Annotated in this window: 53 protein-coding genes and 14 pseudogenes (2 of these 67 cut by a window edge); 39 read left to right on the top strand and 28 right to left on the bottom strand. The window is 68.2% G+C overall.

Annotation, left to right across the window (positions count from 1 at the left end):
• Positions 1–70 (top strand): annotated as a pseudogene (locus OG456_RS50725) (transposase) (its annotated part extends 166 nt beyond the left edge of the window); the annotation flags it as partial.
• A 369-nt stretch (positions 71–439) separates the two neighbouring features.
• Here OG456_RS50725 and OG456_RS47105 read toward each other — a convergent pair.
• Positions 440–670, bottom strand: a complete 231-nt coding sequence (locus OG456_RS47105; protein ID WP_266571243.1) for a hypothetical protein — start codon at positions 668–670, stop codon at positions 440–442.
• A gap of 155 nt (positions 671–825) precedes the next feature.
• On the opposite strand from OG456_RS47105, the gene OG456_RS47100 reads away from it, so the two are divergent.
• Positions 826–2,040 (top strand): transposase, encoded by a 1,215-nt coding sequence (locus OG456_RS47100; protein ID WP_266571242.1) that lies wholly within the window; start codon positions 826–828, stop codon positions 2,038–2,040.
• A 228-nt stretch (positions 2,041–2,268) separates the two neighbouring features.
• The gene (locus OG456_RS47095) at positions 2,269–2,583 is read left to right on the top strand and encodes a hypothetical protein (RefSeq protein WP_266571241.1); all 315 of its coding nucleotides are present in this window, start codon (positions 2,269–2,271) and stop codon (positions 2,581–2,583) included.
• A 493-nt stretch (positions 2,584–3,076) separates the two neighbouring features.
• Here the strand turns inward: OG456_RS47095 and OG456_RS47090 are convergent, their stop codons facing one another.
• Positions 3,077–3,625, bottom strand: a complete 549-nt coding sequence (locus tag OG456_RS47090) for a DUF4262 domain-containing protein (protein ID WP_266571240.1) — start codon at positions 3,623–3,625, stop codon at positions 3,077–3,079.
• A gap of 238 nt (positions 3,626–3,863) precedes the next feature.
• On the opposite strand from OG456_RS47090, the gene OG456_RS47085 reads away from it, so the two are divergent.
• On the top strand, positions 3,864–4,505 hold the full coding sequence (locus OG456_RS47085; protein ID WP_266571239.1) for a histidine phosphatase family protein: 642 nt from the start codon (positions 3,864–3,866) through the stop codon (positions 4,503–4,505).
• 41 nt (positions 4,506–4,546) lie between these two features.
• Positions 4,547–4,669, top strand: a complete 123-nt coding sequence (locus OG456_RS47080) for a hypothetical protein (RefSeq protein WP_266571238.1) — start codon at positions 4,547–4,549, stop codon at positions 4,667–4,669.
• Between the two features lie 333 nt (positions 4,670–5,002).
• Here the strand turns inward: OG456_RS47080 and OG456_RS47075 are convergent, their stop codons facing one another.
• Entirely contained in the window at positions 5,003–5,662 is a 660-nt protein-coding gene (locus OG456_RS47075) for an NADPH-dependent FMN reductase (protein ID WP_266571237.1), read from the bottom strand.
• A 547-nt stretch (positions 5,663–6,209) separates the two neighbouring features.
• Here OG456_RS47075 and OG456_RS47070 point away from each other — a divergent pair.
• Both OG456_RS47070 and OG456_RS47065 read left to right on the top strand, forming a co-directional pair.
• Entirely contained in the window at positions 6,210–6,896 is a 687-nt protein-coding gene (locus OG456_RS47070; protein ID WP_266571236.1) for an SDR family oxidoreductase, read from the top strand.
• 124 nt (positions 6,897–7,020) lie between these two features.
• Complete coding sequence (locus tag OG456_RS47065; RefSeq protein WP_266571235.1) at positions 7,021–7,779, top strand: SDR family oxidoreductase; 759 nt, start codon at positions 7,021–7,023, stop codon at positions 7,777–7,779.
• An 18-nt stretch (positions 7,780–7,797) separates the two neighbouring features.
• Here OG456_RS47065 and OG456_RS47060 read toward each other — a convergent pair whose 3' ends face one another.
• On the bottom strand, positions 7,798–8,931 hold the full coding sequence (locus OG456_RS47060; RefSeq protein WP_266571234.1) for an alpha/beta fold hydrolase: 1,134 nt from the start codon (positions 8,929–8,931) through the stop codon (positions 7,798–7,800).
• A gap of 312 nt (positions 8,932–9,243) precedes the next feature.
• Between OG456_RS47060 and OG456_RS47055 the strand changes: the two genes are divergently transcribed.
• Positions 9,244–9,870, top strand: a complete 627-nt coding sequence (locus OG456_RS47055; protein ID WP_266571233.1) for an isochorismatase family cysteine hydrolase — start codon at positions 9,244–9,246, stop codon at positions 9,868–9,870.
• A 236-nt stretch (positions 9,871–10,106) separates the two neighbouring features.
• On the opposite strand, the pseudogene OG456_RS47050 reads toward OG456_RS47055, so the two are convergent.
• A pseudogene (locus tag OG456_RS47050) lies at positions 10,107–10,226 on the bottom strand (IS701 family transposase); the annotation flags it as partial.
• Between the two features lie 103 nt (positions 10,227–10,329).
• Positions 10,330–10,716 (bottom strand): hypothetical protein, encoded by a 387-nt coding sequence (locus tag OG456_RS47045; RefSeq protein WP_266571232.1) that lies wholly within the window; start codon positions 10,714–10,716, stop codon positions 10,330–10,332.
• Between the two features lie 615 nt (positions 10,717–11,331).
• Here OG456_RS47045 and OG456_RS47040 point away from each other — a divergent pair.
• Both OG456_RS47040 and OG456_RS47035 read left to right on the top strand, forming a co-directional pair.
• Entirely contained in the window at positions 11,332–11,565 is a 234-nt protein-coding gene (locus OG456_RS47040) for a hypothetical protein (protein WP_266571231.1), read from the top strand.
• 499 nt (positions 11,566–12,064) lie between these two features.
• Positions 12,065–12,960, top strand: a pseudogene (locus tag OG456_RS47035) (IS5 family transposase).
• Between the two features lie 36 nt (positions 12,961–12,996).
• Here the strand turns inward: OG456_RS47035 and OG456_RS47030 are convergent.
• Positions 12,997–13,158, bottom strand: a complete 162-nt coding sequence (locus OG456_RS47030; protein WP_266571230.1) for a hypothetical protein — start codon at positions 13,156–13,158, stop codon at positions 12,997–12,999.
• 313 nt (positions 13,159–13,471) lie between these two features.
• On the opposite strand from OG456_RS47030, the gene OG456_RS47025 reads away from it, so the two are divergent.
• Together OG456_RS47025 and OG456_RS47020 are read left to right on the top strand one after the other, a co-directional pair.
• The gene (locus OG456_RS47025; protein WP_266571229.1) at positions 13,472–13,966 is read left to right on the top strand and encodes a MarR family winged helix-turn-helix transcriptional regulator; all 495 of its coding nucleotides are present in this window, start codon (positions 13,472–13,474) and stop codon (positions 13,964–13,966) included.
• The gene (locus OG456_RS47020) at positions 13,963–14,418 is read left to right on the top strand and encodes a MarR family transcriptional regulator (protein ID WP_266571228.1); all 456 of its coding nucleotides are present in this window, start codon (positions 13,963–13,965) and stop codon (positions 14,416–14,418) included. The genes OG456_RS47025 and OG456_RS47020 overlap by 4 nt, the downstream gene beginning before the upstream one ends.
• Before the next feature lie 608 nt (positions 14,419–15,026).
• Here the strand turns inward: OG456_RS47020 and OG456_RS47015 are convergent.
• Positions 15,027–16,370: an IS630 family transposase gene (locus OG456_RS47015; protein ID WP_266571227.1), complete on the bottom strand. Its 1,344-nt coding sequence runs from the start codon at positions 16,368–16,370 to the stop codon at positions 15,027–15,029.
• Between the two features lie 45 nt (positions 16,371–16,415).
• On the opposite strand from OG456_RS47015, the pseudogene OG456_RS47010 reads away from it, so the two are divergent.
• Positions 16,416–16,688 (top strand): annotated as a pseudogene (locus OG456_RS47010) (ATP-binding protein); the annotation flags it as partial.
• 770 nt (positions 16,689–17,458) lie between these two features.
• Here the strand turns inward: OG456_RS47010 and OG456_RS47005 are convergent.
• Positions 17,459–17,635 carry a hypothetical protein gene (locus tag OG456_RS47005; protein ID WP_266571225.1) on the bottom strand — a complete coding sequence of 59 codons (177 nt, stop codon included), beginning with the start codon at positions 17,633–17,635 and terminating at the stop codon, positions 17,459–17,461.
• Positions 17,636–17,931: 296 nt separating this feature from the next.
• On the bottom strand, positions 17,932–18,234 hold the full coding sequence (locus OG456_RS47000; protein WP_266571224.1) for a DUF1876 domain-containing protein: 303 nt from the start codon (positions 18,232–18,234) through the stop codon (positions 17,932–17,934).
• A gap of 128 nt (positions 18,235–18,362) precedes the next feature.
• Here OG456_RS47000 and OG456_RS46995 point away from each other — a divergent pair.
• Positions 18,363–19,121, top strand: a pseudogene (locus OG456_RS46995) (DUF72 domain-containing protein); the annotation flags it as partial.
• 12 nt (positions 19,122–19,133) lie between these two features.
• Here the strand turns inward: OG456_RS46995 and OG456_RS46990 are convergent.
• Positions 19,134–20,279 (bottom strand): CapA family protein, encoded by a 1,146-nt coding sequence (locus OG456_RS46990; protein ID WP_266571223.1) that lies wholly within the window; start codon positions 20,277–20,279, stop codon positions 19,134–19,136.
• A 397-nt stretch (positions 20,280–20,676) separates the two neighbouring features.
• Between OG456_RS46990 and OG456_RS46985 the strand changes: the two are divergent.
• Positions 20,677–20,887 (top strand): annotated as a pseudogene (locus OG456_RS46985) (sigma factor-like helix-turn-helix DNA-binding protein); the annotation flags it as partial.
• Between the two features lie 204 nt (positions 20,888–21,091).
• Here the strand turns inward: OG456_RS46985 and OG456_RS46980 are convergent.
• The 3 genes from OG456_RS46980 to OG456_RS46970 all read right to left on the bottom strand — a co-directional run bounded on the left by OG456_RS46980 (position 21,092) and on the right by OG456_RS46970 (position 22,801).
• Positions 21,092–21,466 carry a VOC family protein gene (locus OG456_RS46980; protein ID WP_266571222.1) on the bottom strand — a complete coding sequence of 125 codons (375 nt, stop codon included), beginning with the start codon at positions 21,464–21,466 and terminating at the stop codon, positions 21,092–21,094.
• A gap of 230 nt (positions 21,467–21,696) precedes the next feature.
• Positions 21,697–22,122: a DUF4267 domain-containing protein gene (locus OG456_RS46975; RefSeq protein ID WP_266571221.1), complete on the bottom strand. Its 426-nt coding sequence runs from the start codon at positions 22,120–22,122 to the stop codon at positions 21,697–21,699.
• Between the two features lie 232 nt (positions 22,123–22,354).
• Entirely contained in the window at positions 22,355–22,801 is a 447-nt protein-coding gene (locus OG456_RS46970; protein ID WP_266571220.1) for a DUF1772 domain-containing protein, read from the bottom strand.
• A 91-nt stretch (positions 22,802–22,892) separates the two neighbouring features.
• Between OG456_RS46970 and OG456_RS46965 the strand changes: the two genes are divergently transcribed.
• From OG456_RS46965 to OG456_RS46950, 4 genes and pseudogenes are all read left to right on the top strand, one after another.
• Positions 22,893–23,471: a TetR/AcrR family transcriptional regulator gene (locus OG456_RS46965; RefSeq protein WP_266571219.1), complete on the top strand. Its 579-nt coding sequence runs from the start codon at positions 22,893–22,895 to the stop codon at positions 23,469–23,471.
• Between the two features lie 84 nt (positions 23,472–23,555).
• On the top strand, positions 23,556–23,969 hold the full coding sequence (locus tag OG456_RS46960) for a transposase family protein (protein ID WP_266571218.1): 414 nt from the start codon (positions 23,556–23,558) through the stop codon (positions 23,967–23,969).
• Between the two features lie 104 nt (positions 23,970–24,073).
• A pseudogene (locus OG456_RS46955) lies at positions 24,074–24,485 on the top strand (hypothetical protein); the annotation flags it as partial.
• 204 nt (positions 24,486–24,689) lie between these two features.
• Positions 24,690–25,652, top strand: a complete 963-nt coding sequence (locus tag OG456_RS46950; protein ID WP_266571217.1) for an adenosine kinase — start codon at positions 24,690–24,692, stop codon at positions 25,650–25,652.
• A 211-nt stretch (positions 25,653–25,863) separates the two neighbouring features.
• Here the strand turns inward: OG456_RS46950 and OG456_RS46945 are convergent, their stop codons facing one another.
• A complete protein-coding gene (locus tag OG456_RS46945) occupies positions 25,864–26,844 on the bottom strand; it encodes a DUF5996 family protein (RefSeq protein WP_266571783.1) in 981 nt (326 codons plus the stop codon).
• 222 nt (positions 26,845–27,066) lie between these two features.
• Here OG456_RS46945 and OG456_RS46940 point away from each other — a divergent pair, with 222 nt between their 5' ends.
• The gene (locus OG456_RS46940) at positions 27,067–27,921 is read left to right on the top strand and encodes an NmrA/HSCARG family protein (protein ID WP_266571216.1); all 855 of its coding nucleotides are present in this window, start codon (positions 27,067–27,069) and stop codon (positions 27,919–27,921) included.
• Positions 27,922–27,994: 73 nt separating this feature from the next.
• Here the strand turns inward: OG456_RS46940 and OG456_RS46935 are convergent, their stop codons facing one another.
• Both OG456_RS46935 and OG456_RS46930 read right to left on the bottom strand, forming a co-directional pair.
• A complete protein-coding gene (locus OG456_RS46935; RefSeq protein WP_266571215.1) occupies positions 27,995–28,840 on the bottom strand; it encodes an alpha/beta fold hydrolase in 846 nt (281 codons plus the stop codon).
• A gap of 761 nt (positions 28,841–29,601) precedes the next feature.
• Positions 29,602–30,501: an AraC family transcriptional regulator gene (locus OG456_RS46930; RefSeq protein ID WP_323136473.1), complete on the bottom strand. Its 900-nt coding sequence runs from the start codon at positions 30,499–30,501 to the stop codon at positions 29,602–29,604.
• A gap of 73 nt (positions 30,502–30,574) precedes the next feature.
• Here OG456_RS46930 and OG456_RS46925 point away from each other — a divergent pair, with 73 nt between their 5' ends.
• Both OG456_RS46925 and OG456_RS46920 read left to right on the top strand, forming a co-directional pair.
• Positions 30,575–31,393 carry a phytanoyl-CoA dioxygenase family protein gene (locus OG456_RS46925; protein WP_266571214.1) on the top strand — a complete coding sequence of 273 codons (819 nt, stop codon included), beginning with the start codon at positions 30,575–30,577 and terminating at the stop codon, positions 31,391–31,393.
• A complete protein-coding gene (locus OG456_RS46920) occupies positions 31,390–31,665 on the top strand; it encodes a hypothetical protein (RefSeq protein ID WP_266571213.1) in 276 nt (91 codons plus the stop codon). The genes OG456_RS46925 and OG456_RS46920 overlap by 4 nt, the downstream gene beginning before the upstream one ends.
• Before the next feature lie 352 nt (positions 31,666–32,017).
• Here OG456_RS46920 and OG456_RS46915 read toward each other — a convergent pair whose 3' ends face one another.
• The 3 genes from OG456_RS46915 to OG456_RS46905 all read right to left on the bottom strand — a co-directional run bounded on the left by OG456_RS46915 (position 32,018) and on the right by OG456_RS46905 (position 35,103).
• A complete protein-coding gene (locus OG456_RS46915; RefSeq protein ID WP_266571212.1) occupies positions 32,018–32,311 on the bottom strand; it encodes a hypothetical protein in 294 nt (97 codons plus the stop codon).
• 261 nt (positions 32,312–32,572) lie between these two features.
• On the bottom strand, positions 32,573–33,988 hold the full coding sequence (gene dctA, locus OG456_RS46910) for a C4-dicarboxylate transporter DctA (RefSeq protein WP_266571211.1): 1,416 nt from the start codon (positions 33,986–33,988) through the stop codon (positions 32,573–32,575).
• Complete coding sequence (locus OG456_RS46905) at positions 33,985–35,103, bottom strand: PrpF domain-containing protein (protein ID WP_266571209.1); 1,119 nt, start codon at positions 35,101–35,103, stop codon at positions 33,985–33,987. Before OG456_RS46905 ends, dctA begins: the two co-directional genes overlap by 4 nt.
• Before the next feature lie 147 nt (positions 35,104–35,250).
• Between OG456_RS46905 and OG456_RS46900 the strand changes: the two genes are divergently transcribed.
• Both OG456_RS46900 and OG456_RS46895 read left to right on the top strand, forming a co-directional pair.
• Complete coding sequence (locus OG456_RS46900; RefSeq protein WP_266571782.1) at positions 35,251–36,156, top strand: LysR family transcriptional regulator; 906 nt, start codon at positions 35,251–35,253, stop codon at positions 36,154–36,156.
• Between the two features lie 41 nt (positions 36,157–36,197).
• Positions 36,198–36,405, top strand: a pseudogene (locus OG456_RS46895) (IS110 family transposase); the annotation flags it as partial.
• On the opposite strand, the gene OG456_RS46890 reads toward OG456_RS46895, so the two are convergent.
• Positions 36,380–36,607, bottom strand: a complete 228-nt coding sequence (locus OG456_RS46890; RefSeq protein WP_266571208.1) for a hypothetical protein — start codon at positions 36,605–36,607, stop codon at positions 36,380–36,382. The pseudogene OG456_RS46895 and the gene OG456_RS46890 overlap by 26 nt on opposite strands.
• Positions 36,608–36,936: 329 nt before the next feature.
• Here OG456_RS46890 and OG456_RS46885 point away from each other — a divergent pair, with 329 nt between their 5' ends.
• From OG456_RS46885 to OG456_RS46850, 9 genes and pseudogenes are all read left to right on the top strand, one after another.
• Entirely contained in the window at positions 36,937–37,473 is a 537-nt protein-coding gene (locus OG456_RS46885) for a phenolic acid decarboxylase (protein WP_323136494.1), read from the top strand.
• A 4-nt stretch (positions 37,474–37,477) separates the two neighbouring features.
• Positions 37,478–37,644, top strand: a pseudogene (locus OG456_RS50720) (IS5/IS1182 family transposase); the annotation flags it as partial.
• A gap of 168 nt (positions 37,645–37,812) precedes the next feature.
• On the top strand, positions 37,813–38,898 hold the full coding sequence (locus tag OG456_RS46880) for a LacI family DNA-binding transcriptional regulator (protein WP_266571207.1): 1,086 nt from the start codon (positions 37,813–37,815) through the stop codon (positions 38,896–38,898).
• A 125-nt stretch (positions 38,899–39,023) separates the two neighbouring features.
• Complete coding sequence (locus tag OG456_RS46875; RefSeq protein WP_266571206.1) at positions 39,024–40,319, top strand: extracellular solute-binding protein; 1,296 nt, start codon at positions 39,024–39,026, stop codon at positions 40,317–40,319.
• Between the two features lie 15 nt (positions 40,320–40,334).
• On the top strand, positions 40,335–41,324 hold the full coding sequence (locus tag OG456_RS46870) for a carbohydrate ABC transporter permease (protein ID WP_266571205.1): 990 nt from the start codon (positions 40,335–40,337) through the stop codon (positions 41,322–41,324).
• Positions 41,325–41,422: 98 nt separating this feature from the next.
• On the top strand, positions 41,423–42,187 hold the full coding sequence (locus OG456_RS46865) for a carbohydrate ABC transporter permease (protein WP_266571780.1): 765 nt from the start codon (positions 41,423–41,425) through the stop codon (positions 42,185–42,187).
• A gap of 56 nt (positions 42,188–42,243) precedes the next feature.
• A complete protein-coding gene (locus tag OG456_RS46860) occupies positions 42,244–44,466 on the top strand; it encodes a glycoside hydrolase family 3 N-terminal domain-containing protein (RefSeq protein WP_266571204.1) in 2,223 nt (740 codons plus the stop codon).
• 75 nt (positions 44,467–44,541) lie between these two features.
• Entirely contained in the window at positions 44,542–45,624 is a 1,083-nt protein-coding gene (locus OG456_RS46855; RefSeq protein ID WP_266571203.1) for an endo-1,4-beta-xylanase, read from the top strand.
• 5 nt (positions 45,625–45,629) lie between these two features.
• The gene (locus OG456_RS46850; protein WP_266571202.1) at positions 45,630–46,685 is read left to right on the top strand and encodes a non-reducing end alpha-L-arabinofuranosidase family hydrolase; all 1,056 of its coding nucleotides are present in this window, start codon (positions 45,630–45,632) and stop codon (positions 46,683–46,685) included.
• A gap of 78 nt (positions 46,686–46,763) precedes the next feature.
• Here the strand turns inward: OG456_RS46850 and OG456_RS46845 are convergent.
• Positions 46,764–47,594 (bottom strand): annotated as a pseudogene (locus OG456_RS46845) (IS701 family transposase); the annotation flags it as partial.
• 386 nt (positions 47,595–47,980) lie between these two features.
• Here OG456_RS46845 and OG456_RS46840 point away from each other — a divergent pair.
• Both OG456_RS46840 and OG456_RS46835 read left to right on the top strand, forming a co-directional pair.
• Entirely contained in the window at positions 47,981–48,643 is a 663-nt protein-coding gene (locus OG456_RS46840) for a hydrolase (RefSeq protein ID WP_266571201.1), read from the top strand.
• A gap of 5 nt (positions 48,644–48,648) precedes the next feature.
• Positions 48,649–48,849: pseudogene (locus OG456_RS46835) on the top strand (DoxX family membrane protein); the annotation flags it as partial.
• Positions 48,850–49,031: 182 nt separating this feature from the next.
• Here OG456_RS46835 and OG456_RS46830 read toward each other — a convergent pair.
• From OG456_RS46830 to OG456_RS46815, 4 genes and pseudogenes are all read right to left on the bottom strand, one after another.
• Positions 49,032–49,322: pseudogene (locus tag OG456_RS46830) on the bottom strand (integrase core domain-containing protein); the annotation flags it as partial.
• Between the two features lie 34 nt (positions 49,323–49,356).
• Positions 49,357–50,706 (bottom strand): IS30 family transposase, encoded by a 1,350-nt coding sequence (locus OG456_RS46825; RefSeq protein WP_266571200.1) that lies wholly within the window; start codon positions 50,704–50,706, stop codon positions 49,357–49,359.
• 79 nt (positions 50,707–50,785) lie between these two features.
• Positions 50,786–51,376 (bottom strand): annotated as a pseudogene (locus tag OG456_RS46820) (IS3 family transposase); the annotation flags it as partial.
• Positions 51,376–51,777: a transposase gene (locus OG456_RS46815; protein WP_266571199.1), complete on the bottom strand. Its 402-nt coding sequence runs from the start codon at positions 51,775–51,777 to the stop codon at positions 51,376–51,378. The gene OG456_RS46815 and the pseudogene OG456_RS46820, both read right to left, overlap by 1 nt.
• Positions 51,778–52,054: 277 nt before the next feature.
• On the opposite strand from OG456_RS46815, the gene OG456_RS46810 reads away from it, so the two are divergent.
• Positions 52,055–52,621: a dihydrofolate reductase family protein gene (locus OG456_RS46810; RefSeq protein ID WP_266571198.1), complete on the top strand. Its 567-nt coding sequence runs from the start codon at positions 52,055–52,057 to the stop codon at positions 52,619–52,621.
• Positions 52,622–52,677: 56 nt separating this feature from the next.
• On the opposite strand, the pseudogene OG456_RS46805 reads toward OG456_RS46810, so the two are convergent.
• Both OG456_RS46805 and OG456_RS46800 read right to left on the bottom strand, forming a co-directional pair.
• A pseudogene (locus tag OG456_RS46805) lies at positions 52,678–53,163 on the bottom strand (DNA polymerase III subunit alpha); the annotation flags it as partial.
• A 104-nt stretch (positions 53,164–53,267) separates the two neighbouring features.
• Entirely contained in the window at positions 53,268–54,209 is a 942-nt protein-coding gene (locus OG456_RS46800) for a YbfB/YjiJ family MFS transporter (protein WP_266571197.1), read from the bottom strand.
• 125 nt (positions 54,210–54,334) lie between these two features.
• On the opposite strand from OG456_RS46800, the gene OG456_RS50715 reads away from it, so the two are divergent.
• The 3 genes in view from OG456_RS50715 to OG456_RS46785 are tightly spaced (each overlapping or abutting the next) and all read left to right on the top strand, a layout consistent with a single transcriptional unit that may run on beyond the window.
• Positions 54,335–55,090, top strand: coding sequence for a LysR family transcriptional regulator (locus OG456_RS50715; RefSeq protein ID WP_323136472.1), 756 nt, complete (start codon positions 54,335–54,337; stop codon positions 55,088–55,090).
• Entirely contained in the window at positions 54,993–55,457 is a 465-nt protein-coding gene (locus OG456_RS46790) for a hypothetical protein (protein ID WP_323136471.1), read from the top strand. Before OG456_RS50715 ends, OG456_RS46790 begins: the two co-directional genes overlap by 98 nt.
• Positions 55,399–55,465: the 5' portion of a tautomerase family protein gene (locus OG456_RS46785; protein WP_323136493.1), read on the top strand. The gene runs 215 nt beyond the window's last position; only the first 67 of its 282 coding nucleotides appear in the window; its start codon is at positions 55,399–55,401; its stop codon lies beyond the right edge, outside the window. The genes OG456_RS46790 and OG456_RS46785 overlap by 59 nt, the downstream gene beginning before the upstream one ends.

Below are 55,465 nucleotides of genomic sequence, written 5' to 3'. Positions count from 1 at the left end.
CCATGGCCGGGCTGTGCTGCCGCTGCCCAGAGCGGCAGACGGCTGGTTTGTCCTGGCCATGGCTGTTAGTTTGCGGTCTCTGCGGACGTCGCTGGCGAGGAACAGACAGGCAGGGCCAGTGCTGGAACGGCCAGCACGGCGAGAATGAGGGCGGTGTCGGTGAATCGGTTCTTCCAGGCGGTGTGGGCGTTCCAGACAAACATGACCTCCTCGGCGATCTCCCAGGCCAGGTGATCGTCATCGAGAACCCCACCCCGCCGTTGAGCATCATGGACCACGCTGTTGTGTACCCGTTCAGCGTCGACGGATCGGTACGCCAGGGATTCTTCCCGTCGCGGGATGAGGAGTGAACAGGGCTGGCGTGGCCGCAACTCATGGGCGGCCGCCCCGAACTGGCATCCGCAATCGGGCATGACGCAGGGCGCGAGGTCAAGTCGCGTCAGCCCTGATGTCGGGCGTCATCGGCCTCGACCTGCGAGCCGATGTTGTTCCACATGAAGCCGTCCTTCCAGTCCGCCTTGCCCGCCGCCCAGCCGAGCATGACGGTCAGGACCTTCTCCTGGGCGATGGTCCGCGTCTGATAGTGCTCGGCTGCTACGCCGTCCCGGAATTCGAGTTGGTAGGTGTTGTCGTCCCGAAGCAGCACCTGCACATACCAACTGCCCTCCATCTCTTCTCTTGCGTGGTATCCCCGGCTTCAGTCGGGGCGTGAAACGCATCTCGGGGCTGCTCTGACCGGTCATGTGTGCACGGGTGTTCTGTCTGCGGAGGGGTTGTCAGTGGCCTCGGTTAGGTTGCTGAAAGAGCTGAAGGGGGGTGGGCCGGGTGATGCGTGCGTACAAGTTCCTGATGCGGCCTACCGTGCGGCAGGCTCAGGCGCTCGGTGAGATGCTGTGTGATCACTGCTCGCTGTACAACGGCGCGTTGCAGGAACGCCGTGACGCCTACCGGCACGCCAGCAAGACGACGGTCCGGTACGGGCAGCAGTCCGTACAGCTCAAGGACATCCGGTCCTTCGACCCGGCGCGTCAGGGCCGTTGGTCGTTCTCCAGTCAGCAGGCCACGTTGCGCCGCCTGGACAAAGCGTTCGCAGCGTTCTTCCGCCGGGTCAAGGCTGGAGAGAAGCCGGGCTATCCGCGTTTCCGGTCGGGTAAGCGGTTCGACATCGTGGAGTTCCCGAAGGACGGGGACGGCTGCCGCTGGGACTCCACCCCTCACGACCCCGTCACCCGCGTCCGGCTTCAAGGTGTCGGGCACGTCAGGGTGCACCAGCACCGGCCCGTGGCCGGCACCGTCAAGACGATCAGCGTGAAGCGTGAGGGCCGTCGGTGGTTCGTCGTGCTGAGTGTCGAGCAGGTCCAGCCCGAACCGCTGCCCGCGACGGGTTCCCTCGTCGGGATCGACCTGGGCATAGCCAACTTCCTCACCACCTCCGACGGCGAGTTCGTGCCCAGCCCGCGCCACGGGGCGAAGAGCGCCGCGAAGCTGGAAGCCGCACAGCAGGCCCTGTCGAGGTTTCCGCGTGTGCGCCGTGACAAGCGGACTGCCAACCACCGGCGGGCGGTCGAGAAGGTCGCGAAGCTGCACCGCAAGGTGCGCCGCCAGCGCCTCGACCACGCCCACAAAACCGCCCTTGACCTGGTACGCCGACACGATTTCATCGCGCACGAGGACCTCAAGATCCGCAACATGAGCAAGGCTCCCGCGCCGAAGCCCGACCCCGGGATGCCGGGCGGCTTCCTGCCCAACGGGGCCGGCGCGAAGACCGGACTCAACCGCTCGATCGCGGATGCCGGATGGGGGGTGTTCCTGACGATCCTGGCCGCCAAGGCTGAAAGCGCCGGACGGGAAGTGATCGCCGTGGACCCCCGCAACACCTCCCGCCGGTGCCCCGCATGCGGGCACACCGGCGCGGAGAACCGGCCCACCCAGGCGAAGTTCCACTGTGTCTCGTGCGGCCACACCGCGCACGCGGACACCGTGGGCGCCATCAACGTTCTACGGGCCGGGCTGGTCCGTCGCGAAGCCGCAGCGGCGTAGCGAGAAACCCCCTCTATGAGGGGGAGGAGTCACGTCCTCCTCTGTGCGTTCCAGGACCAGATGCGCGGTCCCGCGCTGGAGGTTGGCCAGCATCCTGCCTATCGCCGGCTTCGAGGGTCTCCTCACCACGCGGCCCGCCTCATCAGTTGCAATCAGCATGGCGTAATCCTCCAGCACGGCTCTGACATCGACACGGGAGCCGACAGAAGACTCCGCCATCATGGCCTGGTGACGACATGGAGGCGCTGTTACTGGGACGAGGAAGACACCTGGTTCTACTTCGAGGTCGACGCCGAGGCGTGGGTGACCCGGCAGATCGAGCTCCAGGGCCCTGCATCGACCCCGATCGCAGCAGCCTCCCTCAGCGAATGGCAGCAAGCCCAGGATGCAGGCCGCCTCGATGAGTACGACAAGAGGTTCGGGATCACCGCAGAACTGCCCGTATCAGAGTGGGAAGGCCACGACCCCGAGGAGCTGAGCTCCGACCAGTTCGAGGAGGTCTGGGACTCGGCCCGCCAGCAGATCATAGCCCGGCCGTCCTGACTCATAGAGCAGGCTACGAGGAAATGCCATCCGTCCTGAGACAGGAGTGCCTGGCACCGACGTGAGACAGCCCGAGAACCTGCTGGTCAGCGCAATGTCCAGTGACATGAACCGCGAGATTCTACAGTCCCACTCGGGGGAGCGACAGGCAGGGGGACACACATGAAATTCGGTGTACACCCGAACTATGCAGACAAAGCAAGTGCATTGTGCGCGATGCGGCAGCCACAACACCCGCATCCCCGTGCTTCAGAAGGAATTCGTTCAAGGCCACTGCTTCAGGTGCAGTGCCTCATTCAACGCCACCCCCTGCCAGGCATGCGGAGGGTTCCGCGTCGACGGCTCCTACGGCATCTCAGGAACCCGCTACGCCCAACTCCCCGAGACGGTGAAGTGCTGGGACTGCGGGCACCACGAACCGCTCCGCAAGATGATCCAGCTCCAGTAGCTCCTCGCGACGGTGTTGGTCTGTCGCTGGCAGGTACGTTCGAGGTCAGAGTTCGGTCGTCCAGATCCCGACAGGGTGCTCACTCGGTGGCAGCCACAACTGAGGCTGTGACTCCCGATGCCCCTCCTCAGCCTGTTCTTCCCAATGAAAGCGGTGATCCGCGTCGGGCCACGCAACTTGCAACACAGGGAAAGGCGGCCGCCGATAGAACCCGATGGCCCGACCGAAGAAGGTCCGGTACCAGCGGAGATCGATCTGCCTGAGCGCGACTTGGTGACCGTCGACAACGTCAGGATGCCTCTGGCCGTCCGCCAGTACAGCGCCCGCGGCGGACTTTGCTCCGAGCCTGTTGAGCATGCGGTGCATAGCGTGGATATCGAGCCCGAACATGGCGAGCTCAGGTGCGCCGTGAGTGTGTGCCAGGCCGATCGTGTAGGCGAATCCAGGACCCATCTCGTCCCCGGGAACCATCACGATGTGCCACCCGTGCTGCTGCACATTCTCGATGATCGTCAGATCCACGTGGTCCGCTTTGTCTTGGTCACCGTAGTCATGGCAGAGGACGCAGCGGCACTGGAAGGGATCATCAGTCATGCGCGGAGGCTACGAGGTGAGAGCTTGAGTCGGGCAGCCGGGGTTCGCGACCACCCTTTCCGTCGAACGACTCCGCGACCGCTCCCCAAGACCTGTGCCAGGACCTCGTTTTGACAGCGCGGGGGTGCTTGCCAGGACAACAGCGGGGTGATCCGGGCGAGAGGTCCTGGTCATGCCGCAGTTGTCCGTACGCGACATTCCGCACGGGGGACGCTATCTACGAGAGGGGCACGCACCCATGCGCACTCTTTACGTCGTCACGCATCCAGAGGCGACGCACCACGTCGAGGGAGTCGTCGGCGGATGGCATGACTCGCAACTGACGCCCGCCGGTATCCGTGCGGCGGTCTCCATCGCCCAGGGGCTGCGGGCCCAGATCCCGGACGTTGCCGAGGTGGAGCTGTTCACCTCGGATCTGCATCGCACCCTGCGGACGGCCGATGAAGTGGCCGATGCGTTCGGCGTGAAGCTGATCCAGGATCGCAGGCTGCGGGAGAAGTCCTACGGTGAGGCGGAGGGAATGCCCCAGGAGTGGCTGGACCGGCGCTTCGTTCCGCCGCCGGCTGTCGGAGAGCGGATGGAACACGACGAGGGCGTGGAGGGTTCCGAGACCAAAGCGGCGTGGGCGCGGCGCATCTACGCGGCCATGGACGAGATCCTGCAGAGCTCTTGCGAGCACCAGATCATCGCGACGCACGGCGGCTCCCTGACGTTCGTCGTGGCGTCCTGGATCAAGATGCCGATCGAGTCGGCCGGCTACGCCAGTTTCCGAGCCCCCTCCGGCAGCATCACCACGCTCCGCGAAGACGACTTCTTCCACAACCGGCAAGTCGACAGCCTCGGTGACACCCTTCATCTCGACTCCGCCCAAGCCCGCTGACCTCATCCTTGCCCCCTGGGGGACGGCCACCCGCCTCGTAGGTGACAGGCCGTCCCACGCACCGACCACACCGCTACCACCGAGGGCTCCTGCGCGTCTTCTACCTATCTGCCCAGATCACCGCCCGCCTCTGCCTCACCTCCAAGACCTTCTACGACCGCTGAGCATTAGCGTTCGTCTGCGTTCGGCCTGCTGGAAAGCCGAATCCCGGGAGCATCTGGAGGCGGCCCGAGCCGCTCTTGGCTTTGGTGCACAGGTTCACCATGAGGCACGTGCCTGACCGCGGGCTCTCTCTCCCGCACCACACTCCGACTGCTTGACAACGACGACTGGGAATCAGTCACACGGAGGTGTGACTGAGCACTGGACCTGTCCGATGAGCGATGGACTTGTCGTGCTGTGTAATCGAGTTGGGAGGCCGGCTCCGTAGGGTCTCCTCCTCCCGGAACGGGACCGGGGGACACCGGAGGTTGAAGAGCGAGCTCAGCAAACACGGGTCATTCTTCGCTCCGGTGGGTGACTGGGGCGTCGGTGCGATCGCCGGGGAACTCGTACCAGCGGCGCTGCAAGCACACGAACTCAACGTCGGCACGTACCAGCCGCATGAACCCGCAGACTGTCTCGGCGAGCCGCTCGTTGGAGCCGGGGTGGGCGAGCCGGCCGTCCTCGGTGAAGGCCTCATGCGCGCGGGGCAGGCTGAACATGTCGGGGTAAACCCGTGTCCCGAGGTGTTCCAACGGGACCCGCAGCGCCCACAGACCACGGTTGCCGCCGATCATCGAAGGCGAGGAGGAGACCAGCAGCGCGTGCTTGGTTTTGAACGGCTGCGGTCGTACTCGGGAGACCCAGTCGATGGCGTTCTTCAGCAGTCCTGGAACGGAGGCGTTGTACTCGGGTGACGCGATCACGAACGCATGGCAGCGTTTGATTCTTTCGCACAGGGCCAAGGCGCCGCCGGGTAGTCCCTCGGAGTCCTCCACATCGCCGTCGTACAGCGGCATGTCGAAATCCCGCATCCTGGCCAGGTCGACCTCGGCACCGGTTTCGGCAATCAGGTTCGACACCAGTGAGGCGAGCCGTGCGTTGGTGGACCCGGCGCGCAGTGCGGCGCCGAATACCAGGATCCGAACGGGGCCCGGTTGAGTAACGATGGTCATGCTGTGGTCCCCTCTTCGCCGCGCGGTCATCCGCGGCAGCCAGTTTTCCTCAGCCCGGCCCGTCGGTCAGGACGACACACTGCGGTTCCGGGGCAGCGGAACGAGCCGTAAACGAGGGAACGCGGAGTACGGCTGATCGCAAGGTATGAGGTTGGGTCGCTTTCATGACGCTCTGCCCATGCCTGCGCCTGGCGCGCACGGCCGGGCCGGCGGCAGTCGCACAATGTGCCACGGCCGGATCGGCCCGCGCTGACGGTGAGAGGGGGCCCTACAGCGGGGAGCCGTCTCACATGCGGCGTTGCGGCGTTCGATGCACGCTGGTGGTGGAGAGGACTTCTCGCGTGGGCAACCTGCGTGCGCGACGACTCGGCCGTCCCGGCATGACCCGAATCTAGGTGAAGATCGAGAGCCGGCCTGCGGGGGATGAGTCTTCCTCTGCGCGAGTCGCGCGTGGACCTGGGGCGGCCCAGGACGCGGTCCGGTTCAGAACCTCCCATCGCAGGGTCGTCCCTCGCTGATCGGCAGGCGGCAGCGGGAAGGAAGCGCAATGGAGATCAAAGGATCGATTGCCCTGGTGACGGGGGCCAATCGTGGCATCGGCTACGCGTTCGCTCGCGCACTGATCGCGCGGGGGGCAGCGAAGGTCTACGCCGCTGTCCGCGATCCGGCGAGCGTGAGCGATAGGGACCTGACTCCGCTGCGTTTGGACGTCACCGTGCCGGAGGAGGTCGCCGCGGCGGCCGCGGCCGCCGGGGACGTCACCATGGTGATCAACAACGCGGGCGTCGGAGGTTTCGAGACCGAGCTGCTGAGGGGTTCCTTCGCCGGCGCACGCGAGGCGATGGAGATCAACTACTTCGGCACCTGGGCCGTCTCCCGCGCCTTCGCCCCGATCCTGGCGCGCAACGGCGGCGGCGCACTGATCAACATGCTGTCGACCGCCTCCTGGGCCTCTCGGCCGGACTATCCCGGGTATGCGGCCTCCAAAGCAGCCCAGTGGTCCTTGACGGGCGCGCTGCGGGAAGGCCTGCGCGAGCAGGGAACGCTCGTGATCGGTGTCCACGCCGGTTTCGTGGAGACGGATCTCAGCTCCTTCACGGACGCACCGAAGATCAGTGCGGAGGATGTTGCGGAGCAGACCATGGAGGCACTGGCGAACGACCGGGTCGAAGTCCTTACCGACGAGCGGACCCGGCAGGTTAAGCATGCTCTGTCGCGACCGGTCGAACGGTGAGGAGATGCCGGCTCGACCTGACGGATGCCGGCAGTGGATCACCGCCGGGTTCCTGCCGCAGCTCGACGAGGTGCTGGATCAGTCATCAGGACAACCTCGGCAAGATCGCAGCGCAGGAGGATTCATGACTGTTGAGCCGCCTGCGGGGAATGGCTCCCGCGACCAGGCCCTGTACGGGCAGACCCTCGTCGTCATCGGCGGGAGCGCAGGTATAGGGCTGTCGACCGCACGGCTGGCCCGTACCCAGGGCGCCTGCGTGGTCCTCACCGGACGGGACCCGGAACGGCTGCGCACCGCGGCCAAGGACGCCGACGCGCTCAGCACCGCGGCCTTCGACGCCCATGACCTGGTGCAGCTGGAGCGGTTCTTCCAGCAGCTGCCAGGGCCGATCGATCACGTGATGGTCACCGCGGGAGGTCCGTCCTACGGCCGCCTTCTGGACATGGACGCCGAGCAGGCACGCCGGGCGATCAGCGACCACATGGTGGTCGCACTCGAAGTCGCGCGCCACTGCGCCGGCACCGTACGGCCGGGCGGCACGCTGCTGCTTATGGGCGGCACAGGAGCCCGCCGGGTCCGGGCCGCTCTCGGTGTCGCCCCCGCGGTCACCGCCGCGATGCCCGCGTTCACGGCCAGTCTCGCACTCGAACTCGCGCCGGTCCGGGTGAACCTGATCGCCGCCGGCTTCGTGGACACGCCGTTGTCGGCCCGGCTGCTCGGCGACGCACTCGACGCACGTCGCGAGGAACTGCGCGCCACGCTGCCCATCGGCCGCGTGGTCGTACCCGAGGACGTGGCGGCGCTCGCGGTGCACATCATGACCAACACCGCACTCACAGGTGCGACGTACGACATCGACGGAGGCCAGCAGTTTGTCGGCTGAGCCGGACGTCGATGGCGGTCATATGCCGAGTGTCGCGGTGGCCCGGGGCTGTGTGCTCCGGGCTTGATCGCGGTACGGGGCCAGGAACGTGGTCAGCGCCGCCAGTACTTCCTGGGGGGCCTCCTCGGCCACCCAGTGGCCGGAGCCGGGAATGACTACGCTCCGCACATCGCGGGCGACAAGTTTCATGGTGCCGGCGACACTCTCGCCGAGGCTTCCGGCACCGCCGATGGCGAGGACGGGCAGCGTCAGCGGGCTCTTCTTGCGTTGCTGGTCCTGGGCGCTGGTGGTGTCGAGGGCCCGGTACCACCCGAAGCTGCCCCGCAAGGCGTCGTGATGGGAGGCGAGGATCCGGACGTAGTAGTCGACCGCGTAGTCGGGGAGTTTCCGTACGGCCTTGGTGGCGAACTGCCAGCCGAAGTAGATGTTTTCGCGTCCCCGGACGAGTTGTTCGTTCACGTCGGTGAGCCGGTTGAAGGGGATGTGCCACAGCCGGTTGTTGGCCTGCGCGGTACCGACCAGGGGCGGCAACGGGGTCACGGCCGGGAGGAACGCCTCGGCGACGGCCAGGCGGGCGACTCGCTCCGGGTGGTCCGCGGCCAGCGCGTAGGCGATGGGCATTCCGGTGTCATGGCCGACCACGGCGAACCGCTGGTAGCCGAGTGCGTCCATCAGAGTGACCATGTCGCGTGCCAGGGTGCGGGTGTCGTACCCGCTCTTGGGATTGTCGGTCAGCCCGATGCCACGCTGGTCGACGGCGATGACCGTGAAGTGTCTGGCCAGTGCCGGCATCACCAGGCGCCAGGCGTACCAGGTCTCGGGCCAGCCGTGTATCAGCAGCAGCGGCGGCCCCTCGCCTCCGACGACCACGTGCTGGCGGATTCCATTGGCCTGGACGAATCGGTCGGTGAACGTCTTGGTGAATCCAGCCGGCAGGTGTGGCGCCTGCCCGACGGAGCCGAGCGCCTCGGGCGTGGGCAGGGATGTGGCCTGGGGTTGCGGGGCCCCGCCGCGGAGTGTGACGGCGGTCAGTGCGACACCTCCCAGACCGAGCCCCAGCGCTCCCGCTCCGGCAGTGCGCAGCACGTGGCGCCGGGGCAATTTGGCGTTGGTCTGGTCGTCGGAGTCACCGTTCCCGGATGCCTGAGACATGGGCTCCCTTTCCCTGACGGGCGCTTGTCAGCGACATACAGTGACGCGCGGACCGTCTAGGGCGCCGTGGCAGCGAGGAGTGACAGCGCACCATGCCCGCACGCGCCTAGTGCAGGTCGCACGTTCGTTGAGCCTCATGCTTAGCCGTGCCCCGTGCTCCCGCAATCGGACCAGTCCGCCGTCGGCGCGCGTGGCGCCGACTGTGTGGTGAGACTGGGAGGGTCCGGATTGGCCGGACTGGTACGCCTGCTACACGGTCAGCGAGCAGATCGGGACCGAACCGCCCAAGTAGGGCCGGCACGGGGAGGAACCATGACCGAAACCTACGATCCTCGGCGCACGGCCGTCCTGCTGGTCGATCCCTACAACGACTTCCTCTCGGAGGGCGGCAAGGTATGGCCCCGTTTGGAGCCCGTGGCCAAGAGCGTCGATCTGCTGGACCACCTGCGGTCCGTGATCGCCGCCGCCCGCGAGAGTGGCGTGCGCGTGGCGTTCGTACCGCATCGCCGCTGGGAGCCGGGCGACTACGAGACGTGGGACCATCCGACCCCCTCGCAGCGGAAGATCCAGGAGTTCCACCACTTCGCCCGGGGCTCGTGGGGCGGGGAGTTCCACCCTGACTTCCAGCCGCGGACGGGCGAGGTAGTCGTGCAGGAACACTGGGGGTCGAGCGGGTTCGCCAACACGGACCTGGACATGCAGCTCAAGCAGCACGGCATCACCCACGTCGTTCTGGTCGGCGTACTGGCCAACACCTGCATCGAGGCCACCGCCCGTTTCGCCATGGAACTCGGCTACCACGTCACGCTTGTCACCGACGCCACTGCGGCCCTCAGCCCCGAGATGATGCACGCCGCTCACGAACTCAACGGCCCCACCTACGCCCAGGCCATCGTCACCACAGACCAACTCGTCGCCGCGCTCGACCGATCCCAGTGATCACTGCTGGCCGCGTCCCTGTGAAGGCTGCAGTGCCGTAGCGGGTCGGGTGCAATCAGCTGGCGTCGCGCCGGCATACGGGGTTCACGGTCGCGGAGGGGGAGGTGCTGACCGTCGGCCGGGACTGGTGAACGAGGACGGGAAGGCCATCGTCGATCAACGCCATCCGTTAAGAGCTGAGAGCAAGACGGTCGCCTCGTAGCGGGCGGCGAGCTTGTCGTGTCGCGTGGCGACAGCGCGGCGTCCGCGGTCACCCGCCTGAACGGGACCTTCTCTGTGATCGCCCGGCGGGCCTTCGCTCTGGCGATGACCACTTTCGTGTCGAAGGCGACCGTGTCCTTGATGCCGGCGGCACGAGAAACCAGCCACGCCAAAGTCCGTTGCAGTACGGGCGGCGTCTACGGCCACGTGCGATCGAAGCCTGCATCCGTGGTGTTGCAGGGGCCCGCGGTAGCCGTCTCAGCGGTATGAAGGCCCCTCGTACTCCGGTACCCGGTGGTGAGGTCCGTTGTGGTCCCGGGTCCAGTCGATCTGGTCGCTGACCCAGCGTCGTCGGCTGTCGTCGTTGTTCATCGGGTGACTGGCTCGGTTGTGGTGCAGGATCCATTCGACCTGGTCGCTGACCCAGTGTCGGCGGTCGTCGTGGTCGCTGTCCCGTCCCGCGTCCCGGCTGCGGCCGTCGTCAGGGGTGCCGAGCAGCTGCATGTGGTGGGAAACGATGGCTGTCGGGTCGTTGGCCGGGTGGGCCGCCGCCGAGGCGGGACCAGCCGTCGCGAGGAGTCCCGCCGCTGCGAACGTCACGGAAGCGGCCCCGACAGCAACACGTTGCGCAATGGTGAAAACCATGATCTTTTCCTCCTTGCTTATCCCGTGACCTGTATAACAGGCCGCGAGGGCTTGCCTTTAATCAGGCACTGACGACAGTACACGGGAGTAGTTGAACGATGAACTACTTGCTTAGTGAGGTGCGCCATGTCCTGAAAAGCCGTGGCGTCGATGGGCGGGCACTCATCAGGCTGTGCCTTGCCTTGCCTTGCCCTCGCTCTGGCTGCCGCGGCGCTCTTCCACCCCACGGATGCGCTGTGGCTGTCCCTGCCGATGGCGGCTTCCGGGCTGGGGGTGCGCCGCTGGCGGTCCGGTACTGCTTGCCGCCCTCGTCGCCGGACTCGCGCTGGGCGGCGCGCAGTGGGTCGTCGAGGCGTACCTGTCCTACGGCGGCGTGGCCGCGCGGCCACGCCGCCGTAGGACATCGAGGGCGGCATCGGCTGGCAAGTCGCGGTCGGCTACCACCTGCGCACACTGGCAGGCGGACCCGAACTGTGCCGCCCCTGCACGGTGCCCTGGAGACACCACACGAGCGCGATCTGGTGGTTGGTGACCCCGGTCCTCACACTCGGCGGCATCCTGGCGGCTGCCCGCGCCCGGCGCCTCGCCACGGCCCTGTTGCCCACCCTCTGCGCAGTGTCCGAAGCAGTCCCGTATCTGCTGCTCATCGACTACGCGGCGCCCCGCTTCCTGCTACCTGCCTATGCGCTGCCGGCCATCGCCGTCGCGGACGCCCTGGCCACCGTGTCCCGGTACGTACGCCCACGACTGCGGCCTGCCACCCTCGCCTCGGTTGCCGCTCTCGTCGCGGTGCAGCTGGTGAGCCAGCACGCCATCATGACCCGCGCCGCGCCGCGCCGACCGCCGTAGACGGCACCGGCGACTACAACCGCATCGCCGCCGACCCGCAGACCGACGGGGTACGGCCCCCCTGCCTGGTTACCGGCCGACTGGCCACTCCCGTCGCCTACCAGGCACGCTGCGCCTCCGTGCAGATCACCGGACATAGCCGGGCCACCACCTCGCAAGAATCCTCGCCAAGGACCGACATGAGCCGGTCGCCATCCTGGTACGGCCCCACCACAAGGTGCCCGCATATTCCCGCCGTTGGCCCTCGCGCCCCACGGCCTGCGCGTCCACCACGGGTACCGCGTCTACCTCTGACCTTGATGATCCGCTGCTCGCCGAAGTTGCCAACAGAGGACACCAACGCGCGCGAACACTCAGCCTCCGGTACTTGCAACAAGCTGAGCGCTCTAGTTGGCGGATGCTGCCAACTAGAGCATTCAGCCACAGCTGATGTGACTGAGCACGCTAGGGCTGTCCGATGGGTCAGTAATTCGCCTACCGGCTGGTCGTTCTGTCCGGTGTGGGACGGGGTGATCTTTCTGATGACGAGTTGGCACGACTCGAACCGCGTTTGCCCAAGAACCTTGGGCGGGGCGGACGTTGGCAGTGTCACCGGCGCGTGATCAACGGGATTCTGTTCCGGCAGCGCACCGGTCTGCCGTGGCGAGATCTTCCGACCCGCTTCGGGAAATGGAAGACGGTCTACGACCGCCATCGCAGGCGGTCCGCGGACGGCACCTGGCAGCGTGTGCTGCGGACGATCCAGGCCGACGCCGATAACGAGGGGCGGATCGACTGGAGTGTGGTGAGCGTGGACTCCACGGTCTGCCGCGCCCATCAGCATGCGGCTGGGGCTCATCACCGCCTGCCCCGGGTGCTGGGGCACCGGCGCCGTCCGGCCGAACATCGCCTTGATGAGGCGCTCGGCCGCTCACGGGGTGGTCTCACGACGAAGATTCATCTGGCGAGTGACGGCAGCTGCCGCCCATTCGCTGTGCTGATCACTCCCGGGCAGTGGGGTGACGCGTCACAGTTGATCAGGGTTCTGGATCGTGTTCGAGTCCCGCGCCAAGCTGGTGGTCACCCGCGGACGCGACCGGACCGGACCACGTGTGTGGCGATAAGGCATACAGCTCTCGCCGGAACCGCCGCTACCTGCGGCGACGCCAGATCAAGCACACCATCCCCGAGCCGAAGAATCAGAAGGTCAACCGCCAACGGCGCGGTAGCCGTGGCGGGCGGCCGACCGGCTTCGACAGCACTGCCTACAAAAGAAGGAACGCAGTAGAGCGTTGCTCGCGTTGCTCCAACGTTCTCAAGGGCTCCAGAGCCGTGGCGACTCCTTACGACAAGCGGGCCTACGTCTTCCACAGCACGGTCACTCTTGCGGCGATTCGGTTGTGGCTCCGCTACTGATCTCAGCCACCGCCGCGGATACCCCGGTTGGTTGCCTCAGTCGTCGGCGGCGACGATGAGAGTGATCTGGCCGGCCGAGCGGTCGATGAGCACGAACTCGTGAAAGTAGTCGTGCACACGTCCCCAGTCATGAATCGCCTCATCACCGAGCTCGCTGAGGTAGTAGATGCCATCAGCTGTGGCCAGGCGGGCGAACACCTCACTGGTTTCGGGCGGGTGGGTTTCCCGCCCTCGGCTCAGACATCCCTCCGCTATGCACGATCTTGACCTCGGACTCTCGGCCCGCCCGCGCTACTCCACGTGTGCGCGTCACGGAATGCGTGCCAGAGCCCGAGTTTTGACAGCCCTGGAGTACTGCCAGGGCAGCATCGAAGTGCTGTTTTGATCACGCAACAAGGCGGCGGTCCGGCTGGAGGCGTTCCGTCAGCCCGTCGCGGCGTCGCCACGGGTGCGCCGTCGCATCCGCCGAAAATAGTAGCCATGGACATAGTAGCCATGTACTCTATTCGGCATGAGTAAGGGTCTACCGGGCCCCACGCCCGGCTTCCTGGTATGGCGGCTCGCCAACAAGTGGCGCGTCGCGGTCGATCGTGCGATGGCTCCGCTGGGCCTCACCCACGCGCAGTACTCACTGGTTGCGTCACTGCACGGCATGCAGCGCGTCGGCGAGCGGCCCAGTCAGCGCCAACTCGCAGACCACACCGGCCTGGAGGCGTTGTACGTCTCGAAGCTGGCGCGCGCCTTGGAGACGGCCGGCCTGATCGAACGCACCCGCAACCCCCGCGACCCGCGCGCCGTGCAGCTCGCTCTCACCGAACAGGGCCAGTCCGTCGCGCGGCAGGCCATCGCGGTGGTCCAGGAGCTGCATCAGCAGTTGCTGGAGCCGCTCGGCGGCCGCGACGCCTTGCGGACCCGCGCGTTCACCGACGAGCTGACGACCCTGCTCGACGCACCTCTCGCTCCATCCGTACCGAACGACGAGAGCACTCAGGGGATAACACCATGACCACCACTGCACCCACCAACGCACCTGTCGCCGACGCCCGCGCCCTCGGCCTGGCCCACTACGCCGCCCGCGGCGTCCTGGAGCACGTCCTGGCCCGGCACGGCAGCACGTTCCAGCAGCAGGTCGCCCTGCGCGCCGCCCTCACCACCGACGCCCCGCAGGCGCCGGACGACCTCGTCGCCCAGGTCCAGGGCTCCCTCAAGGCCAATCCGGCCGACATCCGCGCCACTCTCGACGAGCTGCTCGCCAAGCAGCTGCTCGATACGGACGGCGCGCACCTTCGCCCCACGGACGCAGGGCGCGAGCTGGTCGCCACCGTCGGCGCGGAGACCACCCCCATCAGCGCCCGCATCTGGGGCGGGATACCCGCCGAGGACCTGGCCGCCGCCGGCCGCGTCCTCGCCCTGGTCACCGAGCGCGCCAACGCGGAGCTTGCGGCGCTGACCGCCTGACCTCCCGGCCGGGCCTGTCACTGGACCGATCCTGTGGGTATGTCCGTCGACGCAGGCCCTTCTTGGAGAGTCAGGCGTGGCGCTGGTCCACGGCTGAGGCGAGCCAGTCCATGGCCTGCATCGCGACGACGACAAGTCGGCTTGCGTCGAGGTGTGTTGGTGTCTTGAGCCGGAAAGCCATTTTGTTGCGCGTGGCGAAGAGCTGACCAAGGCCTTTCCACAGAACGGGATCCTCGGCCTCCAGGGACCGGCCGATCAGTCCCTGTGTGACGGGTCCCTAGAGTTCGACGGCCGTTCTGTGGGCTTCGGCGAGGGAGCGCAGGCTGGGGGAGGAGCCTGCAGGCCGACGTGACTGCAGTATCTGCTTGGCGTAGGTCTCCGCTGCCATCTGAGCCCGCCGCCAGGTCACCACCGAACCAGTGCCTCTGCGGATGATCCGCAGCAACCGCCTGCCCTCATCGTCATCAATTTCCCGGACCCGCACGCGTTCGGCCACGCGGTCATTCTGGCCGTCCGGCGCTTCCTGGCACAGCAACTGGGCCACACATCACGACACGGCGAACATTGCCTGATGCGGCACTAGTGTGATGCGCCAGAAATCCTGAGGGTTAGTTCTGCTCTGTTTTTTGGCTGGCGGTTCCGACCTTGGTGAGGTAGTCGGCGAGGGAGTTGAGGATCTCGTCGGCGGTCTTGGTCCAGGTGAAGGGCCGCGGGTTCTCGTTCCAGGTGTCGATCCACGCAGTGATGTCATCCTCCAGGGCCTTCACGGACCTGTGGACGCCGCGGCGGATGAGCTTGTCGGTCAGCAGGCCGAACCACCGCTCGACCTGGTTCATCCAGGAGGAGCCGGTCGGGGTGAAGTGGATGTGGAAGCGCGGGCGTTTACTCAGCCACGTCTTGATCTCGGCAGTGTTGTGGGTGGCGTAATTGTCACAGACGAGGTGGACGTCGAGTCCGGAGGGCACCGCCTTGTCGATCCGGACCAGGAACTTCTTGAACTGGATCGCACGGTGGCGGCGGTGGAGCTGAGATATGACAGTGCCGTCAGTGATGTTGAAGGCGGCAAACAGGCTGGTGATGCCGTGCCGGTAGTAGTCATGGGTGCGCCACTCGGGCATCCCCGGCATCATCGGCAGTACCGGCTGCGAGCGGTCCAGCGCCTGAATCTGGCTCTTCTCATCCACGCACAACACCACCGCCTTCTCCGGTGGGTGGTGATACAGGCCTACGACGTCGACGACCTTCGCGACGAACTGCGGGTCGGTGGAGAGCTTGAAGGAGTCCTGGAGGTGGGGTTTGAGGTCGAATTTCTTCCAGATCCGCCCGATGGTCGACTTCGACAGGCCGGTGCGTTGGGCCATCGAGGCCCGGGACCAGTGCGTGTCCCTGCCCGCGGTCGACTCCAGCGTGGCCACGATGACCTCCTCGACCTGGTCGAGGAGGATCGAGGGCGGCCGGCCCGAGCGGGGCTCGTCCTGCAGACCGTCGAGGCGTTTGGCGATGAACCGGGCCCGCCAGCGGTCCACGGTCGAGGTGTCGATGCCGAGGTCGGCTGCGGCCTGCTGGTTCGTCCCGCCCTCCGCGCAGCGCAGCACGATCTTGGCTCGCAACGCGAGGAACTGAGCGGTCTTGGCCCGTCGCGCCCACTGCGTCAGCTGCCTCCGCTCGGCCTCGTCCAGAACCAGGTCGGCCTTCGGCCGGCCAATCCGGCCGGCGTCCTCAAGCCCAGCCATCCGCTCTGTGGCGAAAGCCCGACGCCACTTGCCAACCGTCTTGGCCTGGACGCCGACAATCCGTGCGACGCCTGCGTTTGACATGCCGTCGGCGCACGCCAGGATGATGCGGGCCTTCTCGGCCGAGCGTCGGTGCGGCACTTTCGTCCGGCGCACCAACTCGGCGCGCTCGGCCTCGGACAGCGTGATCTCCACAGCAGAAGGGCCCGAATGCGACATGCCAACAGGGTAGTGACTAACCCTCAGGATTTCTGGCGCATCACACTAGTCACCAATGCTCTGCGTTACACGCGTGGCCCTCTGCGGCTCAACTTGCAGCTGCGCGGCTCCCGGCTGCGGTGCGAGGTCGAGGACACCGACCCCGCCGGCCCCGTACGTCGCCTCGTCGACACCGACGCAGAAGGTGGACGCGGTACCGAACTGCTCGATCTGCTCACCGAAGCCTGGGGCGGCACCTGCACGGCCACCGGCAAGACCACGTGGTACGAAATGCTGACGCAGACGCCTTCACCAATGGGGTCGCCTGCCTCCGACTGAGCTGGTCCCGGTGGGTCCGTACGGTCTCGGCGACGGCTGAATCCAGGCGAGAATCAACAGACTGATCGACAAGGACGTCCCTGATTCAGGGCAGCTCTCTTGGGTTGCGGCAGTTGTGCCCTCCGGAATCGAAAAAGCGGCCCCGCTACCTGGGTCGAAGTCGAAGTCGAAGTTCGGGTGGCGGGGCCCGCTTCATGGGTACTCGGATGCTCAGGCCGAATGTCGGGTAGGACAACAGGCGGCGAACGCTGCGCACTGCAAGGTCCTACGCCTGCGTGACGAGTACGGGCCGCCAACCGCGGCGGGCTGGGCTGAAACGCAGACGGCGAGTACTGAGACGGCATGGCGAGTCTGGCGGGACCTGGCCCGGGACACGCAGGCCGCAGTCACGGAGTACGCGTAGGAGCAGGGCGTTCCTCGACACGAAGCCGAGCAGGACGTGAAGACAAAGGCCCGGGCTGGCGCCTGAGTTGACGGCAGCTACGCCGCGCTGTCCGGCCATGCCTTCCGTTCGATCTACGACTGTTCCGTGGCTGCTGAGCCAGCGCGGACGCACCCGAACAGGGCGGCATTTCGGGAAAGGGTGGCCGCCCTATCGATCACCGTCCGTCGTCAGGGGGTCTGGACCACGCTGACGTCACTCACCTCGGCGCAGACCGCGTACGCCCGGAGCCTTCCGGGGGTGGTGGGCCTCCTCTCGGACCAGGCCATGACCGGGTTCGATTAGCTGGGAACGGAGAGGACAACTCCTCGCCCCTCAACGAGATTGGTCAGTCATCGCCCCTGACGACGTTCCAGTCGGGGCTCGCGTGGGACTGCCGCGAATCGTTGCTGTCGCTCCTCGCGGGGACGCAGGTGCGCAGAGGGTTTCCGCGTCGGCGTCGCGCCTTGGCCCAGCCTGTCTCGGGGCGGCGGGTGGTCGTGGTGTTGTTTACGTCCGTGGTCACGGCGTTTCAACTTCCTTCTGGTTCCGGCTCCACTTGAGCCGGCTGTGCCAGTGTCTGTCGGTTCGCTTTCAACTACCCCAGCCGAGTCCCCCTCGTTCGCTGCGGGAAACGTTGGACAGGGCCACAACGCGGGGGTTTGTGGAGCCAGCCGGTTGACCGTCAAGATGCACGATCCCGACCGCGTCAGCGTGATTCTGTGGATTTGGCCGCAGGAGCCCTGGTCAACTCCGCAACGTGTGCCTGCCCACCTGCCAGGTGCGCAGGCACACCACCGGAGGTACGTGCGGCAAAGGGGCCTACCTGGCCGGACCCGCGTCATCCGGCCAGCCATAGGCGGTGCGCGGCAGATCGGGTACGGCGCCCACCGCCGCCAGGTCCCGGTCGGCGGCGTGCATCAGCTGACCGGCCAGGTCGCGCATCGCCCGGCTCGCCGCGAGCTCGTCCCCTATCGCGGGGATTTCCACGTCCTGGGGATTGCAGCGCGCCTTGCCTCGTCCGACCATCTGCTTCTTCCCGTTGCCGAGCACCGCCCGGGCTTTGGTGATGCCGTTCTCCTCGGTCAGGTAGACGCCGACCTTCCACTCTTCGGCGTGTGTCATGACGTGCCTCCTCGGGCTCCGGTCTCTCTGATTCCAGCAGTTTCCAGAATCCCTCCGTGCGGGCTCATTCGGCGATTTCCCCACGTTCCGTTATGGATATACCCATTTCTCGCGGGTAGGGGTCGGGCATGCCCATGCTCGTCGGAACCTCGGGGTGGCAGTACGAGGACTGGCGCGGCGCTCTCTACCCGACCGGCCTGGCGCAGCGGTTGTGGCTGGAGGAGTACGCCCGGCGATTCGCGACCGTCGAGAACAACAACGCCTTCTACCGGCTTCCGACGAAGGAGATCTTCGGGTCTTGGCGGGAGCGGACGCCTGAGGGGTTCGTCATGGCGGTCAAGGCCAGCCGCTATCTGACCCATATGAAGCGGCTGCGCGACCCCGAGGAGCCGGTGCACCGTCTGCTGGACCGTGCCGAGGGCCTTGGTGACCGCCTGGGGCCCGTACTGCTGCAATTGCCGCCCCACCTCCGGGAGGACGTCGGGGCGCTGGATGCGTGCCTGAGCTGCTTTTCCAGCACGGTCCGGGTGGCCGTTGAACTGCGGCACGCCTCGTGGTGGGACGCGGAGCGGGAGCTTCGGGCGGTACTTGAGCGGCACGGCAGCGCGCTGTGCTGGGCGGACCGGGGATCACGGCCGGTGACGCCGCTGTGGCGTACCGCGTCCTGGGGGTACGTGCGCTTCCACGGCGGCATCGCCCAGCCGCCGCCCCGCTATGGCCGGCAGGCGTTGAAGTCCTGGGCTGGACGCATCGCCGACGCCTGGCCGGACCGGGACGACGTGTACGTGTACTTCAACAACGACCTGGGCGCTGCGGCCGTCGTCGACGCCACGAGGTTCGCCCGGGCCGCGGCCACGCTGGGCCGGACGGTGAGCCGGACGCCGTCGTCCCTCACGGGCTTATGCCGGCCGGGCGCCGTTTTGGACGGGCGACCCGTCGACGCCGAAGGTGAGGATGCCGTCCGGGTCGTACGCGATGCGCGAGCCGAAGCCGCGGCTGATCCGGCCCAGGAGGTCCTGAAGCCACTGGCAGTCCTTCGCCGACGCCCTCCGAAGCCGCATCCGCCGGGTCTGGAAGGGCGTGATGCGCAGTTCGCGGAGTCTGCCGGTGCCCGGCTCCAGCGAGGGGGAGTAGAGCAGCCGCAAGTCGTCGCGGTAGTTCTCGTAGCCGGAGATGCCCTCGTAGTCGTTGACCAGGTCGCCGCAGCCGTAGACGATGAGCTTTCCCCGATACAGCTCGAGCGGCCGGGGATGGTGCGAGGAATGCCCGTGGACGACGTCCGCGCCTCCGTCGACGAGTGCGTGTGCGAAGCGGACCTGGTCGCGGGGAACGGAGTAGCCCCAGTTGGAACCCCAGTGGATCGAGGTGATGACGATGTCACCCGGTCGTTTCACCTGCCGGATCCGGGTGACCACCGCAGCCGCTGCGGCGTCCGACGCCTCGGCCACGTAGGCGATCCCACTTCGGTCCACCGCGGCGGCCCAGCTCGGCGGGATTCCGCTGGACGGCATGCCGAAGGAGTGGACCAGGATCCGCCGGCCGCCCTTGACGGGGACTATCGCCGGCCGCCGGGCCGCGTCCGCGTCGTGTCCCGCACCCGCTGAGGCGATACCGGCGCTCGCCAGCGCGTCGAGGGTCTCCGCGAGGCCGCGGCGGCCGAAGTCGAGGATGTGGTTGTTCGCCAGGACGCAGACGTCGGGGCGAGCGGCGACGAGGCAGGGCAGGTTGGCGGGATGCATGCGGTAGTGGACGGCCTTGCCGGGTGCGAAGTCGTCGCTCCGCGTGACGCTGGTCTCCAGATTGAGCACCACGGCGTCGGAATCGGCCGGGTCGAGGAGCCGCAGCGTGTCACCCCAGGGCCAGGAGAAATCGACTGGGCAGGGAAGCGGTCCGTTCGCGACCTCCGCCAGCTCGACGTAGGAGCGGGCGTCCCGGACGTACGTCTCCGCCAGTGCCGGATCACCCGGGTGCGGAAGTATCTGGTCGACGCCCCGCCCAAGCATCACGTCGCCCGCGAGGCACAGCGTGATCAGATCACCCTGCATGCCCTCCAGGTTAGAACTCTGCCACCGGGATGTCACCGGAGCCGCGACGCCGCCGTGCTCAGCCCGGCCGAGGTGCGCACGACGCCCGCGGTTTCTGGCCGGGGGACGGCAGATCGTCACCCTCCGCACTGTCTCCCGACCCCAAGGGCACGAAGATGTTCTCTGATGTGCAGTGGGCGGCGTTCTTGCCGACGGCGATGTTGGTGGCGGCGACGCCGGGTGTGAATCCACTGCTGAGTCTGCGCAACGGGCTGCGACACGGCTGGGTAGCGGCGGTGAGTGCGACGCTGGGGCGGTTCACCGCGTTCGTGGCGATGGTGATCGCTGTTGCGGCAGGGCAGGGCAGGGCAGGGCAGGGCAGGGCAGGGCATCGCAGTGTGCGGTGCTGGCGGCTGTAGCCCTCGAGACGGCCGTCGACCGCGAGGCAGGCAAGCCGTGTCGCCACGCATTGCCCGAGCGTGAACGGACCATCCTCTACTTGCGGTTCTTCCGCGACATGACCCAGACGCGGATCGGTGAAACTCGGCATCTGACAAATGCACGTCTCCAGACTGAGCAACCCATGCTGTGACCAGGTGCGCACCCAAGTCCTCAAGGACGCCGCCTGACACTGTGCGCCGTAACGCTCGACCCTCGGATCGGTACTTCGAACAACAACCGCCCTGCCCCCCCGTCATGACGGACACGAGGTCGTCTCAGTCGGTGTAGCGGCAAACGAGGCGATGACGATGCCGACGAAGGACAGGGCTTTGCGTCCGCAGCGCCTGTACCGGCAGCGGCAGCCATGAGCCAGGACAGTGGGTCCGATGGCCTCAGTGGAGGCAGAGACAGAACGGATGGCCGGCCGGGTCCGCGTAGACCCGCCAGTTGACCCCCGGGCGAAGCTGGTCCGTCCGCTCCAGCACGGTCGCGCCGAGGGCGAGCGCCCGCTCCTCCTCCCCGTCGAGGTCATCCACGTCGAAGTCCAGGTGGAGCTGCTGCGGGTGCTCCTGGCCGGGCCACTGGGGCGGTTGGTAGCCGTCCACCCGCTGGCAGGCCAGCGGCGTCCCCTCGAACCCGCTCACCTCGACCCAGTCGGCATCCTCAGGGTCCGGGACCGCCCGGCCGCCGAGGAAATCCGCGTAGAACTTCGCTAGCCGTTCCGCATCAGCGCAGTCCAGCACGACTGCCTGCAGTTTTCGAATCACTTCCGACACCCCTCGCTCCACGGCGGGTTCCGCCATCCACTACGCGAACGTCGCCCGCTCACTCCTCGAGTCGGTACCCTGAACAACACTCGTCCCACCTACGTCCGACCAGTTGGGCCTCTTGGCAACAGCACGCCACGACGCGCCATGTGTCCGATGCCGACTGCTCGGCGGTCGGTTAGGTGTATCGCTGAGAGGGGCTCCGACTCCCACGATCTGCTGTTGCGAGGTTAGGCGGGCTGAGGGGCGGGCGTTGCCGGAGCGGCCGCGGCCTTGCGGGTTTCGCGCATGATCAGCAGGCCGTTGACCACCATCAGTGTCGCGGTCAGGGCGTGGACGCCGAGCGCGGTGGCCACGGAGCCGTGGTGGGCCAGCACGGTGGTCATGTCGCCGTACGCGGCGAGGGCCTCCACCAGCAACGCCCAGCCCAGCGCCCGGCGGTGGCCCGTCACCAGCAGGATGCCCAGGACCAGGGCCATGACGACGTCGCGGATTCCCTTGATGATCAGGAAGCCGTCGCCGTCGCCGGACGGCCAGCTCGGCAGGCCGAAGCCCGGCGCCGTCGTCTCCGGGCTCACGATGAACTCCGTCCCGAACCAGAGGACGAAGAGGATGAAGGCGGCGGCCAGGACGGTGTTGATCTTCTTCAGCGACATTGTTCTTCTCCTTAAGAGTCTTCGCCAACTTGGTGAGTTTCGTGGTGCTTGCTGAGTCGCGTGGGGCCTGATCAGGCCGCGCGGACGCGGCTGATCGAGAGGCGTGGTTCGTCGGAATCGCAGTTGTGGGATCTGAACGGCAGCTGCATTCCCGGACGTTGGGATTTCGGTGGCCCGCCGTCGCCCGGGGAGTGGGGATTGTGCGCCACCGGCGCGGTGTCAGCCCGCAGGCTCAGGTGAGGGCGGCGGCCAGCAGGGTGAAGGCGGCGATGAGGACGGCGACGCGGACGTAGTGCCAGCGGTTCCAGCGGTTCAGCTGCTCCTTCCAGTCGGCGGGCCGGTTCTCGGGGGTCCACGTCTTGTTCCGGTTGTTGATCGGGACGAGCAGCAGGATCGACATGATGACGCTGAGGATCAGCAGTCCGGCGGCGGTGACGACGAGTCCGGTGCCGTGGTCGTGCCATCCGGCGATGGCCCAGATCACGGCGAGGACGAGCGAGCCGATGTACCAGAACGGCATCACGGCGCCGAGCATCCGGCCGCCGTGGGCGTGGCCGAGTTGGCCGGCGTCGCCGGGAAGTGCGTTGAGGATCCGGTTGATGACGAAGGCGACGGAGAACTCCACCCCCACCATCACGCCGACGACCACGGTGGTGACGACCTCGAGTGCGTTGAGCATGACGACCCCTCCAGATATCTAGCGTTGCTAGCTGTGGAGCTAACGCTAGTACTACTGCCGCTTGATTGTCTAGCGATGCTAGGATCGAATCATGTCGGTACATGAACGCAAGCAGCGCGAACGGGCGGCCCGTGAGCGCCTGATCGTGGCGACGGCCCGTGAACTCGCCGAGCAGCAGGGCTGGGACGCGGTCACCACGCGCCGGCTCGCCGAGCGCATCGAGTACAGCCAGCCCGTCCTCTACAGCCATTTCCGCGGCAAGCGCGAGATCATCGGCGCCGTCGCCCTGGAGGGCGCCACCGAGATGGCCGTCGCGCTGCGGGCCGCGACCTCCGCCGCGGACGGTCCGCGCGAGCGGGTCGTCGCCCTCGCCCGCGGCTACCTCGACTTCGCCGAGCGCAACTCGGCTGTCTACGACGCCCTGTTCCAGCTCGACGGCGGCCTGGCATACGCGCAGGAGGACACCCCGGAACCTCTCAAGGACGCCTTCGCCGCGCTGGTGGAGGTCCTCGGCGAGGTCGCCGGTGACGGCGTCCACCCGGGGCTGTTCACCGAGGTGTTCTGGGCGGCTCTGCACGGGATCGCGACCCTGACCCGGGCGGGACGGCTGCCGCCGGAGGACACCGAGCGGAGGATGGAGCTGCTGGTGGACCGCCTCGCCGTGGTCTGACACACCATCCGGGCGGGCACGCGGCCGGGGCACTCGGGCCCCGCCGCTGCCTGCCTGCGGCATCGGTCGACGTCATCGAGGCGGGTGAGGGTTTGGTCAGCGGGTTCTTCGCAGGCCCTGTGTCTGGTCGCCGTCCTCGGCGGAGCCACGTCCCTGGCCGCCATCTCCCGCTTCGCCGCCGATACCGGCTCCGGTCTGCGCGAACGACTCGGACTGATCTCCAGCACACCTAACGCCTCCACGCTGGGACGACTCCTGTCCCGCCTGGACGGCGACGCCCTGGACGACACCGTGGGCGCCTGGCTCGCCCGGTACGCCGCCGACCCGGACGACGAACCCGGCGACAGGCTGGTGGGCCTGGCCGTCGACGACAAGACCGTGCGAGGAGCCCGCACCGACAGCAGCGCCGTCTGCCTGTTCGCTGCCGCACTGCACTCCTGCCGGACCGTGGTCGCCCGGCGCCAGGTCGCCGCGAAGAGCAACGAAGTCCGACCGTGAATCCAGGCTCCCCACCTGGCCGGGCGGCTCCCAAGTTCCGCACCCCCGCATCGGGTTCGGGCATTCCTTTGCCCGGACCCGGCCGAACAGAGACGGAGACCCCGATGATCACCACCGATATCGCAACCCGTACGGCCGTCATGGTCGAGCTGACCGAGGCGTTCGACACGCGCTGGAGCCGCCTGCCCGGCATCCAGGTCGAGGGCCGGTGCATAACCATCGACCCGGCCGAGAACTTCTTCCGCTTCGAGTCCAACACCTTGTCGCCGACTGGGAGCGGGTCAAGTCCCAGCTCTTGCAGGCAGACGAGACGACTGGAGTGGCGTCGAGCAGCTCGCGCTCGGCTTCATCAAGCAGCACGGTGAGCCGCCCACTTCGGACGCGGCCCGACTGCTGTCCATCGCGTACGAGGTGTACGCCTACCTCTTCCGCGAGGAGCACCTCGCCAGCCTCGGTCTGCCGCAGAGCACTGCCGAACACCTGCGAATGCTGCGCGAGGCGGCAACGCTGATGGCGCGTCCGACATCACAGGGGAACTTCAACGCCCGGTCTCCACCGACAGCTCGAATCAGTGCGCCGCGGCGATCCGGTGGCGCCGACCTGTTGCGCGCCCGTCAAGCCCAGCACCACGACGAACCAGCCGAAAATTCCAGGAGGTTCTTGGCACGGCCCCGGCCCCCTGTTTGACTCAGCTGACGATGACCGGCAGAGAGGAACCCGATGACCACCCACATCGACGTCCTGGTCCTGGGCGGCGCGGGCGTGGACACGATCGTTCATGTCCCTGAACTGCCGCTCCCTTTCTCCGACAGTTACATGATCCGGCCCGGTATCACGGCCCGCGCGGGGCAGAGCGGCGACTTCGTCGCGCTGGGACTGACCGCCCTGGGGCTGCGCACTCATCATCTCGACATGATTGGAGACGACCACGAGGGAGAGCTGGTCCGCGCCCTCCACCGCGATCACGGCATTCCCCTCACCGCGATCCCGCAGCCCGCGGGCACCAAGCGCGCGGTCAACCTCGTCGGATCCGACGGGCGACGGCTGTCCCTCTACGACGACACCCGCTCCCGCGAGTCCGACCGGCTGCCCGAGGCGAAGGTACGCGAACTGGCCGCCGCCAGCCGCCACGCGCACGTCGTCATCACACACCCCTGCGCACAGGCGCTGCCCCTGCTCCGCGAGGCCGGTGTCACCCTCTCGACCGACCTGCACAACTGGGACGGCGTCAACCCATACCACGAGCCGTTCGCCCTGGAGGCGGATGTCGTCTTCGTGTCCACCACCGCACTGACCGACCCGGAGTGCACCATGCGCGACATCGCCTCCCGCGGTCGGGCCCGGATCGTCGTGGCCACCGCTGGCGCCGAGGGCGCCTACCTGCTGGCGGACGGCGAGGTGACGCACGTACCGACGATCACGCCCTCCGCCCCGGTGGTGGACTCCAACGGCGCGGGCGACGCCTTCGCCTCTGGATTCCTGCTCGGCTGGCTGAACGGCGAAGACCCGCGGCGCTGTGCCCTGTACGGAGCGATCGCTGGCGCCCACGCCTGCACCGTCCCGTCGACGCGCACCGATGCCGTCACCCGCGCGGAACTCCTCGCATGTGCCGCCGAGGCGGAGTTGACGAGCGTCCGGCCTTGGACGGCCGAGGACGTCCGGCCGGCCGATGGACACGTATGACGGCCGCCACGCTCCGGAAGCGACGCTCGGGTGGACCAAACCTCGGCTTCGCGGCTCGGAAGCGGCCGACTGCCGAACTAAGGGAAGACCAAGTACCCATAGTGGCCGACCTTCCAGGGGCGGTGAGGCCGACGCCGGTGGCTGCCGGTCCCGGCGAAGCGCCCGCCACGGGACGGCCCTGCCTCAGTGCCGGTCCACCGCTGCCGCAAGGTTATTGCAGATCGTCATGCACGCTCACCGAAGGCGATGATCTACGGTGCTCTCGCCACCGGTTCGGGTCCTCTTCCAGGGCCGCCCGGTCCCAGCCACCGTGTTCCGCAGCAGCCTCGTAGGTTGTGTGCAGGAAACCAGCCAGTACCCGGTCTGGGTCGGCCGCAGTACGCACCGCCTCGTACGGGAGTAGGAACTGACCGTGTTCAGGGCTGTAGAACGCGTCGGCCGGGGTGACCGGCTGCGCGGCGAAGCCATCCGGCTCGGGATAGGCGTACGAGTAAAAGGCTCCCTCTTCACCGCCGCCGGGCCAGAAACCACAGCTGCTCAACTCGCGGGAGTAGCCTTCCATCATCACCCAGTCACCGCAGTTCGGGGCGCCGCCAGGATGCGGCGGGGCCGCCCGTCCTGAGAACCTCGTGCAGGCCAGGTCCATGGCACCCCAGAAGAAGTGCACCGGGCTGACCTTGCCGACGAAGCACGAGCGGAACTCCCCCAGCACCCGGTTGGCCTGCAGCAACTGCTGCCAGAAGAGCTGTGCGGCGCTCGGGTCGTAGGAAGCGTGCTGGTAGTCCTCATCGAAGGGGATCGCCGGTTCCACCTCGTTCGGAGACGCCTGGATCTTTGTCTCAATACCCAACTCACCCAGGGCGTGCATCGTCTCGCGGTAAAAGTCAGCTACCGGTCTCGACTCCAGGGCCACGCTGCGGTTGGTGCCGTCGCTGCTGCGGACACACAGCTGATGGTCGAGGAAGTCGAACTCGATGTCGAAGACGCCTGAGCGGTAGGGGATCGCCGACGTGGTCAGGCCGCGCGGGCTGACGTACATGGTGACCTGCCACCAGTGATTGACCAGGGGCGCGTGGGCCAGCCGGATCTTGCCAACGATCTGGGTCCACATGTGCAGTGTGTCCCGGGTCTCGGTCCAGTCGGCGACCCGCAGCCGCGGCCACGTCGTCCGCGACGCCCCACGAAAGACCATGGCCACAGCACACTCCTCCCAGGACAACTGACCGATACCGACCACGCTGCCCTCAGCGGAAGAATCAGGCAACCCGGCGCGCCCCACCGGCCATCGCACCGGAACGCTTGGCATGCTCCACGAGCAACCGCTGCGCCTGCCTCGCCAGGACAGTGATCCAACGGCCCGGTCTCACCAGAGGCGGCGAGGCCCTGTAGGGCCGATTCGGAAGGAGTCTTCATCATGAATGTCGACCAGCCGGTGCTGGTACTCGGATCCACCGGGGGTCAGGGCAGTGCCGTCGTCAGCGCGATGCTGTCCCGCGGTGTGGCCGTCCGTGGCCTGGTCCGCAACCCTCAATCCGCTTCGGCCCGACGCCTGGCCGCCCGCGACGTCGAGGTTGTTGGCGGAGATCTCAGAGACCGCGAGTCCCTGGCCTCGGCCATGCGGGAAGTATCCGGTGTGTTCGCGATGACCACGCCCTTCGAGTCAGGGCCGGCCGCCGAGATCGCACAGGGCCAGGCCATTCTCACGGCCGCGCATGAGGCCCGTGTGCCACATTTGGTCTTCAGTTCCGTCGCAGGGGCCGACCAGGAAACTGGCGTGCCACACTTCGAGACCAAAGCAGTGATCGAACGGGAACTGGCCGCAGGCGACGTGCCCTACACAATCTTGGGTCCCACTTATTTCTTCGACAACGCCCTCGGTGACGTGGACCGGATCCGCCAGGGGGTGCTCGATCTGCCGCTGCCCCCAGACCGCCCGCTGCAACAACTGGCACGCCCCGACCTGGGCGAGTTCACCGCCGCCGTCTTCGCCGCACCAGACATGTTCATCGGACAGCGCATCGAGCTCGCCGGCGACGCCCCCACGCCCGATGACATGGCCGCCACGTTGAGCACGGCGCTCGGTCGGACCGTTCGCCACAACGAAGTGCAGCTCGACGAGATCGGCAACGACGACATGCGAGCGATGTGGACGTTCCTGCGTGGCCACGGCTACCGCGTCGACGTGCCGGCGCTGCACTCCGCCCATCCCGATCTGCGGTGGACGTCGTTCGCCGACTGGGCCGAGAATACCTTCTCATCAGCACCATGACAGGCTGGCCTGGTCCACAGGTCGTCCGCCACCCGCGGCCACACCCGGCCGTCCGTCAGTTTTAGACCCCCTGTCAGTGTGTGCGGTGTCGTACACGGCGGCCGGCGAGGACGGCAGCAGAGCCGGCGGCCAAGAACGCGCCGGCGATGCCGCCGAAGGTGATGGTGTGCTTCAAACTCCAGGAGGAACCCGTGTCCGCAAGGGCCGAGCGGGCAGCATCAGCACCGGTGGGAGCGGTCATAGCGATAGTGGTGGCCTGGAGGATGAGGTCGGCGACGGCGTCGGGGCGCGCGATCAGGGACACGTGGCAGGTGTTGATCTCCACGGTGTGGGAGTGGGCGCGTTTGGCCTCGAAGCGTTCCTGGTCCGGGTTGATGGTCATGTCCTGCCGGCCGACCAGAGCCCAGGACGGTATGTCCTTCCACGCCGCGACCTTGGCTGCCTCGGAGAACGCGGTGGTGGCCGCGGGCCGTTGGGTGTCTGCCAGGAGGTTCGCTTGGCCGGCTGACAGGCAGGCGGCGAAGACCGGGTGGACCTTGTCGTGCTTGAGGTACAGGTCGGTTCCGCTAGTGCTGCCGGCCTGGTAGGGCACGGATGTGGTGGCGGTGCCGAGCGCGCTGGGGAACCGCGCGGAGAGCGACATGCCGCTCTCGCCCACGTCCGGCATCAGCGCCGAGATGTACACGAGGGACTTCACCTGGGGATTGCCGGCCGCGGCCGTACTGATCACGGCTCCACCGTAGGAGTGCCCGGCCAGCACGACGGGGCCCTTGACACTCTTGAGTACGGAGGCGATGTAGGCCGCGTCGCTGTACAGCCCGCGCAGCGGGTTGGCCGGGGCCATGACCGTGTAGCCGCGACGCTCCAGCCGCTCGATCACCCCGTTCCAGCTGGAACCGTCGGCGAAGGCACCGTGCACAAGCACGATGGTGGGTTTCGCACCGCCTGTGCCGCCGTCCGCGGTAGCCGCAGGCGCTGCCGCTGTGCACAAGGCAGCGACGGCGCACACCGCCGCCGCGCTATGAGGACGCCATGTGCGGCGTCGTATGCCAGAGACCGCAGATGCCATCATGCTGTTCTCGCTTTCCGTTGAGGCCTAGTGCACATCAGCGTTCACGAGCGGGTGCCACCGAGCCCGCTCGCCCGGTGCAATCGGGTGAACCGACGTGGCACCGCGGCGACATCCGGCGCGAGCGACGCTTCGTGGCGATCGAAGCCGGGTGACGTGGCGGGCGGGAAGCACGTGGCGTGGTATGTCGATTGGCGCACCCCCCCAAGTGGCGAGATCACTGACTGACGTACGCCACTTCATCCTCAGCTGCCTCGAACACGGACCCCCGATGCCGAGTCCGAGGCAGACGCCGTCGACTGGGTTCAGCAAGGAGCCCGACCGCAGGGTTGACGCCTGGTTCCTCGGTCCAGTCATCTCGCGCCGACGCCGGCGCAGACAAGCGCTCAGTGGTTTGCTGCGCTGGCCAATTCGTTCGGGTTCGGCGGACACAACGTCAGTCTCGTCGTCACCAGGTGACGACGAGACTGACTCCCACGCCGGGCGGCATGGGCCCCTCAGGCCCGGTCGCCGGCCACTCGTGATGTCCTGTCGTTGCAGACTCGGTCTGACCATCAGGCCGGTCACGACATCCAGCGCAAGCCCCGCATACGACGCGATCCGCAACGCGCTCACGGCGACCAAGGCGTAGGCGTCGGGGCCGTTTCGCCCGACGACGGCCCTGAACGGTCACGCGTTGCTCGCGGAGCGGACGCGGTCCGTGGCCGAGGGGTCCCCGGACGGTCTTCGTTCCGGTTCCCTCGCGCCCGGCCCGCGCGTACCTCGCGCGGGCTCGCGCCGAGTTCGCGGCGGGACGCCTTGTTGAACGCCTGGAGGTCGACGATGCCCACGGCCGCGGCGATGGCGGTGATGGACAGCGTCGAGGACAACAGGAGGTGGCGGGCGCGTTGAAGGCGTCGGTGTCGGATGTATGCCACGACCGTGAGGCCGGTTTCGGCACGGAAGACTCGCGTCAGATGTGTGTGGGAGATTCCGACGGCGCGAGCGACGTCCGGTACGGACAGTGGGCTGGCCAAGCGTTCCTCGACGTAGGCCTGTGCAGTGGCCACAAAGGGGTGGTGGCGTCCGGCTCCATCGCCCCTCGGCAACTCGGCGACGCGCCACAGAGCGGCCCAGACCTCGGCGGTGGCTCGCGAGGGAGAAGTCGGCATGGCCGTCACGGCGTGTCGGAGCAGTTCGGCGAGTCGGGTGCTCTCGACCGCGGCGTCCTGCATCACCGGGACCACTCGCGGGGTTCCGCCGTCGTACAGCCGTAGATGGGCATAGAAGTGCTCAGACCTGCCCCGATAGTGAAAATGCACTTCCGTGTTCGGCGGCACGAGGCTGACGTGGCCGGGTCGTATGCGGTGAACCGACTGCCCGAGGGACAGAGCACCCTCGTAGTTGTAGAGGTGCAGCTGCCACAGGTCGGGCAGCCGGAAGACGTCATGGTCGGTGGAGACGCCGTGTACCCCGATGCCGGCATCGACCACGGTAGGCGCCTCGTCGAGTCGTACTGTTGCGAGCTTCACGAGGACGGAAAATTACCAGCAGTGGACGATTTCAGCCCACGACTGATCCGTACAGGACACATACGTTCGTCGCATGCCAACCAGCAAGCAACTCCTGACATCGGTTCAGGTGGCGCGCTTCGTCGCGCAGGGATTTCTGCGCCTGGACGCGGTGGTGCCGCAGGAGATCAATCGACGGGCCATCGCGACCTTGACCGAGGGCCTGCCGAACGTGCCCTACGGCACTCCGCTGGGCGGGGCTTTCGCCGAGGACGTCTTCGTCCACGAGCTGCTCGCCCTTCCGGTCGTCGCCGGAGCCGTGCAGAGCCTGGTCGGTCCTGGGCCGACCGTCGACCACCATGCCGTACATGTGCGCGAGCCGCACGGGGGACAGGCACAACCCCTGCACGCGGACGCGATCATCGACGTACGGCCGGATGCGTTCGACATCCAACTCATGTACTACCCGCACGAGGTGACCGCCAAGATGGGCGGCACGCTGAGTGTGCCGGGAAGCCATCTGCGCCGGATCAACGAGACGGACATCGGACGCGTCCAGAACCTCAGGGGGCAGACGCGTCTGACATGCCCGGCGGGCACGGTCATCCTCGTGCACCACGGGATCTGGCACGGCGGCCGTCGCAACGACACCGCGCGCCGCCGCTACATGTACAAACTCCGCCTCAACCCGACCGTGCCGCAGGTGCGGCTCTGGGACACCTCCGACCTGCACGACCCAGCCGTGAACGCGGAACTCGAGACCTACTTCCCCTGGTACGAGCAGGCCGCCGCCCGGCTGGAGATCTATAACCGGGTCCTCCTGTGGCGGGCCCTGACCGGCGACGACTCGTTCGATGTCGAGTACTGGGTCACGCGCGTCAGCAACCGGCCGGCCCTGAGGAGTCATGCATGAGACAGCAGGTTCTGGTCCTCTACCTGGTGACGTCGGCAATCGACTCCGAGGTCGTGGGCTGGTCCAGATACGACGGGACCGGCCGAACCAGCCCGACGACCGGTGACAGCGACGAGCCGCCCTACCCGACGGGGCTTGCCGCGATGCAGGACGGGTGGCGTCTGTTCCAGGCCGCCCAGCTGCTGCCGCCGCAGCCCGGCCACGAGTACGACGTCTCCTTCCTCAAGCACGAGTTCTTCTTCGAGAAGTGGGAGGAAGGCTTTCGGCCGTGACCCGGTGCGGGAACTGCGCCCTACTTGCCCGCCTCCGGGATCCAGCCGCCCGGGCCGTTGCGATTGGTGTCGATCACGAGTGATGCAGTTCGCCGGTCGGCGGGGTGCCGTCGTTGGGTGCGGTGGCCGCTGGCCGGTCGCGGGGTGGGGATGAGCCGGGCCACGGGCTTCCTGGACCAGCAGCCGTAGATCATCTGGTAGGCGACTTCGGGGAGGAACTGTCCGGGTGGCGCCGGCGGATTGCGAGCGCCGCCGCAGCATGGAGTTGAGCTGCTGTTCCTGGTCCGCCGGCGGGCTCGGCACGGTCACGAAGACTGTGGAGAGCTTCGGCGGGTTCGCTAAGCAGTACGAGCTAGGGCACGCAGGAGCGTGGTGACGTGAGGGACGTGCAGGCGGCGGTCGCGCTCGCGCTGCGGCACCAGCAGCACCGCGCGGCCTGCGACCTGGCCGGCACCCCAGGCGTCGTCCTCGTTTCGGCGTGCAGCTGCTCGGCCAGTCGGCGCGCGGCCCGCTCGGCGACGGTGAGTTCCTCGAGCTCGCCGGGCACCTCTTGGAGCTGCTGGCTCAACGTCTCTGCCTGCAGCTCTAGTTCGGCCCTGCGGGCCGTGATCAGTCCATGAAGGTCCGGTTCCGCATCCCTGGCCACCTGACGCAGCTCCCGGCCCGGATCGTACGGACAGGTACCTCGCTCATGCCGGGAAATCCGCGGATCCCTGATCACCGAAAAAACGGCAGACGACGCGGGAGTTCTGCGCGGCGTTCGCCGGACTTGATCAGAGGTTGGAAGACTGGGCGTACCGGAGGGCCGGACGTTCCTGATCAGCCGGGACGGCGAGTACGACGTCCTGTTGAGACGCGGGAGGGCCGGCCCGGAGCATCTGCTCCAGGCCGGCCCGCCCACGCAATATCAGGTTGCGGCGGGGACCGGGTCGCGGGTTGGTTCGGGCATCGCCTCGGGTGCGGGCGTCTGCTTCGGATCGGGCGCGGCTGTCACCGCCGAGGGATCGGGGGTGGGGGCATAGGGGATCTCTCCACGCAGGACGGCCTTGGCGCGGTCCTCGTCGAGCTCGCCCTCCCACCGGGCGACGGCCAGGGTGGCGACGCCGTTGCCGACCACGCTGGTCAGGGCGCGGGCTTCGGACATGAACCGGTCGATGCCGAAGATCAGCGCGAGGGCGGCGACCGGGACGTGCGGGACAGCGCTGAGGGTGGCGGCCAGGGCGATGAAGCCGGAGCCGGTGACGCCTGCGGCTCCCTTGGAGGTGAGCAGCATGACGGCGAGCATGGCCAGTTGCTGGGTGAGGCTGAGGTCGATACCGAGGGCCTGGGCGAGGAAGACCGAGCCCATGGTCAGGTAGATGGCGGTGCCGTCGAGGTTGAAGGAGTACCCGGCGGGCAGCGTGATGCCGACGACCGGTTTCGAGGCGCCCACGTGCTGAAGCTTGGCCATCATGCGCGGCAGGACGGGCTCGGTGGAGGAGGTGCCCAGGACGATCAGCAGTTCTTCCTTGATGTAGCGCAGGAAGGGGAGTATCCGCAGTCCGTTCAGGCGCATCACGGTCCCGAGGACGACCAGGACGAAGAAGAGGGCCGTCAGCCAGAACGAGCCGACCAGCAGGGCCAGGTGGCGCAGGGTGCCCAGGCCGTAGTTGCCGATGGTGAAGGCCATCGAGCCGAACGCGCCGATGGGGGCGAGCCGCATGATCCAGCGGATGAGCGTGAACAGGACCGTGGAGAACTTCTCGACGCCCCGGGCGATGCCCAGGCCGGCCTCTCCGCTTGCGTGCAGGCCGAAGCCGAACAGCACGGACACCAGCAGCACCGGCAGGATCTCGTTGCCGGTCAGGGCGCTGACCAGGGTGGCCGGGATCATGGCGAGGACGAACTCGGCGAAGCCCTCGTGGGCCGTGGACGCCTCTGGCGGCAGGCCCTTGGCGGACAGGCTCGAGAGATCGATGTGCAGACCGCTGCCCGGCTTGACGACGTTGACGACGACCAGGCCGATCACCATGGCCACGGTGGTCAGCACCTCGAAGTAGACCAGAGCCTTCAGGCTCACGCGGCCGACCGCGCGGGCATTGCCCATGGATGCGATGCCGTGGACGACCGTACAGAAGATGATCGGCGCGATGAGCATCTTCACCAGCGCGATGAAGCCGTCGCCGAGCGGCTTGAGGTCAGTGCCGACGGACGGCCACAGTCGGCCCACGGCGGCGCCGAGGAGGACGGCGATCAGGCACTGGACGTAGAGGTGGGACAGCATCCGGCGGATGCGGCCCGGTGGTGCGGTGACGGTACCCGGGGCGGCGTCGTTGCGGCTCATGCGGGGCGTCCTTCCAGGACGGGAACGAGGAGTTCGGCTCGGGCGATACGCCGGGCGGCGCGGTGCAGGAGCACCGTGGGGGACGCGCCGTCCGGTGCGGGGACGGCTTGGGTGGCGATCACGCCGGCGGGGGTGCCCAGCCGCAGCGTGCCGTCGACGGTCTGCCGGGCGACGCGGTGGGCGAGGGTGCCGGGGGTGGTGGCGGCCGCGGCCAGGGCCACGGCGGAGGTCAGGCCGATCGCCGGGTGCGGGGCGTGCATGGAGACCATGCGCACGGCCAGGTCGTACTCGTCCTGGTTGACGAGGATGCCCTGTGTGGTGCGATAAGAGGCAGGCCGGGCGACGATACCCACCTTCGGCACCGCATGGCTGACCGGACCGTCCTCGCGGGCCAGGCCCATGGCCAGCGCTGCCTGGCGGCGCAGCAGTGTCAGCGCGGGCACTGCGGTGGCGAACGCGGTAAGGGATTCCGTGCCGTCGAGGCCGAACGCCTTGGCCTCGAAGAGTGCGGCCGGAGCGCCGGCGTCCACCAGGGATGCCTCGACGGCACCGTCCGGGCCGGTCAGCTCGTCCAGCGCCCGGCCGGTCGGCAGAGCGCGGCCGGTCGTCGAGCCCGCCGGGTCCTGAAACCCGAGCAGGACCGGCACGCCCGGCGCCGAGGTACCCGGCACCACGGCTGTGCCCTCCTCCGGGGCCACGCCCGCGGGGGTGGGGATCGTGCCGGTGAGGCGGGCCCCGGTGTTGACGTTGAGCATGCGGACCGTGGTGGTGTCCGACGCGATCGGCACGAGCTTGTGGTGGACGGCGTACAGGGCCACGGCGGTGGCGCAGTTGCCGCAATTGCTGGCCCACTCCACGCGCTCGTCGCCGATTCCGACCTGTGCGAAGGCGTACTCGACATCCACTCCATGTTCGGCCGACGCCTGGACGACGGCGGCCTTGGAGGTGGTGGAGGAAGCGCCGCCCACGCCGTCGATCTGACGGGGGTCGGCGGCGTTGAAGGCAGCGAGCAGCAGGGCATCGACATCCACGCCCGTGGCGACCACGTCGCGGTGGTCGAAGATCCAGCACTTGCTGGTTCCTCCGCGGATCATCTCGCCCTGCAGACGCAACACAACTGACTCCTGACAGACATGGAAGGGGAAGCCCACCCGACGGTCTCGCCGTGGGTGGTGTCCTCCACGGTGAGTTACAGCAGGGTGAAGTACAATCTCGGAAATCTGCATGGCTATTAAGGTGAAGTGAACGCTGGAGGTAGCGGCATGCTCGACGTCCGGCGCATCCTGTTGTTCACCGAGGTCGCCCGGCGCGGCTCGGTGACAGCGACCGCCCGCGCCCTCAACTACACACCGTCAGCGGTATCGCAGCAGATCAGCCGCCTGGAAACGGAGGCAGGACAGCCCCTCCTTGAACGCCACGCCCGGGGCGTCACCGCCACCGACGCCGGACGGGCGCTGGCCGAACGAGGGGAACGGATCGAACGCGAACTGCAGGCCGCGGAAAACGAACTCGCCGACTTCGCCGGCCTGCGCGCGGGCACGCTGCGTATCGGCACCTTCCCCACCGTCGGTGCCTCGCTCCTCCCGCAGGCCGTGATCGCCTTCCGGGACGCCCACCCCGACGTACGGCTGACCGTCCGCAGCGCCCGCATCGCCGGGCTCTGGACGATGCTGGAGAACCGGGAGATCGAGATGTCGCTGATGTGGGACTACGACTGGGGGCGAATCGACCGGGAGGACGTCGTCGTCACCCCCCTTCTCGATGACCCGCCGGCCCTTCTCGTCAGCGACCACCATCCACTCGCCGGCCGCGACGCCGCCTCACTCGCCGACTTCGCACACGACCCATGGATCACCCGCGCCGACCATCACCCGGTGGCCGAAGCCCTTGTCCGCGGCTGTCGCGCCCTCGGCTTCGAGCCCCACATCGCCTACGAGGCGCACGACTACCAGGAAGCCCAGGCCATGGTCGCCGCCGGCATCGGCGTCGCCCTCGCCCCCACCCTGGCCCTGGAAGGCATCCGACCCGGCGTCAACGTCCTGCCGCTCCAACCGCCGGCCCCCATCCGCCGCATCCTCCTGGTTCGCATGACCGACCACCCGCTCACCCCCGCCGCCCTGACCTTCGCCGGACTCCTCCGCGACGCTGCGGCGGCCCGAACCCTCTGACATCACGCGGCGGTCGGTGAAGAACGACCGTCTCAACCACCGGCTACCTCTGGGCCTTCGCCGGTCCGAACGGATCACCCGGGCCAAGGCCACTACCGTCGGCGCGGCGACGAACACGGCGACTGGCACGCGGCAGCCCTGCGGAACCTGTTCATTCGAATGCTCGGACAGCTCTATCACTGTCTTCAGCGGTGCGAGTTGTTTAAGGAACGCATCGCTTTCCTCACCGAACTCGCCACCGGCTCTTGACGCGTTGGCAAGGTGAGGTGTCTGGCGCATCCTCACCAAGCTCCGCCTGCACGTCCGTCACGCCACCACGCTCCTGCGCGCCCTGCTCGTACTGACCAACAGCGAGATCGCGCGCTGACAGACGATCTTGACGCCAGGCAATCGCCCCCGACCAGCGCGAGTACACAACCCACCACACAAATTCAAAATAGTGGATGTTCATTTGGGGAGGAGGCGCAGGCTGAACGCTTCATCGGTCGCGACGATGATCGGCTCCGGATTTGCCGAACCGCGGAGCCACGTGCGTACGGGCCCACTTGAAACGAGACCTGCGGCGGCTGGTTCCGCGGGGCGTCGACGCCGTTCACCCGGGCGAGGCTGTGCCGTACCCGTCGCACGGCCGCTTCGTGGCGCAGCTGGCGCGAGCAGCAGCGGCCCGGGCGACGGCGCGGGGGCCGGGGAGCCGAGGGACACCGGCAGTGGGGTCTCAGCGCCCCGGTGGCTCCGCCTCCAGGACGGTGAGCAGTTCTGCGAGTACCGGCAGGGCTCGCTCTGACCACTGAAGACTTCGAGACGACCGTCGCCCGGCCCGCTCCGCCGCAGAACCTGTCCGGGATCGTCGGCCACCGCTTCATCTACACCTACTCCAACGGCTGGCAGTACGAGATGTACGTGAAGAACGACCACACCATCGACTACCGGATCCACTCCGGCATGGTCGGCGGGCGCTGGGTCAAGGACCAGCACGTGGATCTCGTCCAGCTCGACGAGGACAGCTACAAGGTCTCCTGGAACGAGCCGACCGGCACGTCGGTCTCGGTCAACGTCATGCCGGGCAAGTGCCGCTTGCACGGGGTGATCTTCTTCCCGCACTGGGTCGAGGAGCACGGCGAACGCACCGTGTGTTTCCAGAACGACCACCTCGACGAGGTGCACACGTACCGCGACAACGGACCCACCTACCCGATCTACGTGGTCCCCGAGTTCGCCCACATCACCCTCTTCGAGTACGTCGGCGCGGACGACGAATCCGTCATCTCCGTCGCCCCCGGCGACCTCCCTGCCAACTGGTCCCACCGCACCAACTGACCCGCAGGGAGACGGTGTCTTCGACCAGTACAACAGCCTCCTCCGCCGCAAGTCCGCAGGCGGGAAGGCCGGTAAGAGGACCGACGGGTTGTGGGCCGCAAGCGGAGCATCGACACCGGCGGACTCCTCCTCGGAGTCCTCGTCACCGCGGCCAGCGTGCAGGACTCCATCGGGGCGGGAGATCCACGCGTATCCGTACAACGGTCGACAAGGGGGTGAAGCGCCCATGTGCGGCGCCAACTCGCCTGGCTGCGCGGGATCGTGGAGGGTGGGGCTTGACGGGCGGCAGGCCGGGGGCATGTCCTACGGTTTTCCGGAAAGCACACGGAGATCTTCCGGATGCACAGGTTGACGGAGGTGGGGAACGTGGCCGGGGAAGGCGCTCAGCGCAAGGCTGCCACGCGGAGCCCGGACGGGCCGGCCAAGGTGACGATCACCGAGATCGCGCGGGAGGCAGGGGTGTCCGTGCCCACCGTCTCGCGGGTCGTCAACGGGCGCTCCGATGTCTCGCCCGCCACCCGGGCCCGGGTCGAGGATCTGCTGCACCGGCACGGTTACCAGCGTCGGCCGCCCGCGCCGGCGGGGCGGGCGGCCCTGCTCGACCTGGTCTTCAATGACCTGGACAGCCCTTGGGCCGTGGAGATCATCCGCGGTGTCGAGGAGGTCGCGCACGAGGCCGAGGTGGGCACGGTGGTCTCCGCGAACCATGACCGGGTGGGGGCCGCGCGGCAGTGGATGACCAATCTGCGGGCACGCGCCTCCGACGGGGTGATCCTCGTGACGTCCGTCCTCGAACCCGGCCTCCACGACGAACTGCGGCGCCTGGGCGTGCCGTTGGTGGTGATCGACCCGGCCGGCTCGCCCGCCACCGATGCGCCGACGGTGGGCGCTACCAACTGGGCGGGCGGAATGGCCGCGACGGAGCATCTACTGGGACTCGGTCACCGCCGGATCGGGTTCATCGAGGGCCCGCCCCGGCTGCTGTGCTCCCGGGCCAGGCTCGACGGCTACCGGGCGGCCCTGGACGTCGCGGGCGTGCCGGTCGAGGACGAGCTGGTCGTGCCCGGGGACTTCTACCACGAGTCCGGATTCACCGGCTGCAACCGGCTGCTGGATCTCTCGGACCCGCCCACCGCCGTCTTCGCCGCCAGTGACCAGATGGCGTTGGGTGCGATCGAGGCGCTGCGCCGGAGCGGTCTGCGGGTGCCCGAGGACATGAGCGTCGTCGGCTTCGACGACCTGCCGGAGGTGCGCTGGAGCGCGCCGCCGCTCACCACGGTGCGCCAACCCCTTTCCGATATGGGCAAGTTGGCGGCCCGTGCCGTTCTCGATCTCGCGCGCGACGTCGCGCCCGCGTCGCCACGCATCGAGCTGGCGACGGAGCTCGTGGTCAGGGCCAGTACGGGGGCGCCGCGCGAGGCGTAACGGAAGACGCCGCTCCGGGGGTGTCAACGGTCTCTTTTGTAAAGGCCGTTGACACCCCCGTCGCGTGTCCGTAACTTCCGTGGCCATCTCCCGATAGTTTTCGGATCTCTTCCGGAAGGTGTGCCATGCCAGCCTCAGATTTCTCCCGCCGACGATTCCTCGGCACCGCCACCGTCGCCGGTCTGGGGACCGTGGTGCTCTCGTCCTGCGGGGACTCCGACACCGGGTCCACCGACGGCCGGGGACGCACCGTTGTCGAGTGGTGGAACATCCAGACGACCCAGCCGTCCAAGCGGCTGTGGGCGGAGCAGGCCAAGGCGTACGAGAAGGCCCACCCCGACGTGCGGATCAAGCTGGTGACGCTGGAGAACGAGGCGTTCAAGTCGAAGCTGACCGCCCTGACCAGTTCCAACAAGCTGCCGGACCTGTTCCACACCTGGGGCGGGGGTGTGCTGAAGCAGCAAGTGGACGCCGGTCTCGTAGAGGACCTCACAGACTCCGTCAAGCCGTGGATCGACGACCTGGTGCCCGTCTCCAAGGAGGCCTACCAGTTCGACGGCAAGCTGTACGCGGTGCCGATCGACATCGGCGGCGTGGGCTTCTGGTACAACAAGGCGCTCTTCAAGAAGGCCGGTGTCGCCACCCCGCCCACGACCTGGTCCGACTTCCTCGACACGGTCAGGAAGCTGAAGACGGCCGGCATCACCCCGATCGCCCTCGCCGGCAAGGACAAGTGGCCCGGCATGTACTACTGGGCCTACCTCGCGATGCGCATCGCGGGCGTCGACGGGATGCAGAAGGCCGCCGAGGCCAAGGACTTCACCGGCGACGACTTCGTCAAGGCGGGCGAGCACATCAAGGAACTCGTCGCCCTCCAGCCGTTCCAGAAGGGCTTCCTCGGCGCCGCCTTCTCGGGCCCCACGGGCGAGGCCGCCCAGATGGGCAACGGAAAGGCGGCGATGGAGCTGATGGGGCAGTGGGCGCCCACCGTTCAGGCGGCCGAGGGCAAGGGGATCGGCAACGACCTCGGCTTCTTCCCGTTCCCCTCCGTCGAGGGCGGCAAGGGCAAGGGCACCGACGTCTTCGGCGGCGGTGGCGGCTACGCCCTGCGCAAGGGCGCGCCCAAGGAGGCCATCGACTTCCTGAAGTTCTTCATGGGCGCCGAGTCGGACAGCAAGCTCGTCAAGGCGGGAGTCCTGATCCCGATCAACAAGGGCTCCATGGGCGCCCTCACCGACCCCTACCTCAAGGCGGTTTCCGACATGCTGAACGCCTCCACCGGCTTCCAGCTCTACCTCGACCAGGCCTACCCGCCGGCCGTCGGACAGGAGGTCAACGACTCGGTGGCCGCTCTGATCGCCGGGTCCAAGTCCCCCGAACAAGTGGCGCGTTCCATCACTCAGGTCGCCAAGAGCCAGTAGCCCGGGACTCTTTCGATGACTTCCATCCAGGCGCGCGACGTCCGCCGGGACATCGCCAAGGAGCCGAGCGGCGTGAGCGCCGACTCGCGCCCGCGGATGCGGCGGCTGCGGGACTGGCTGACCCCCTTCGTCTTCACCGTGCCGGCCCTCGTCCTGTTCTGCCTGCTCGTCCTCACCCCGATCCTGTACGCCCTCTACGTCAGCTTCTTCAACTGGGGAGGGATCGGGTCGCCCTCGGACTTCGTGGGCCTCGACAACTTCATCCGCCTCTTCGATGACCCGGTCTTCCTCGGCGACCTCTCGCGCGGCGGCATGCTCGTCGCCTTCTCGCTCGTCCTGCAACTGCCGTTCGCGCTCGTCATGGCCGTGCTCCTGAACCAGAAGCTGCGCGGGCGGGCCGTCTACCGGATGCTCTTCTTCGCTCCGTACGTCCTGTCCGAGGTCATCACCGGCGTCCTGTTCTCCATGATCTTCCAGCCGGACCAGGGTCTCGCGGACAAGGCGCTCGGAGCGATCGGCCTCGACGGGCTCGGCGGCCTCTGGTTCGCCGGACAGGGCAGCGTCCTGCCTACGCTCTTCCTGGTCATGACCTGGAAGTACTTCGGCTTCCACATGATGCTCTACCTCGCCGGGCTGCAGGGCATCCCCGCCGAGCTCCACGAGGCCGCCCGCCTCGACGGCGCGGGCGCCTGGCAGCGCTTCCGCCACATCACGCTGCCGCTGCTCGGGCCCACGATCAGGATGACGATCTTCCTGTCCGTGATCGGCGCCATCCAGCTCTTCGACCTGGTGTGGGTGGTGACCCAGGGCGGCCCCGACCACCACTCCGAGACGATGGCCGTCACCATGTTCCAGTTCGGGTTCAAGCGCTACCAGGTCGGCTACGCCAGCGCGATCAGCATCGCGATGTTCCTCATCAGCCTCTTCTTCGCCCTCGTCTACCAGCGGTTCGTGCTGCGCCGCGACACCGAAGGAGCTCTCACCAACATGCGAGCGACCCGTTGAGCGCGCCGGCCCGAACCCTGACCGCACGCGGCGCGGCCCGTCGGCGCCGACTGCGCTCCTTCCCTCTGTATGTGACCGCGTGGGTGGTAGGCGTGTTCATGGTGACGCCGCTGCTGTACGCCCTGATCTCCGGCTTCAAATCCACCGACCAGCTGTCCGACAACAGTTTCGGACTGCCGTCCCCCTGGGTGGTGTCCAACTACACCGGCATCCTCGGCGACACCGCCTTCTGGCGGATGCTCGGCTCGTCCACCCTCATCGCCGTCGCCACCACGATCCTCACCGTGGGAGCGGCCGCCCTAGCCGCCTTCGCGCTCGCCCGATTCGCCTTCAAGGGAAGGGAGTTGCTGTTCACTCTCTTCGCCATCGGCCTGATGTTCCCGTTCGCCGTGGCGATCCTGCCGCTGTTCGTTCTGCTGCGCACCTTCGGGCTGCTCGACAATCCGTGGGGCGTGATCCTGCCGCAGGCCGCGTTCGGGCTGCCCATGACCCTCGTCATCCTGCGCGGCTTCTTCCGGGAGATCCCCGGCGAGCTGGAGGAGGCGGCCACGCTCGACGGGTGCTCCCCGTTCGGCTTCTTCTGGCGGATCCTGCTGCCCATGGCGCGGCCCGCCCTCGGCACCGTCTCCGTCCTTGCCGTGGTGGGGAGCTGGAACAACTTCCTGCTGCCGCTGCTCGTCTTCAGTGAACCCACCTGGTGGACGATCCCGGTCGGTGTCCAGCAGTTCCAGGGCCAGTACTCGACCGACGTGGCCCGCGTCTTCGCCTATCTCGTGCTGTCCATGATCCCCGCGCTCGGCTTCTACGCGGTCGCCGAACGGCAGCTGATCGGCGGCATCACCATGGGCGCGACCAAGGGCTGACACCGCCCGCCCGGCATCGCCAACATCCCCTGCACGCACCAGACTTGAGGAGTTCCATGGTCAAGCCCTGGCAGGACACCACCCTGCCCGCCCACGTCCGGGCGGCGGACCTGCTCGCCCGGATGACCACCGAGGAGAAGACCGCCCAGCTTTCCAGCGTATGGATCGGCGCTGACACCGACGGCGCCGATGTCGCCCCTGGCCAGAACACCTACGCGGCCCGCAGCGCCGCCCTCGACGCACTCCTTCCGTACGGGCTCGGCCAGCTCACCCGCCCCTTCGCCACGGTTCCCGTCGAACCCGCCGAGGGCGCGGCCCGCCTCGCCGAACTGCAACGCACCATCCGCGCCGGCAACCGGTTCGCCCTGCCCGCGCTCGCCCACGAGGAGTGTCTGACCGGCTTCACCGCCTGGCAGGCCACCGTCTTCCCGACCCCGCTGGCCTGGGGCGCCACCTTCGACCCCGCGCTGGTGACGGAGATGGCGCAGTCCATCGGTACGTCGATGCGCGCGGTCGGCATCCACCAGGGGCTCGCCCCGGTCCTGGACGTCGTGCGGGACGCACGCTGGGGCCGCACCGAAGAAGCCATCGGCGAGGACCCGTACCTGGTCGGTAGCATCGGCACCGCGTATGTGCGCGGCCTGGAGACCGCCGGGATCGTCGCCACCCTCAAGCACTTCGCCGGGTACTCGGCCTCCCGCGCCGCCCGCAACCACGCGCCCGCCTCGATCGGCCCGCGCGAGCTCGCCGACGTGATCCTGCCGCCGTTCGAGATGGCGCTGCGCGACGGTGGCGCCCGCTCCGTGATGCCCGCCTACAACGACATTGACGGCCTGCCCGCCCACGCCCACACGCAGCTGCTCACCCAACTCCTACGCGAACAATGGGAGTTCACCGGAACCGTGGTCTCGGACTACTACGGCGTCTCGCTGCTGGAGGAGGCGCACCGGGTCACCGACGGGGAGGCCGGCGCGGCGCGCCTCGCCCTCGCCGCCGGCGTCGACGTGGAGCTGCCCGCGGCCCGCTGCTTCAGCCCCGCGGACCCGCTCCCCGAGGAACTGCTCGACCGGGCCGCGCTGCGCGTACTCACGCAGAAATGCGAACTGGGGCTGCTCGACCCCGACTGGGAGCCCGTCACGGGCGGCGCGCCCGTCGATCTGAACCCCCCACACATGCGGGAGCTGGCCCAGAAGGTCGCGCAGGAGTCGGTCGTCCTGCTCGCCAACGACTCCGGGGCCCTGCCGCTGAGCGACGGGCTGCGCATCGGGCTCGTCGGTCCGCTCGCCCACGAACAGGCCGCCATGCTCGGCTGCTACACGTTCCCCCGGCACGTCGGAGTCCACCACCCCGGCCTGCCGACCGGTGTCGAGGTGCCGACACTCGCCGAGGCGCTGCGCACCGAGCTGCCGGACGCCGTGTTCGTCGACGATCCGGCCGGCGCCGATGTGTGCCTGGCCGTGGTCGGGGACCGCTCGGGCCTGTTCGGGCGCGGCTCGTCGGGCGAGGGATGTGACGCCGAGGACCTGGAACTGCCGTATGGTCAGGCCGAGTTGCTCGACGAGGCGATGGCCTGCGGTGCGCCGGTCGTCATCGTCGTACTCAGCGGCAGGCCCTACGCACTCGGCCGCTGGGCCGACCGGGCCGCGGCGGTCGTCCAGGCGTTCTTCCCCGGACAGGAGGGCGGCGGCGCCGTCGCGGGCGTCCTGTCCGGACGGGTCGAGCCGTCCGGGCGGCTCCCCGTCTCGGTGCCCCGCAGCCCCGGCGGCCAGCCCGCCCCGTACCTCGCTCCGCCGCTCGGCCGCCACGGCTTCCCCAGCACCGTGGACCCGACACCCCTGTTCCCGTTCGGGCACGGCCTGTCCTACACGGAGTTCACCTGGGACACCCCCGAGTGCGAGGCCCCCGAACTGCCCACCGACGGCGAGACGTCGATCCGCCTCACCGTCCGCAACACCGGCGAGCGGTCCGGCACCGAGGTCGTCCAGCTCTACCTTCACGACCCCGTGGGCACCGTCGCCCGCCCCGAGGTCCGGCTCGTCGGCTACGCCCGCGTCACGCTCGACGCCGGTGCGTCCGCCGAAGTCCACGCCACGTTCCCGGCGGACCTCGCCGCGTACACCGGCGCCGACGGCCGCCGCGTCGTCGAACCCGGAGCCCTCGAACTGCGCGTCGCCGCGTCCAGCGAACGCGTCCACCACACCGTGCCGCTCACCCTGACGGGGGCGGAGCGGGAGGTCGGGCACGAGCGGCGGATGCGGTGCGACATGCGCGTCAAGTGACGCGCCGGCACCACATGTACGACGTTCCGCGCAAGGCCAACCGCACATCGCCGCCCCCCAGTTGAGGAGATCATCATGCGCACACCCGCACGCCGCGCCCGTACGAGAACCGCTGCCTTCGGTGTCGGCGCGGCCCTGCTCCTCGGCGGCCTGGCCGCCCCGGCCGCCCACGCCGACGCCGACCGCCACAAGGCCACGACGCTGGACTCCCTCGCCCGGCAGACCGGCCGCTACTTCGGCTCGGCCGTCGACAACCCGGAGCTCGACGACACCGCGTACGCCGATCTGCTCGGCAGCGAGTTCGGCGCCACCACCCCCGGCAACGGCATGAAGTGGTACGCCACCGAACCCCGGCGCGGCGTCTTCGACTTCACGGCCGGCGACGAGATCGTGGCGTACGCAAAGGCCCACCATCTGAAGGTGCGCGGCCACACCCTGCTGTGGCACAGCCAGCTGCCGAGCTGGCTGACGGACGGCACCTGGACCGCCGACGAGCTGCGCTCGATCCTCAAGAACCACATCACGACCGAGGTGAAGCACTACAAGGGCAAGGTCTTCGCCTGGGACGTGGCCAACGAGATCATGAACGAGGACGGCACGTACCGGGAGAACATCTTCTACAAGACGCTCGGCCCCGGCTACATCGCCGACGCCCTGCGCTGGGCGCACGCCGCCGACCCCAAGGTCAAGCTGTACCTCAACGACTACAACGTCGAGGGGATCGGGGCGAAGTCGGACGCCTACTACACGCTGATCAAGCAGCTCAAGGCGGACGGCGTACCGGTCGACGGCTTCGGCATGCAGGCGCACCTCGCCCTGCAGTACGGCTTCCCGTACCAGATGCAGCAGAACATCCAGCGCTTCGCCGACCTGGGCCTCGACGTCGCCCTCACCGAGCTCGACATCCGCATGATCCTCCCGGCGGACGACGCCAAGCTGGCCCAGCAGGCCGACTGGTACGGGCGGGCCACCAGCGCCTGCCTCGCCGTGCGGCGGTGCGTGGGCATCACCGTGTGGGGATACTCCGACCGGCACTCATGGATCCCGTCGGTCTTCCCGAGCGAGGGCGCCGCGCTGCCCTGGGACGAGAACCTGCAGCACAAGCCCGCGTACGACGCGATCGTGAACGCGCTCGTGGCCGCGAAGCGGAAGAAGTGAGGGGCGTGCGCGGGCGAGGAGCGCTCGTCTCCGTGCTCGCCGCCGTGGGCGCGCTGCTCGTCGCGCTCGGCGCGGCGCCCACCGCCACGGCGCAGGGCGACGACCTGACGCCGTCCTTCACCTGGTCGTCCAGCGGCCCGCTGATCGCGCCGCAGCCCGACGCCACGCACCCGGTGGTCTCGGTCAAGGACCCGTCGGTGGTCCGGTACAAAGGGAAGTGGCACGTCTTCGCCACGACCGCCGACACCTCCGGCGGCTGGAGCCTGGTGCAGACGACCTTCGCCGACTGGTCGCAGGCGGGCGCGGCCCGCCAGACCCCGCTCGACACCACGGCGATCGGCAAGGGGTACCGGGCGGCGCCGCAGGCGTTCTACTTCGCCCCGAAGAAGAAGTGGTACCTCGTCTACCAGACGGGTCTGCCCTCCTACTCGACGACGACCGACATCGACGACCCCATGTCCTGGAGCGCGCCGAAGAACTTCCAGGACTCCATGCCGCAGATCATCAAGGACAACATCGGCAACGGCTATTGGGTCGACTTCTGGACCGTGTGCGACGAGGAGAAGTGCTACCTCTTCTCGTCGGACGACAACGGTCACCTCTACCGGTCCGAGACCACCGTCAAGGAGTTCCCGAACGGCTTCGGCAACACGAAGATCGTCCTTCAGGACGACCGGTTCGACCTCTTCGAGGCGAGCAACGTCTACAAGATCAAAGGCACGGCCGACCAGTACCTGCTCCTGGTCGAGGCCATCGGCAGTGACGGGCGGCGCTACTTCCGTTCGTGGACGTCGCACGGCCTGGACGGACAGTGGACACCGCTGGCCGACACCGAGGCGAACCCCTTCGCCCGCTCGACCAACGTGTCCTTCCCCGGGGGCGCCTGGACCAAGGACATCAGCCACGGCGAGATGGTCCGCGACGGCGTCGACCAGACGATGGAGATCGACCCGTGCCGGCTGCGCTTCCTGTATCAGGGGCTCGACCCGTCGGCATCGGGCGACTACTCCCAACTGCCCTATCGCCTGGGCATGTTGACGCAGACGAACAGTAGCTGCTGAAACGGCTGAACCGGGTCAGGTGGGGCGCGGCGCCGGCGGGTGCCGCGCCCCCTCGCAGAATCCAGTGGATGTCATGTCGCGTTTCCAGGTCACCTCGGTGAAGGCCTGCCGCCCGTGGCCGGCCGCGAGCGCGGCCACCGGGGACGCCTTGTCGCGGTAGCGGCGCTGCGGCTTGCGGCCGTTGCCGGACCAGGTGGGGGCCGTGGGCACCGCATCATGGGGGTGGACGGTCACATCCGAGCGGACCGCCACGACGTAGCCGTTGCTCCGACGCTCCAGCCCGTCGTGGAAGCCGGCGTTCTGGCCGTAGCCGGCGTCGGCCACCAGCACCGGCAGTGCAGGCCCCCATCCGGCCAGCTCATCGATGCTGTCCAAGGCCAGGCGCCACTTCTCCCGGTGCCCGATGTCCTCAGGGACCCCCGTCCTGCGCCGACGGACGGCACCCGCCGCCCACTCCTCGGGCACGAACAGGCGCCACTGCAACGGAACCGACGCGGTATCGGAGACCGCGTGCACGCTCACCGCGACCTGGCAGTTGGCCTGCCTGCCCAACGCCCCGCAATACTGGTGGGCGAGCGCCACCGACATCCGGCCGTCCTTGGGGAACGACACATCATCGACCGCCCAGGCGTCCGGGCTGACCTGGGGCACCATCCGCTGCGCGATCCGCCGCCGCACCAGCACCGGATCCCAGGTCGACTGGTTCACAAACTGCTGCAGGTTCTGCTCGTTGCCGTCCGGCAGCCGCTCCGCCATCGACTGGATCGACTTGCGCCGCCCGTCCAGCATCAGCCCCCGCAGATAGCAGTCGCCCTTGGCCCGCTGATCCTTGCGCGGCACCGAGGCGAACACATCAGCTACGAATAACGCCAACTTCGCCCGAGCACGGTTCACTTCGTGTGTGTCCACACTCTCAACATGCTCCCGAAAAGGACCGAGAGGAAGACCTGACGGAGTCCTCCTAGGTCTGGCGCGAAACCTGAGCCCCGGCCCTGCCACCCGTGCTCGTGTCCACCCCCTGCGCCAAACGCCCCTACGACCCGCGGTGTCCGGAAGAACTCCCCACAGCGTGGCGCCTCCTGATCCTCAGCCACCTTCATACCGGCGCATCTGGCGCCAGTGCGGCGCCGGCCCGGGCTGTGTGGAGGTCTGCATGCGCTTGACGGTGATGCGCTGTCGTGCCAACTCCCGGGCACGGGGAGGAAAGTCGGTCGGTCGGTCCGGACCTAGTTTTCGGGTGTGCCGAACCGCAAAGCGTGGACGGCACGGTACCGACTGCTTCGAAAGGACCCCTCATGTTCGACATCACCAACGTGCAGGCCGCTCCGAGTGCGGACCTGCTCACGCCCGACAACGCGGTCATGCTCTTCGTGGACCACCAGCCGCAGATGTTCTTCGGCACCGGCAGCGGCGACCGCGCCGCGATCATCAACAGCACCGTGGGTCTTGCCAAGGCGGCGCAGGCGTTCGATGTGCCGGCCGTCCTGACCACGGTCGCCGCCGAGTCGTTCTCCGGGCCCCTGCTGCCTCAGCTCGCCGAGGTGTTTCCCAAGAACGAGGTGATCGACCGCACGACCATGAACGCCTGGGAGGACGAGGCGCTCGTGGCGGCGGTCAAGGCGACCGGGCGCAAGAAGATCATCCTCTCCGGCCTGTGGACCGAGGTCTGCCTCGTTCTGCCCGCACTCTCCGCGCTTGAGCAGGGGTACGAGGTGTACGTCGTCTCCGACGCCTCCGGTGGCGTCAGCCCGGCCGCCCACGAGCACGCGCTGCAGCGGATGATCGCCGCCGGCGCGGTGCCGGTGACCTGGGTGCAGGTGCTCCTGGAGCTGCAGCGGGACTGGGCGCGTCAGGAGACGTACGGCGCGGTCATGGAGATCGTCAAGGCCCACGCGGGCGCGTACGGCCTGGGCGTCGTGTACGCGCAGAGCGTCATCGGCGCGCACGCGGCGGGCTGACCTCCTTGGACACCGGCAATCTGATCCTGCGTCTGCTGGTGGGTCTGCTCGTCGCCGGCCACGGGGTGCAGAAGATCAGCTCCCACCTGGGCGGCAGGGGACTCGACGGCGGCGCGGAGGAGTTCCGCGCCGACGGCTTCCGCGGCGGAGCCCTCACCGCCCTGGCAGCGGGCGGTGGCCAGATCGGATCGGGTCTGCTGCTCGCCACCCGGATAAGGACCGAACTCCCCGATAGGCAGGAATGGAGCAATGAACTCCCCATCAGCATCAGTCAGTTGCGCACGCGTCACACCCACAGTTCTACCGGGCCCGGAACCCGCACGGGTGCGCAACCCGACAGATGTGGGTTCTGGGCCTTCCCCCGTGAAGGTGGGCACGCGGTTATTGATCACGCGGCGAGCGTGAGTTTAGCGGTGTGGTGTCGGTGTTCGTATTCGTTGGGGCTGAGGTGGCCGTTGGCGGAGTGCCGTCGGCGGGTGTTGTAGCGGGTCAGCCAGGCGAAGACGGTCCTGCGGCAGGTGCCGGAGTCGCCGTAGTCGTGGGCGCCCTGGAGGGTCTCGCGTTTCAGGGAGGCGTGGAAGCTTTCGCAGGCCGCGTTGTCGGCACTGGTGCCGACCGCGCCCATCGACCGGGTGACCCCGAGCTGGTCGCAGAGGCCGGCGAAGGCCCGGGAGCCGTATTGACCAGGTTCAACCAGTGGATGCAACACAGGCTTATTTCATCGATAGTAGATGGTCGTTGAGGGCTTCGGCGGGTGTCTTCCAACCGAGGCTCTTCCGGGGTCGGCTGTTGAGCGTGGCTGCGACCGCCTCGATATCCTCAGCCGCCCATCGAGAAAGGTCGGTTCCCTTCGGGAAGTACTGCCTCAGCAGGCCGTTCGTGTTCTCGTTGGAGCCGCGCTGCCAGGGGCTGTGCGGGTCGGCGAAGTAGACCGGGATGCCGGTCTGGATCGTGAACTGGGCGTGTGCCGACAGCTCCTTGCCGCGGTCCCAGGTCAGCGACCGCCATAGTTGCTCGGGCAGGGTGCCGACCGTCGCCGCCAGCGCGTTCTTCATCGTCACCGCCCCGTAGCCGGCCAGCGGCGGCCCGTTCTTGGTCCGGGGAACCGTGCCGTAGCCGTCCTCGCGGGGCAGGTGGACGAGCACTGTGAACCGGGTGGTGCGCTCGACCAGCGTGCCGATCGCCGATCGCTCCAGTCCGATCAGAAGATCTCCCTCCCAGTGTCCCGGGACGGCCCGGTCGTCGGCTTCGGCCGGCCGTTCACTGATCAACACCTCGGGCGTGACGTGGGCCCAGGACTTCCGCTTGGACCGGGCTCGGGGCACCCGCAGTGCCCTGCCGGTGCGCAGGCAGGCGACGAGCTCGCGCTTGAGCGTTCCCCGGCCTTCGATGAACACGGCCTGGTAGATCGCCTCGTGGCTGATCCGCATGGACTCATCATCGGGGAAGTCGACCTTCAGCCGGTTCGCGATCTGCTCCGGACTCCACGCCATGACCCACCGGCGGTCGCCACGGTGCGGCTTGTTCCTTCCGTTCCACCGTGGCCCCTCCGGCCCCAGCATCGTCCCGTCGGGGTGGCTGACCTGGCCGGAAAGCCTCTTCTGTACGTAGTCCCGCAACCGGTCGTTGGCCGCCAGTTTCGCGGTCTTCGGGCGCCGGGCCACCAGATCGGCCTTCCACTGGGCGACCGAAGCCCGGTAGTCCAGTCGGCCGCCACGAGTCGCGGCGTTGCGCCGCAGTTCCCGGGACACCGTCGAAGGATCACGGCCGAGACGTCGCGCGGTCTCCCGGACCCCGATGCCCTGCGCTTTGAGGATCGCGATCTCTTCACGCTCGTGAAAGGACAGGTACCGGTCGGACTGCGGGCCAAGATCCATGGGTGGCATGCCGCCACCGTGGCGGAACCATCTTCCCCCCGCCGCTTGGGATACGCCGACCGAAGCTGCCGCCTCCTCCGGGAGCAGTCCCTTCGCGATCTCCCGCCAGAACTGACGTTCCACTTCCCGCCGTAGCGCCGGCGCACCTGGTGACTTCATCGGCGAACGCCCGGTCAACGCCGCCATCCACCCTGCTGGCCTGCCCATCAACACCTCCGAGGACGAGGTGTTGCAACGACCGGTTGAATCCGCCTTGGGCCCCGTGGTCGGAGTGGAACACGGCGCCCTCCAGGCTGCCGCGGGTCGCCGCTGCCATCCGCAGTGCGTCGGCGACCAGGCTGGTGCGCATGTGGTCGGCGATGGACCAGCCGACGACCTTGCGGCTGAAGCAGTCCAGCACGGTCGCCAGATAGAGGAACTGCCCGTTTTCCAGGGGGAGATACGTGATGTCGCCCATGTATTTCAGTCCGGGTCCGGTGGCGGTGAAGTCCCGCTGGAACAGGTCCGGGACCGGTGAGGCTGCCGGGTCCGGGACGGTGGTGCGCACGTGTCTGCGCAGGCGGATCCCGGTGATGGAGAACGTCCGCATGATCCGGGCGATGCGCTTCTCGTTGACCCGCCGTCCTTTCTCGCGGAGCTCGGCGGTCACTCGCGGGGAGCCGTAGGCGCCGCCGGACTCGCCGTGGACCTCGCGGATCTCCTCGGCCAGGAGCCGGTCCTGGTGCTGCCGGGTGGCCCGGGCCTCGGCGCCGGCGAGCCACTTGTAGTAGCTGGACCGGTTCACGTCCAGGACCTGGCAGAGCCGCTTCACCTCGTAGGCGTCCCGGTTATCGTCAACGAACTGGAAGCGGCTCATCACCAGTTCGTCTCCCCGGCGAAATACTTGGCTGCCTTGCGGAGGATGTCCCGCTCGGTGGCCAGCTTGCGCTCACTCGCCTCGAGCTCTGCCACCCGCGCCTCCAGTTGCCGGATCCGCTCGTCCGGAGCGTCGGGCGGCACCGCCACCCCTGGTTCGACGGCCGGCTTTGCAGCCGTGGCGCTGACACCGCGGTGTTCGCGGTCCCGCAGCACCCACTCACGCAGTGTCGCCCGGTTGATGCCCAGGTCGGCGGCGATGCTTTTGTAGGTCGCCCCGGGTGTGGACTCGTACAGGGCCACGGCATCGGCCTTGAACTCGTCCGAGTAGTCCTTCATCGCCATCGGCGGTCTTCTCGCTTCCTCCGGATCAAGCAGATCCAGTATCAGCGTGTCCACCACTCAGGGGGAGGCCCCTCTCGCCGTTCGTGACATGTCGATCTTGCGTGACCTGGGCGTTCTTGGCTGTCTCACGGCCTTGTCACCCATGATCAGTCTCAAATCTGTGGTATTTCCTCGCGAGGGCAAGGTCGAGATCAGGCGGCTTGCCCGCGACGGCCGAGTACACCACGCTGAGCCCCGAGCACGAGGACTACCGGCGAGCCCAGATCGCGCACCGATGAGTTTCCCGCGCCGCGCTGGTCTATACGCCGGACACCCACGGACGGAAGGCTGGGCCATGCGGAAGCTGATCTACGGCATGAACCTGACCCTGGACGGCTACATCGCCGCGGCCGGCGACGACATCGGCTGGAGCGGACCGCCGAGCCATGAGCTGTTCCAGTGGTGGCTCGACCACGAGCAGGCGAGTGGCCTGTCGCTGTATGGGCGCAAGCTATGGGAGACGATGAGCTCCTACTGGCCGACCGGCGACCAGCAGTCGGGCGCCACCCCGGCGGAGATCGAGTTCGCGCGGAACTGGCGGGACACGCCGAAGGTGGTGTTCTCCTCGACGATCGACAAGGTCGACTGGAACACCCGCCTGGTCACCGGCGACGCGATCGCCGAGATCACCCGGCTCAAGGCCGAGGACGGCGGCCCAATGGACATCGGCGGCGCAACGCTCGCCGGGGCGGCCATGCGCGCCGGGCTGATCGACGAGTACGCGATCGCCACCCATCCGGTCCTGGTGGGCGGCGGCACGCCGTTCTTCACCGCGCTGGACAGCTGGGTGAACCTGAACCTGGTGGAGACGCGGACGTTTCCCGGCGGCGTGGTCCTGACCAGGTACGAGACGAGGCGCTGAGCATCAGCACCCCACGCCCCCGCCGCACAGGTTAAAGATCAAGCTAGAGGCAACACGCCTGAACTTGACACAGAATCGATCTGGAGGCAGCCCAGTGTGTCGGAGCGGCGGATCATCTCGAAAGTTGCAGGGTCGTCGAAGGGAACGTGGTCGGGGTTGTCGAGGTCGAGGTGGCGGCCGGTGGTGCGGCGGATCTCATGAACCGCGTGGGCCATCGCCGACCGCATCCGCATCCCCAGCACATCGAGCTTGAGCAGGCCGAGGTCCTCGACGTGCTCCTTGTCTTCCTGGACCATCGGGTACTGGCCGCTCGGTGTGGGCTGCACCGGAAGCCGGCCCAGCAGCGAAGCATTAGACAAGATCACACCGCGCGGGTGCCTCGCATAGCCCCGCACCAGCGCGCCCAGCCTCTCAGCCAGCTCGACCAGCGGACCGAACTCCTCCGCGCGGGCTGCGAGTTGGCGCAGCTCGGGCAGTTCAGCGAGCGCGGAGCGGGTGTCGATGCCCCGAATATGCGGAAACGACTTGGCGATCATGTCGACGGTGTGCCGTATGTCGCTGACCAGGTCGGGCAGGTTGATGGGGACAAAGGGGTGGTCGGGGGTGAGGGTGGCGGAGCGGCCGTCGGCGGCGGGGCCCTGGACGATCAGCAGGCCCGCGCCGATCTCTGCGGCGGCCAGGGCTTCGCTGGGCGTGGTGACGCTCTGGGCCACGACGCTGCCCGTGTCCGGGCGGGCGAGCCCGAAGGTGAAGGACACGAGCGGTACCGGGGACGGGGACGGGGTTGGGGGCGAAGGGCCAGGCCGACGACGATCCAGGCGCCGCTGTCGATCCAGCCGGGCGCGCCCTCTTGGAGGGCGGCGACCAGGAAGGTCCCGGCGATGATGTAGCCCATGCCCTCCAGGAGGTAGCTGGCGAGCAGGGCGGTGAACCAGCGCCGGGTGCACGGCCGTTGGGCCGGAGCCGTGGCGGCGGGGTCCGCGGCGCCTGCTCGTCGTGGCACGAGGCGCCAGGCGGCGGCGGCCAGCAGCACGGTGAGCGCGGCGCAGGCGAGCCAGGCCGCCCGCCAGGACCCGACCTCCTGCATCGCGACCACCATCAGGCCGGACAGGGCGATGCCCGCGCCGACCCCGCCGAAGGCCCAGCCGGTCATGTGCTCGGCGTGCGCGGCGAGCCCCGCCACCAGGGCGCTCGTCGCGATCATGAACACCAGGGCGCTGCGGCTGGCCGCGCCCGCCGCCAGCCGCAGCGCCCACCAGGCACCGCCGTCGTGGGTCAGCGGCATCAGCGCCAGGGAAGCGGCCAGGACCAGCAGCCCGCTACGGAAGGCGACTGTCGAGCAGAGCAGTGCGGGGGCGGTGATGCCGAGCAGGGCGCCAGCCAGGTAGCCGAGGTAGTTGGCGGTGGCCAGCGAGGCCCCCAGGCTGTCCGGCATCCCTGCTTGGGCATGCATGATCGGCGCGTACGCGAACCGGCCCACCCCCATCGCGGCGGCCAGGCCCGCCGCGCCACGCAGCACGGTCGGCCACGGGGAGCCAGCCCGCGAACCGGTGCGGGTGGGGTCGGGCAGCGTGAGCACCTGTCTCATGATCACCTTCTGTGTGCGGTCTCTCTCGTGAGCGAGCTTCCTGTGCGACGCTAGGCCGCATGCACACTGGCCGGAAATGCCGGTTACGCTGCATTCATGTCCCCCAGGCATAGAGCGAGGCGACGGTGACCGCGCCCAGCCCGACAAGCGCATCCGGTATCGAGCTGCGGCACCTGCGGGCGTTCGCCGCGGTGGCTCGGCGCCGCTCGTTCACCCAGGCCGCGGAGGAGCTGCTGATCACACAGCCGGCCCTGAGCCGCACCGTGGCCCAGCTGGAGGCGAGCCTGGCGGTGCGACTGCTGGAGCGCTCTTCTCGTGGCGTCCAACTCACCGACACCGGCGCCGACTTCCTCGTTCACGTGGAGCGGACCCTGGCCGCGGCCCGTTATGAGTTGACCTTCAAGCTCGGTTTCAGCTGGCTGCTGCCCGATCCGTGGGCCCAGCGCGCCATCGCCCGTTTCGAGCGGGACAGCGGGGCACAGGTCGAGCTGGTGCGCTGCGACGATCCGTTGGACGCCCTCGACCGCCAGGGCATCGACGTGGCCCTGGTGCGTGGCGGTGTGCGCACCGTGCACCTCTACGACGAGCAGCGCGTCGCCGTCCACGCCCGCCAGGAAGCCGAAGGCGGTGGGCGGGAGGACCGCTACAGCGAGCCCCCGCAGGCCATGGCCGACGCTCTGCGCTGGCAGGACGCCCGCGAGTGGACCCTCCCTGGTCAGCCACGACAGCCACGCCGACAACTTCGACGACTTTGGCCGCGCCTTCGCGCTGGCTGCCCCGCTGTTGCTCACCACCACGGGCGGCGCCGACCGGCTCGGCGCCCCCGCCAAGGGGCTGGCCGCCTGGGACACCCACACGCTCACCCGCCCGGACGGCGGTGAGCTGACCGTCACCGCCGTGCCGGCCGTCCACGGCCCCGAGGACGGCGAACGGGACGCGGAGGGCGAGGTCAACTGCCAGGTCGTCGGCTTCGTCCTCGCCGGAGACGGACTGCCCAGCGTCTACATCAGCGGCGACAACGCCTCTCTCCGCACCGTCACCGAGATCGCCCGCCGCACCCCCCGTATCGACGCGACCATCCTGCACGCCGGCGCCGCCCGCGTCCCGGGCAAGTTCCGCGAACGCCCGGTCAGCCTCGACAGCGTCCGCGCCGCCGCGGCCGCCGCGGTCCGAGCGGGACCGCTTCCAGATCGTCACCCAGCACGACCCCGACGAGATCATCGCCCTGGACGCCGGTCTGGGCTTTGAGCGCACCT

It is taken from the genome of Streptomyces sp. NBC_01446, assembly GCF_026340095.1.
GTDB lineage: Bacteria > Actinomycetota > Actinomycetes > Streptomycetales > Streptomycetaceae > Streptomyces > Streptomyces aureus.
Note: the sequence above shows the minus strand (reverse complement) of the source record. Positions and strands in the feature narration are given on the sequence as shown.

Excerpts from the sequence above, each read along its gene's own strand:
- OG456_RS46920 (WP_266571213.1), top strand. The coding sequence starts at position 31,390 with ATGAGACAGCAGGTTCTGGTCCTCTACCTGGTGACGTCGGCAATCGAC.
- OG456_RS46945 (WP_266571783.1), bottom strand. The coding sequence starts at position 26,844 with ATGGTCTTTCGTGGGGCGTCGCGGACGACGTGGCCGCGGCTGCGGGTC.
- OG456_RS46880 (WP_266571207.1), top strand. The coding sequence starts at position 37,813 with ATGCACAGGTTGACGGAGGTGGGGAACGTGGCCGGGGAAGGCGCTCAG.
- OG456_RS47015 (WP_266571227.1), bottom strand. The coding sequence starts at position 16,370 with ATGTCGCATTCGGGCCCTTCTGCTGTGGAGATCACGCTGTCCGAGGCC.
- OG456_RS47075 (WP_266571237.1), bottom strand. The coding sequence starts at position 5,662 with ATGACCATCGTTACTCAACCGGGCCCCGTTCGGATCCTGGTATTCGGC.
- OG456_RS47045 (WP_266571232.1), bottom strand. The coding sequence starts at position 10,716 with ATGGTTTTCACCATTGCGCAACGTGTTGCTGTCGGGGCCGCTTCCGTG.
- OG456_RS47055 (WP_266571233.1), top strand. The coding sequence starts at position 9,244 with ATGACCGAAACCTACGATCCTCGGCGCACGGCCGTCCTGCTGGTCGAT.
- OG456_RS46900 (WP_266571782.1), top strand. The coding sequence starts at position 35,251 with ATGCTCGACGTCCGGCGCATCCTGTTGTTCACCGAGGTCGCCCGGCGC.
- OG456_RS46875 (WP_266571206.1), top strand. The coding sequence starts at position 39,024 with ATGCCAGCCTCAGATTTCTCCCGCCGACGATTCCTCGGCACCGCCACC.
- OG456_RS47060 (WP_266571234.1), bottom strand. The coding sequence starts at position 8,931 with ATGTCTCAGGCATCCGGGAACGGTGACTCCGACGACCAGACCAACGCC.
- OG456_RS46990 (WP_266571223.1), bottom strand. The coding sequence starts at position 20,279 with ATGCAGGGTGATCTGATCACGCTGTGCCTCGCGGGCGACGTGATGCTT.
- OG456_RS47085 (WP_266571239.1), top strand. The coding sequence starts at position 3,864 with ATGCGCACTCTTTACGTCGTCACGCATCCAGAGGCGACGCACCACGTC.
- OG456_RS46855 (WP_266571203.1), top strand. The coding sequence starts at position 44,542 with ATGCGCACACCCGCACGCCGCGCCCGTACGAGAACCGCTGCCTTCGGT.
- OG456_RS46870 (WP_266571205.1), top strand. The coding sequence starts at position 40,335 with ATGACTTCCATCCAGGCGCGCGACGTCCGCCGGGACATCGCCAAGGAG.
- OG456_RS47020 (WP_266571228.1), top strand. The coding sequence starts at position 13,963 with ATGACCACCACTGCACCCACCAACGCACCTGTCGCCGACGCCCGCGCC.
- OG456_RS46810 (WP_266571198.1), top strand. The coding sequence starts at position 52,055 with ATGCGGAAGCTGATCTACGGCATGAACCTGACCCTGGACGGCTACATC.
- OG456_RS46925 (WP_266571214.1), top strand. The coding sequence starts at position 30,575 with ATGCCAACCAGCAAGCAACTCCTGACATCGGTTCAGGTGGCGCGCTTC.
- OG456_RS46975 (WP_266571221.1), bottom strand. The coding sequence starts at position 22,122 with ATGTCGCTGAAGAAGATCAACACCGTCCTGGCCGCCGCCTTCATCCTC.
- OG456_RS46840 (WP_266571201.1), top strand. The coding sequence starts at position 47,981 with ATGTTCGACATCACCAACGTGCAGGCCGCTCCGAGTGCGGACCTGCTC.
- OG456_RS47025 (WP_266571229.1), top strand. The coding sequence starts at position 13,472 with ATGAGTAAGGGTCTACCGGGCCCCACGCCCGGCTTCCTGGTATGGCGG.
- OG456_RS46800 (WP_266571197.1), bottom strand. The coding sequence starts at position 54,209 with ATGAGACAGGTGCTCACGCTGCCCGACCCCACCCGCACCGGTTCGCGG.
- OG456_RS46965 (WP_266571219.1), top strand. The coding sequence starts at position 22,893 with ATGTCGGTACATGAACGCAAGCAGCGCGAACGGGCGGCCCGTGAGCGC.
- OG456_RS46860 (WP_266571204.1), top strand. The coding sequence starts at position 42,244 with ATGGTCAAGCCCTGGCAGGACACCACCCTGCCCGCCCACGTCCGGGCG.
- OG456_RS46950 (WP_266571217.1), top strand. The coding sequence starts at position 24,690 with ATGACCACCCACATCGACGTCCTGGTCCTGGGCGGCGCGGGCGTGGAC.
- OG456_RS47000 (WP_266571224.1), bottom strand. The coding sequence starts at position 18,234 with ATGACACACGCCGAAGAGTGGAAGGTCGGCGTCTACCTGACCGAGGAG.
- OG456_RS47105 (WP_266571243.1), bottom strand. The coding sequence starts at position 670 with ATGGAGGGCAGTTGGTATGTGCAGGTGCTGCTTCGGGACGACAACACC.
- OG456_RS46890 (WP_266571208.1), bottom strand. The coding sequence starts at position 36,607 with ATGAACATCCACTATTTTGAATTTGTGTGGTGGGTTGTGTACTCGCGC.
- OG456_RS46825 (WP_266571200.1), bottom strand. The coding sequence starts at position 50,706 with ATGGCGGCGTTGACCGGGCGTTCGCCGATGAAGTCACCAGGTGCGCCG.
- dctA (WP_266571211.1), bottom strand. The coding sequence starts at position 33,988 with ATGAGCCGCAACGACGCCGCCCCGGGTACCGTCACCGCACCACCGGGC.
- OG456_RS47065 (WP_266571235.1), top strand. The coding sequence starts at position 7,021 with ATGACTGTTGAGCCGCCTGCGGGGAATGGCTCCCGCGACCAGGCCCTG.
- OG456_RS47090 (WP_266571240.1), bottom strand. The coding sequence starts at position 3,625 with ATGACTGATGATCCCTTCCAGTGCCGCTGCGTCCTCTGCCATGACTAC.
- OG456_RS46970 (WP_266571220.1), bottom strand. The coding sequence starts at position 22,801 with ATGCTCAACGCACTCGAGGTCGTCACCACCGTGGTCGTCGGCGTGATG.
- OG456_RS47070 (WP_266571236.1), top strand. The coding sequence starts at position 6,210 with ATGGAGATCAAAGGATCGATTGCCCTGGTGACGGGGGCCAATCGTGGC.
- OG456_RS46940 (WP_266571216.1), top strand. The coding sequence starts at position 27,067 with ATGAATGTCGACCAGCCGGTGCTGGTACTCGGATCCACCGGGGGTCAG.
- OG456_RS46865 (WP_266571780.1), top strand. The coding sequence starts at position 41,423 with ATGGTGACGCCGCTGCTGTACGCCCTGATCTCCGGCTTCAAATCCACC.